This is a genomic window from Massilia sp. P2_C2 (assembly GCF_056404615.1).
On record NZ_JBFUDR010000011.1, the window covers coordinates 1 to 44,550 of the forward strand.

Genomic DNA, 44,550 nt, shown 5'->3' on the forward strand with positions numbered 1-44,550 from the left:
CATCACCACCCGCCACATTGGCGGTGGTCACAAGCACCACTACCGCGTGGTCGACTTCAAGCGCAACAAGGACGGTATCCCGGCCAAGGTCGAGCGCATCGAGTACGACCCGAACCGCAGCGCGCACATCGCTCTGGTGTGCTACGCCGACGGTTTCCGCGCGTACATCATCGCCACCAAAGGCATGGCTGTGGGCGACACCGTCATGAACGGCTCGGAAGCGCCGATCAAGTCGGGTAACTGCCTGCCGATCCGTAACATCCCGGTCGGCACCACCATGCACTGCGTCGAAATGCTGCCGGGTAAGGGCGCCCAAATGGCCCGTACCGCAGGCGCCGGCGTCGTGCTGATGGCACGCGAAGGCACCTACGCTCAGGTTCGCCTGCGCTCGGGTGAAGTGCGCCGCGTGCACATCGAGTGCCGCGCAACGGTTGGCGAAGTCGGCAACGGCGAGCACAACCTGCGCAAGATCGGTAAAGCCGGTGCAATGCGCTGGCGCGGTGTCCGCCCGACCGTTCGCGGTGTGGTGATGAACCCGATCGACCACCCGCACGGTGGTGGTGAAGGTCGTACGGCTGCCGGTCGTCATCCGGTGTCGCCATGGGGCCAGCAGACGAAGGGCAAGAAGACGCGTTCGAACAAGCGCACGTCGTCGATGATCGTCTCGCGCCGCGGCAAGAAATAAGGATAAGACATGACTCGTTCATTGAAAAAAGGGCCGTTCATTGACGCCCACCTGGTGAAAAAAGTCGAAGCCGCGCAAGCGAACAAAGACAAAAAGCCGGTCAAAACCTGGTCGCGCCGCTCGACGATCACCCCGGACTTCATCGGTCTGACGATCGCCGTCCACAACGGCAAAGTGCACGTGCCGGTGTACGTGTCCGAGAACATGGTGGGTCACAAGCTGGGCGAATTCGCCCTGACCCGCACGTTCAAGGGCCACGCCGCTGACAAGAAGGCGAAGAAATAATGGAAACTAAAGCTATCCTCAAAGGCGTCCGCCTGTCGGAACAGAAAGGCCGCCTCGTCGCCGATCTGATCCGCGGCAAGAAAGTCGACGCCGCGCTGAACATCCTGCAGTTCAGCCCGAAAAAAGGCGCGACCATCATCAAGAAAGTGCTGGAGTCCGCAATCGCGAACGCCGAGCACAACGATGGTGCCGACATCGACGAACTGAAGGTCGTTCAGATCTATGTCGAAAAGGGCCCGATCCTGAAGCGCTTTACGGCACGTGCCAAAGGCCGCGGCGATCGCATTTCGAAACAATCCTGTCACATCTTCGTGACTGTCGGTAACTAAGGAGTCACACGATGGGTCAGAAAATCCACCCAACCGGCTTCCGCCTGGCGGTCACCCGTAACTGGGCATCGCGCTGGTACGCTGGCAACGGCAACTTTGCCGACATGCTGAAGGAAGACCTGGAAGCCCGCGCTTTCCTGAAGAAGAAACTGAAGAACGCCTCCGTCGGCCGCATCGTCATCGAGCGTCCGGCCAAGAACGCGCGCTTCACGATCTACTCGTCGCGTCCGGGCGTGGTCATCGGCAAGAAGGGCGAAGACATCGAAGTCCTGAAGTCGTCGCTGACCAAGATCATGGGCGTGCCGGTGCACGTCAATATCGAAGAAATCCGCAAGCCGGAAATCGACTCGCAGCTGATCGCCGATTCGATCGCCCAGCAGCTCGAAAAGCGCATCATGTTCCGCCGCGCGATGAAGCGCGCCATGCAGAACGCAATGCGTCTGGGCGCCGTCGGCATCAAGATCATGTCGTCGGGCCGCCTGAACGGCATCGAGATCGCACGTACCGAATGGTACCGCGAAGGCCGTGTGCCCCTGCACACCCTGCGCGCCGACATCGACTACGGCACGAGCGAAGCTTCGACCACGTACGGCATCATCGGCGTGAAAGTCTGGGTTTACAAGGGTGACCGTTCGCCGACCGGCGAAGCACCGGTGATCGACGTGCCGGCCGACGAGAAAAAGCCGCGCGGCCCGCGTCGCGACGACGGCAAACCGGCTGGCCGTGGCCGCCCGGGCGCCAAGCCAGGTACCGCACCAGCAGGCCGCCGCGCTGCCAAGCCGGCTGCTGAGAAAGCAGGAGAATAAGCATGCTGCAGCCATCCCGCAGAAAGTATCGTAAAGAGCAGAAAGGCCGTAACACCGGCATTTCGCACACCCGCGGCACCGCGGTCTCGTTCGGTGAGTTCGGCCTGAAGGCGGTTGCCCGCGGCCGTATCACCGCACGCCAGATCGAAGCTGCCCGTCGTGCCATGACCCGTCACATCAAACGTGGCGGCCGTATCTGGATCCGTATCTTCCCGGACAAGCCGATCTCGAACAAGCCGGCTGAAGTCCGTATGGGTAACGGTAAAGGTAATCCGGAGTACTACGTGGCCGAGATCCAGCCGGGCAAGGTCCTGTACGAAATGGACGGCGTCGCTGAAGAACTGGCGCGCGAAGCATTCCGCCTGGCTGCCGCCAAACTGCCGCTGGCAACGACGTTCGTCGTGCGTCAAGTCGGCCAATAACAGGAGTTAAGAATGAAAGCAACGGAACTCCGCGGCAAGGACCAGGCAGCTCTGCAGCAAGAGCTGAATGAGCTGCTGAAGGCACAGTTCGGCCTGCGCATGCAAATCGCTACGCAGCAACTGACGAACACCGCCCAGCTCAAGAAGGTGCGCCGCGATATCGCGCGTGTCAAGACCGTGATGAACCAGAAGGAAGCCAAATGAACGACACCACTAAAACGGCGCTGAAGCGTACGCTGGTCGGCAAAGTCGTGTCCGACAAGATGGACAAGACGGTGACCGTGCTGATCGAACGTCACGTCAAGCACCCGCTGTACGGCAAGATCATCRTGCGCTCGAACAAGTATCACGCGCACGACGAGACCAACCAGGCGAAAATCGGCGACACCGTCGAGATCGCGGAAGGTCGCCCGATCTCGAAGACGAAGGCTTGGACCCTGACCAAAGTTCTGCAGGTCGCTCCGGTTCTCTGATCCAAAACCGGGGCCTTGTAAAACCGTAGCGAGCTTTGCACAGTAGGTTTTACAACGCCCCCGGAAAATTTGTCTTGCGTGGCCCGCTGGTATGTGGAATACTAGCGGGCTTCGTTCATGTGTTGCCGCAGTTCTTCCTTCGGTAACTGCGGCCTGCAACGAACATTGGAAAGTCCAATCACCCAAACGTACGCGCTTGCAATGAGTGCGGACGGCGGGACCAAGACTGACCGCAGGCCTACGGTTTTCCGTGGGGTTTCTTCGGCTTAAGTTGGGAAAGAAAATATCATGATTCAAACCGAAAGCCGGCTCGAAGTGGCCGACAATACCGGTGCAAAAGAAGTTTTGTGCATCAAGGTATTGGGCGGCTCCAAGCGCCGTTACGCCAGTATTGGCGACGTGATCAAGGTCACCGTGAAGCAAGCTGCTCCGCGCGGCCGCGTCAAGAAAGGTGAAATCTACAACGCCGTGGTCGTGCGTACCGCTAAAGGTGTGCGCCGCCAGGACGGCTCCCTGGTGAAGTTCGACGGCAATGCCGCCGTCCTGCTGAACAACAAGCTGGAGCCKATCGGYACCCGCATCTTYGGACCRGTGACGCGCGARYTGCGYACYGARAAGTTCATGAAGATCGTGTCYCTGGCWCCTGAAGTTCTGTAAGGGAGTCGCAATGGATAAGATTCGTAAAAACGACGAAGTCATCGTTCTGGCCGGTAAAGACAAGGGCAAGCGCGGTGTCGTTCAGCAGCGCGTAGATGCTGAGCACGTCATCGTCGAAGGCGTGAACGTGGCCAAGAAGGCCGTCAAGCCGAACCCGATGACCGGCGTAACTGGTGGTATCGTCGACAAGACCATGCCGATTCACGTGTCGAACGTCGCGCTGTTCAACGCAGCGACCGGCAAGGCTGATCGCGTTGGCTTCAAAGAAGTGGATGGCAAAAAAGTCCGCGTCTTCAAGTCGAACGGCGAAGTAGTGAAAGGGTAATGAGAAATGGCCCGTCTCCAACAACTGTATAAAGACAAAGTCGTTGCCGAACTGACCGAAAAATTCGGTTACAAGTCGGTGATGGAAGTGCCGCGCCTGACCAAGATCACCCTGAACATGGGTCTGTCGGAAGCTGTCGCCGACAAGAAGATCATCGAGCACGCAACCGGCGACCTGACCAAGATCGCTGGCCAGAAGCCGGTCGTGACCAAGGCTCGCAAGGCAATCGCAGGTTTCAAGATCCGCGAAGGCTATCCGATCGGCACGATGGTGACCCTGCGTGGCGCCCGCATGTACGAATTCCTGGACCGTTTCATCACCGTGGCACTGCCGCGCGTGCGTGACTTCCGTGGTGTCAGCGGCAAATCGTTCGATGGTCGCGGCAACTACAACATCGGCGTCAAAGAGCAGATCATCTTCCCGGAAATCGATTACGACAAGATCGATGCGCTGCGTGGCATGAACATCTCGATCACCACGACCGCTAAGACCGACGAAGAAGCCAAAGCGCTGCTCGCCGCATTCAAATTCCCGTTCCGGAACTAAGAACATGGCAAAACTTGCACTGATTAACCGCGAACAGAAGCGTGCAGACCTGGTGGAGAAATTCGCCGCAAAGCGTGCCGCTCTGAAAGCAATCATCGACGACCAATCGAAGACGGAAGAAGAGCGTTACGAAGCACGCCTGAAGCTGCAGGCCCTGCCGCGTAACTCGGCACCGTCGCGCCAGCGTAACCGCTGCGCCATCACCGGCCGTCCCCGTGGCACTTTCCGTAAATTCGGTCTGGCCCGTACCAAACTCCGCGAATTCGCCATGAAAGGCGAAATCCCGGGTATGACCAAAGCTAGCTGGTAATAGGAGAATAAGCAATGAGTATGAGCGATCCTATCGCCGATATGCTGACCCGTATTCGCAACGCGCAGGGCGTGCAGAAGACCACCGTCGAAATGCCGTCGTCGAAGCTGAAAGTTGCGATTGCCAACGTCCTGAAGGACGAGGGTTACATCGAGGATTACGCCGTGTCCACCGAAGGTGGCAAGGCTGAACTGAAAATCGGTTTGAAGTACTACGTCGGCCGTCCGGTTATCGAGCGCATCGAGCGCGTCTCCCGTCCTGGCCTGCGCATCTACAAGGGTAAAGATGAGATCCCTCAGGTCATGAACGGCCTGGGCGTGGCGATCGTCTCGACCCCGAAGGGTGTGATGACCGACCGCAAAGCACGCGCTACCGGTGTCGGTGGCGAAGTGATTTGCTACGTGGCTTAAGGAGTAGACGATGTCTCGAGTAGCTAAGATGCCAATCGCCGTCCCGGCAGGTGCCGATGTCGCCATCAACGCGTCGTCGATCACCGTCAAGGGCCCGCTGGGCACCCTGACCCAGCCGCTGAACGGCCTGGTCAAAGTGGAAAACAACAATGGCACGCTGACCTTCGACGTGATCGACGATTCCCGCGAATCGAACGCCATGTCGGGCACCCTGCGTGCACTGGTGAACAACATGGTGACCGGTGTCACCAAAGGTTTCGAAAAGCGCCTGACCCTGGTCGGCGTGGGTTACAAGGCCGCCGTCCAAGGCAACGCCCTGAACCTGTCGCTGGGCTTCTCGCACCCGGTCCTGCACGCAATGCCGGAAGGCATCACCGCAGCGACCCCGACCCCGACCGAGATCCTGATCAAGGGTATCGACCGTCAAAAGGTCGGCCAGGTTGCCGCAGAAGTGCGCGCTTACCGCTCGCCTGAGCCGTACAAAGGCAAGGGTGTCCGTTATGCGGACGAAGTGGTGAAGCTTAAAGAAACCAAGAAGAAATAATCGGAGCTGACGATGGACAAGAAAGAATCGCGTCTGCGTCGCGGACGCCAAACCCGCATCAAGATCGCGCAGCTGGGCGTGAACCGCCTGTCGGTGCATCGCACCAACCTGCACATCTATGCGAACCTGATCAGCCCGGATGCGAAGGTCCTGGTTTCGGCTTCGACGCTGGAAGCAGAAGTGCGCGCCGAGCTGGGCGGCAAGTCGGGTGCGGGCGGCAACGCCGCTGCAGCCGCACTGGTTGGCAAGCGCGTCGCAGAAAAAGCACTGAAAGCAGGGATCACCGAAGTCGCGTTCGACCGTTCGGGTTTCCGTTACCACGGCCGTGTGAAGGCGCTGGCAGAAGCCGCGCGCGAAGCTGGTCTGAAGTTCTAAGGAAGAATCGTCATGGCAAAAATGCAAGCGAAAATGGCAAGCGACAAGCCGGATGATGGCATGCGCGAGAAGATGATCGCGATCAACCGCGTGACCAAAGTGGTCAAGGGTGGTCGTATCATGGGTTTTGCAGCGCTGACCGTTGTCGGTGACGGCGATGGCCGCATCGGCATGGGCAAAGGCAAGTCGAAGGAAGTTCCGGTCGGCGTGCAGAAAGCGATGGAAGAAGCCCGCCGCAACCTGATCAAGGTGCCCCTCAAGAACGGCACGCTGCAGCACAGCGTCACCGGCCGCCACGGCGCGTCGTACGTGATGATGTCGCCGGCCAAGCCGGGTACCGGCGTGATCGCAGGCGGCGCAATGCGCGCAATCTTCGAAGTGATGGGCGTCACCGACGTCGTCGCCAAGTCGACCGGTTCGTCGAACCCGTACAACCTGGTTCGTGCGACGCTCGACGGCCTGGCAAAAATGAGCACTCCGGCCGACATCGCTGCCAAGCGTGGCAAGTCGGTGGAAGAGATCCTGGGTTAAGGGGAATACCATGGCAAACACCATCAAAGTCAAGCTGGTCAAAGGCCTGATCGGTACCCGTCAGGATCACCGCGCCACCGTGCGCGGTCTGGGTCTGCGTCGTGTCAACTCGGTTTCCGAGCTGCAGGACACCCCGGCGATCCGCGGCATGATCAACAAGGTCAACTACCTCGTGAAAATTGTCGACTAAGCCGCGGCTTGGTCAACGGAGAAAATAATGCAACTCAATACCATCCAACCCGCTGAAGGCGCGAAACACGCCAAGCGCCGCGTCGGTCGCGGTATCGGCTCGGGCCTGGGCAAGACCGCCGGCCGTGGTCACAAGGGTCAGAAGTCGCGTTCGGGCGGCTTCCACAAGGTCGGTTTCGAAGGCGGCCAGATGCCGCTGCAGCGCCGTCTGCCGAAGCGTGGCTTCAAGTCGCTGAACGCCACGTTCAAGGCTGAAGTGCGTCTGTCGGACCTGAACAACCTGGCTGTCGCCGACGTCGACGTCCTGGTGCTCAAGCAAGCCGGCGTGCTGCCGGTCGTCGCTCGCGACGTGCGCGTGATCCTGTCGGGTGAAATCACCAAAGCGGTGAACCTGAAAGGCATCAAAGCGACTGCCGGCGCGAAGGCAGCGATCGAAGCAGCTGGCGGTTCGGTCGCCTAAACGCGGCCGCTGCCTGATCGGAGCAAAAATTGGCGACTAATTCACAACTTGGTAAAAGTGCTGCTTCCGGCTTCCCCTGGGGCCGGTTGTGGTTCTTGCTTGGCGCATTGGTCGTGTACCGTATCGGTGCTCACATCCCGGTCCCCGGGATTGACCCGGTCGCCATGGCCCAGCTGTTCAAGCAGAACGAGGGCGGCATCCTGGGCATGTTCAACATGTTCTCGGGCGGCGCCTTGTCCCGCTTTGCCGTGTTCGCTCTTGGCATCACGCCTTACATTTCGGCTTCGATCATCATGCAGCTGGTGTCGATCGTCTCGCCGCAGATGGAGGCACTGAAGAAAGAGGGCGAGTCCGGCCGCCGCAAGATCACCCAGTACACCCGTTACTTCACGGTCGTGCTGGCTCTGTTCCAGGCGTTCGGCATCGCCGTCGCGCTCGAGGCGCAGCAAGGCCTCGTGCTCGATCCGGGGATGGGCTTCCGCCTCGTGACCGTCGTGACCCTGCTGACCGGCACCATGTTCCTCATGTGGCTGGGCGAGCAGATCACCGAACGTGGTCTTGGCAACGGTATCTCGATCATCATTTTTGCCGGTATCGCAGCCGGTCTGCCGAGCGCACTGGGTAGCCTGTTCACCCTGGTGTCGAACGGCTCGATCAGCAGCTTCGCCGCAATCTTCATCGTGATTCTGGTAGCCCTGGTGACCTACGCGGTCGTGTTCGTGGAACGCGGCCAGCGCAAGATCCTGGTGAATTACGCGAAACGCCAGGTCGGTAACAAGATCTACGGTGGCCAAACCAGCCACCTGCCGCTGAAGCTGAACATGGCTGGGGTCATCCCGCCGATCTTCGCTTCGTCGATCATCCTGTTCCCGACCACGATCGTCGACTGGTTCACGCGCGGCAAGGACACCTCGAATCCGTTCATCGGGTTCCTGAAAGACCTGGCCGCATCGTTGACTCCGGGCGAACCGATCCATGCGTTGCTGTATGCGGTGGCGATCGTGTTCTTCTGCTTCTTCTATACGGCGCTGGTATTCAACAGCAAGGAAACGGCGGACAACTTGAAGAAGAGCGGCGCGTTTGTACCGGGCATCCGTCCGGGCGAGCAGACCGCGCGCTACATCGACAAGATCCTGATGCGCCTGACCCTGGCCGGTGCGGTCTATATCACGCTGGTGTGCCTGTTGCCGGAGTTCATGCAGAGCCAGTGGAAAGTTCCTTTCTACTTTGGCGGAACCTCCCTGCTGATCATCGTGGTCGTCACGATGGACTTCATGGCGCAGGTGCAGAACTACGTCATGTCGCAGCAATATGAATCGCTGCTGCGCAAGGCTAATTTCAAGGGCGGTATCCCGTCGCGTTGAGCGGCCGGCGCCTCCAGGAGTGAAGAGACCGAATGGCAAAAGACGACGTCATCCAAATGCAAGGGGAGATTCTGGAGAATCTCCCGAACGCGACCTTTCGCGTGAAGCTGGAAAACGGGCACGTGGTGCTTGGACATATCTCGGGTAAAATGCGGATGAATTACATCCGCATTCTTCCGGGTGACAAGGTAACGGTGGAACTGACCCCTTACGATTTGTCCCGGGCCCGCATCGTGTTCCGCACCAAGTAAAACTAATCAAGTTATCGAATCTGGAAGAGAGTGCAAAATGAAAGTTAACGCTTCAGTCAAGCGGATCTGCCGCAACTGCAAGATCATCAAGCGCAAGGGCGTGGTCCGTGTGATCTGCGTCGAGCCGCGTCACAAGCAGCGTCAAGGTTAATACGAGGAATATCGAATGGCACGTATTGCAGGGGTCAACGTCCCCAATCATCAGCACACCGTCATCGGCCTGACGGCGATCTATGGCATCGGCCGTACCCGCTCGAAGCAGATCTGCGAATCGACCGGCGTTGCGACCAACAAGAAGGTCAAGGACCTGGACGACAACGAGCTGGAAAAGCTGCGTGATGCAGTCGGCAAGTTCGTGGTTGAGGGCGACCTGCGCCGTGAGCTGTCCATGAGCATCAAGCGTCTGATGGACCTGGGTTGCTACCGCGGCATGCGTCACCGCAAGGGCCTGCCGGTCCGTGGCCAGCGCACCCGTACGAATGCACGTACCCGCAAGGGCCCGCGCAAGGCAGCTCAATCGCTCAAGAAATAATCTAGGAACTGACCATGGCTAAGCAACAAAGCTCGGCGGCTGCAGCCCGCATCCGCAAGAAAGTCAAGAAGAACGTCGCCGAAGGCATCGCACACGTCCACGCATCGTTCAACAACACCATCATCACGATCACCGATCGCCAGGGCAATGCCCTGTCGTGGGCGACGTCCGGCGGCGCAGGCTTCAAGGGTTCGCGTAAATCGACCCCGTTCGCGGCTCAGGTCGCAGCCGAAGCAGCTGGCAAGGTTGCTCAGGAATACGGCGTGAAGAACCTGGAAGTCCGCATCAAGGGCCCGGGCCCGGGCCGTGAGTCGGCTGTGCGCGCGCTGAACAACCTGGGTATCAAGATCACCGAGATCCAGGACGTGACGCCGGTTCCGCACAACGGCTGCCGTCCGCCGAAGCGTCGTCGTATCTAATCTGTGCGGGCGGCTCGTCCGCCCGACAGCTTGCGGATACGCTACACGCCGTGGTGTTATCAGTTGCCGGTGCAGTTAACCCCGAAATGGGTTATACTGCCCGGCTATTGTCGCCTTGGGCCGTCCTGGCCCTGAGGTTTTTGTAAGCCACGTCCGGTCTCATGCAGAACTGGACTAGCGCCTGTTGTGGCCGCTTTGCGACCACATCCGGGGCGTGATCATCAAAATAAAGGAAGTTTAACGTGGCACGTTATATCGGACCCAAAGCAAAACTGTCGCGCCGTGAAGGCACCGACCTGTTCCTGAAGAGCGCACGTCGCTCGCTCGATTCGAAGTGCAAACTGGACGTCAAACCGGGCCAGCACGGCGTCAAGTCGGGCCAGCGTACGTCGGACTACGGCAACCAGCTGCGTGAAAAGCAGAAGGTCAAGCGTATGTACGGCGTGCTGGAGCGTCAGTTCCGCCGCTACTTCGCAGAAGCGTCGCGCCGCAAGGGCAATACCGGCGAAACCCTGCTGAAGCTGCTGGAATCGCGTCTGGACAACGTCGTCTACCGCATGGGCTTCGGCTCGACCCGCTCGGAAGCGCGTCAGCTGGTCAGCCACAAGGCCCTGACCGTGAACGGCAACGTCGTGAACATCGCTTCGTACCAGGTCAAGACCGGCGACGTCGTCGCCGTGCGCGAAAAGGCCAAGAAGCAGACCCGTATCCTGGAAGCCCTGTCGCTGGCCGACCAGGTTGGCTTCCCGAGCTGGGTGTCGGTCGATGCCAAGAAGATGGAAGGCACCTTCCGTAGCTTCCCGGAGCGTAACGAGATCGCTGCCGACGTCAACGAAGCACTGATCGTCGAACTGTACTCGCGTTAATCGCCGGTCTCGGGACGGCTGCGCCGTCCCTTGCCGCGCACCCGGTCCTGCCGGGAGGGGCGGAGCGCAATCTCCGCCCCAACACCGAATTCGTTATACCCGCCCGCCATCGTAGCGGGCGTTTCTACTGATGCCATCAGCCTTATCGGTGTAACGAGCCGAGGGTATTGAAAAGGACATTTCATGCAAAATAGTTTGTTGAAGCCACGTATCATCGACGTCGAAGCCCTGGGTGCAGGTCACGCAAAAGTCGTGATGGAACCGTTCGAACGTGGTTATGGCCACACGCTGGGTAACGCGCTGCGCCGCGTCCTGCTGTCGTCGATGATCGGCTATGCCCCGACCGAAGTGACGATCGCCGGCGTCGTGCACGAGTACTCGTCGCTGGACGGTGTGCAGGAAGACGTCGTCGACCTGCTGCTGAACCTGAAAGGCGTCGTGTTCAAGGTGCACAACCGCGACTCCGTGACGCTGACCCTGAAGAAGGAAGGCGAAGGCCCCGTCCTGGCATCCGACATCGACCTGCCGCATGACGTCGAACTGATCAACCCGGAACACGTGATCGCCCACCTGACCGCCGGCGGCAAGCTGGACATGCAGATCAAGGTCGAAAAAGGCCGTGGCTATGTGCCGGGTAACGTGCGCCGCCTGTCGGAAGACACGAACAAGACCATCGGCCGCATCATCCTGGACGCGTCGTTCTCGCCGGTCCGCCGTGTGTCGTACGCCGTGGAATCGGCCCGTGTCGAACAGCGTACCGACCTCGACAAGCTGATCATCAACATCGAGACCAACGGCGTCATCACGCCGGAAGAAGCGATCCGCCAGTCGGCCCGCGTGCTGGTCGACCAGCTGAACGTGTTCGCTGCCCTGGAAGGCACGGAAGCCGCCGCCGAAGCACCGTCGCGTGCGCCGCTGGTCGATCCGATCCTGCTGCGTCCGGTGGACGATCTGGAGCTGACCGTCCGTTCGGCAAACTGCCTGAAGGCCGAGAACATCTACTACATCGGCGACCTGATCCAGCGTTCGGAAAACGAACTGCTGAAGACGCCGAACCTGGGTCGCAAGTCGCTGAACGAGATCAAGGAAGTCCTGGCTTCCCGTGGTCTGACCCTCGGCATGAAACTCGAGAACTGGCCGCCGGCTGGTCTGGAGAAGTAAGAATTGCTGTACCTGCCCGAGCAATGTCGCTCGGGCAGTTTTCAACCTTGAACCGGTCCGCGGTCACGCCTTGCGCGTGAACGATCGAAGAACTGGATTTAAAACACTCGAAAGGAAATACCATGCGTCACCGTCACGGCCTTCGCAAGCTGAACCGCACCTCGTCCCACCGTCTCGCCATGCTGCGCAACATGACCGTTTCGCTGCTGCGTCACGAAGCGATCAAGACCACCCTGCCGAAAGCCAAGGAACTGCGCAAAGTCGTCGAGCCGATCATCACCCTGGGCAAGAGCGACACGCTGGCCAACAAGCGTCTGGCTTTCTCGCGTCTGCGTGACCGCGAAATCGTGCAGAAGCTGTTCGCCGAAATCGGCCCGCGCTACAACGCGCGTCCGGGCGGCTACATCCGTATCCTGAAGATGGGCTTCCGCGTTGGCGACAACGCCCCGATGGCCTTCGTCGAGCTGGTCGACCGTCCGGAAGTCACCTCGGCCGACGAAGCACCGACCGCCGAGTAATCGCTACTTCGCGTTCATGAAAACCAGGCCTTGCGCCTGGTTTTTTTTATCTGGTTCGCATCAGTTGGCTCTGCGATCTGTTGTAACACCGCTCGATCGAACAAATACGTGTTGCAGTTTTTGCGCATCGTATTTATTGTTGCCTGTTGGATAGATAAATGTGTCACTGCGATCGCAATGGCATCGCTTCATTTTACAATGGACAACATTATGAGTTTGCAACGTCGACTCGAGCACCTGCTGCTCTGGCATAAATTCGCGATCCTGAGCGTGGTCGGCGTCATCGTCGCCGCCATCCCGGCCTCGTTCTACCTGCGGGAGACCGGCAAGGCACTGGATGCCCTGGAGCTCGAAGCCCGGGCACGCGCGCCGGTGGCTACCATACTCGATACCATCCAGACCACGCAGCAGCACCGCGGCCTGGCGGCGCTCGTGGTCGGAGGCGTCGCGGAAGCCGTTCCCAAGCGGGAAAAGAAGCAACGCGAAGTAGACGCCAACTACGCGGCCATGTCGGCCATCGTCGCCGGCCTGCACGCCCCCGGCATCGACCAGGCGTGGGTGGATGCGAAGCGCGACTGGGAGGCGTTGCGCGGACGCGTGGCCGCGGGGACGATCACGGTGCCACAGAGCTATGAGGCGCATACGGCCCTGGTACCCAAGCTGCTGGCCGTCGAGGACCAGGTGGCCGACCATTACGGCTTGAACCTGGATCCCAGCGTGGATTCCTATCAGCTGATTCAGGCTATTTATTACCAGTTGCCTTACCTCTCGGAAGAGCTCGGCAAAATGCGGGCCAAGGGCGCCGGCTTGTTGGCAGCCCGGGCCGCCAGCCCGGAAGATCGGCTGGCCCTGTCCGCAATCGTGGCACGGGTCGCCGACCGGTTGCACCAGATGACCAGTCAGTTCGACAAGGCCGCCCGCGCGAACCCGGCCCTGGCCGCGGCGCTGGACGGTCCGGTGCGGGACATGCGTGAGCAGGCGCAGCAGACCATGAGGTTGGCCATGGAGGAGATCGTGAAGGCGGAGGCGCTCACCTTCTCCGGACCGGAATACGTCAAGCGCACGACGACGGCCATCGATGCCCAGTACGCGTTCGCGCACAAGGCCACGGAGCAGTTCGACGGCATGCTCGACGCCAGGATTTCCGCCCTCCAGCGTAGCAGGCTGGGCATGCTCGCCGCCGTCGCCGTCCTGTTCGCATGCGGCGGCGTGATGCTCTACGTGATCGCCCGCTCGGTGACCCGGCCGCTGAATAATGCCGTCGAGATCGCGGAGCGCGTCGCCGCCGGCGACCTGACGGCGAGTATCTCGTCCGCCGGACGCAACGAAACCGCGCGGTTGCTGGCTTCGCTGGCACGCATGAACGACAACCTGCGCAGGATCGTGGGCGAAGTCCAGGTCGGCGTCGATACCATCGGTGCCACGACCAGGGACATTGCGCTCGGCAATGCGGACCTGTCGTCCCGCACCGAGTCGCAGGCGTCCAGCCTGGAACAGACGGCTGCCTCCATGGAAGAGATCACGTCCACCGTCAAGGAAAATGCCGCGAATGCCAGCCAGGCCAGCCAGGTGGCGATCCAGGCTTCCGACGTGGCCCGGCGCGGCGGCAAGGTGGTGACCGACGTGGTGGCAACCATGGAGGCGATCAACGACAGCGCCCGCAAGATCGTCGACATCATCGCCGTCATCGACGGCATCGCTTTCCAGACCAATATCCTTGCGCTCAATGCTGCCGTCGAGGCCGCAAGGGCGGGCGAACAGGGGCGCGGCTTTGCGGTCGTCGCCGGCGAAGTGCGCAGCCTGGCGCAGCGCAGCGCGGCTGCAGCCAAGGAGATCAAGCAGCTCATCGATGAAAGTGTGGAGCGCGTCGCGGCCGGCAGCCGCCTGGTGAGCCAGGCCGGCACGTCGATGGACGATATCGTGTCCAGCGTGCAGCGGGTGTCTTCCTTCGTATCGGAAATCGTCGAGGCCTCGCGGGAACAGGCATCGGGCATCCATCAGGTCCATGACGCCATCACCCACCTGGACGATACGACCCAGCAGAACGCCGCCCTGGTGGAACAAGCTTCTGCGGCGGCGTCGAGCCTGGATGAACAGGCCCGCAACCTGGCGCGTATCGTGAGCGTCTTCCGCACCGGCAACGATCAATCCACGCAGCGCGCGGTATCGACGTCGCAGCCCCGGCCGGCGCCCGTCGTCAGGCTCGCAGCCTGAGCAAGTCAAGGGCTGGCGGATCGGTCTTGCCGTTTCGCCAGCCGCCGTGCAATGGTCCGGCGCCCGGTGTACCATGCTGCTGCGTTGAACCAATCTGACTATCCATGTTCCGATCTTCCTCTTCGTCCGCTGCGCGTCTGCTGGCCACGCTGTGCGCGCTACTGCTGGCCTGCTTCGCCTACATTCCGGCCGCCCAGGCGGACGACGACTTCCTGCCGCCCGAACAGGCATTCAAGTTCTCCGCGCACATGGCCGATGCACACACGATCGTCGTCAACTACGCGATCGCCGACGGCTACTACATGTACCGCGAACGCTTCCGTTTCACTGCGACCGGCGCGAAGCTGGGTGAGCCCGCCATCCCGCCCGGCAAGGTCAAGTACGACGACACGTTCCAGAAGAACGTCGAGACGTATCACAATGGCGTCGAGATCCGTATTCCCGTCGAGGCCGCCGGTCCGCTCACGCTGAGCGCCACGGGGCAGGGCTGCGCGGACAAGGGCCTGTGCTATCCGCCACAGGAGGCCTCGGTCCAGCTCACGCCGGGCACCGATGGCAGCGCACCGCAGATGAGTGCGGCGCCCGGGGCCACGCTGCCGTCGTCCGGCCAGTCCGGCGGCTTCGCGTTTCCGGGACAGGCCGCCCAGCCGGCGCCGCAGGTCGACGCACCGACCGCCGCCGCCGCGCCGGCGTCAGCCGCATCCGCGGCCGCCGCACCTTCGTCTGCGGCACCGTCCGAGTTGTCCGGTATCGCGTCGCTGCTGCAGGGCGGCCGCCTGCTCGCGATCATCCCGGCGTTCATCCTGCTGGGCCTTGGTCTCGCGTTCACGCCTTGCGTGCTGCCGATGGTGCCGATCCTGTCGTCGATCATCGTGGGCGAGGGCAGGCACGTGCACCGCACGCGCGGCTTCGTGCTGTCGCTCGCGTATTCGCTCGGGATGGCGATCGTCTATACGGCGCTGGGCGTCGCAGCCGGCCTCGTCGGCGAAGGCCTGGCCGCCGCGTTGCAGAATCCCTGGGTGCTCTCGGGCTTTGCGCTGCTGATCGCCCTGATGTCGCTGTCGATGTTCGGCGTGTTCCAGCTGCAGGTGCCGGCCGCGCTGCAGACGCGTCTCGCCAGCGCATCGGGCCGCCAGTCGTCCGGCAAGCTCGCGGGCGTGTTCGTGATGGGCGCGATCTCCGCGCTGATCGTCGGCCCGTGCGTGGCGGCACCGCTCGCGGGCGCGCTCGTGTACATCAGCCAGACGCGCGACGTCGTCATCGGCGGCGCCGCGCTGTTCGCGATGGCGCTCGGCATGAGCATTCCGCTGCTGCTCGTGGGCGTGTCCGCCGGCTCGCTGCTGCCGCGCGCCGGCATGTGGATGGAGTCCGTGAAGCGCTTCTTCGGCGTGCTGATGCTGGCGATGGCCCTGTGGATGGCCGCGCCTGTGCTGCCGGGGCTGGCGCAAATGCTGTTGTGGGCCGCGCTGCTGCTAGGCTATGGGTACTGGCTGCTGCGCGGAGTCGCGACGAATGTCCGCGTGGGCGCGGGGCGCCCACCCTACGCCGGACTGGCGGTCGGTGCCGCGTTCACCGTGCTGGGCGCCCTCCAGCTGGTGGGCGTGGCGAGCGGGGCGCGCGATCCGCTCGCCCCGCTCGCCCGCCTTACGGGCGGTGCACCGGCGCAGCCGCTCGCGTTCACGCGCATCAAGACCGTCGCGCAACTCGACGCCGCACTGGCCGCGACGGGCGGCCGCACGGCGATGCTCGATTTTTATGCAGACTGGTGCGTGTCGTGCAAGGAGATGGAAAAACTGACGTTCGTCGATCCGGCCGTCAAGGCGCGGCTGGCGAATACGGTGTTGCTGCAGGTGGACGTGACCGCCAATGATGCGGATGATCGCGCCATGCTCAAGCGCTTCAGGCTGTTCGGGCCGCCGGGGATCATCATGTTCGACCGGCAGGGCACGGAGATTCCGGATAGCCGGGTGATCGGGTATCAGGATACGAACAAGTTCCTTGGGTCGTTGAGCAGGTTGCAATGACCAACAAATAACGGACGCCGCGGCGTCCGTTTGTTGCGTAGGGTGGGCACCCCGTGCCCACCCTACGGTCAGCCGCGGTGGCCGTGGTCGCGGCCGAAGTGCGCCGCCTTCTCGTCGAACGTCTTCTTCTGGTCCGCGTTCAGCACCGAATAAAAGGTGTTGAGGGCGCCCTGGCGCTGCTCGAGGGCCGCGGTGCGCTGCTTCTGCCGCTCGATCATCTTCGCCATGCGTTCCGGAGCCGTCAGGTTGGCCCAGGCGGCGCGATCGTGCTGCTGGCGGGCCGGCGGCTGCATCGAGGCGACGAAAGCGTTCCAGGCGTTTTCCTGCGCCGGCGTGATCTTCAGTTCGTCGTGCAGCTTCGCGATGCGCTGCGCGCGCTGTTCCGGCGTCAGTTTCTGGTGCTGTGCGTGGGCGCCGTGGCGGGCCTGCGGCGTAGCGGCCTGGTCCGCGGTCTGTGCGTGGGCGCCCAGTGCGGCGGCACCGAGAGTCAGTGCGGACAGGGCAGCGATAAAGTGTTTGCGATAGGTTTTCATCTCTAGGTCCTGGTCAGGGTTAAAAGTTGGCAAACGGCCAAAATTAGTCTTCGTGCTCCGATCTGCGTGCATCGCGTCGTCTTCGCACGGTGTCCATCATGGGCTGAAGATGTAAGCGGAGCTTTTCCGCTGTCTCGTTCTTTGTATCAATTTGTTTCCTTGGAAGATCCATATACAAGCCGATACAAAGTGGCTGTTCATTGCACCGCCAACTCGCGATAATGGTGATATGGACAATCCATCTACCATCCTGATCGTCGACGACGACCGCGATATCCGTTCCCTGCTGGCCGACTACCTGGAAGCGAACGGCTACCGCGCGCTCGCCGCAGCCGACGGCAACGCCATGTGGAAAATCCTGGACGAAACGCGTCCGGACCTGATCGTGCTCGACCTCAACCTGCCGGGCGACGACGGCCTCACGCTGTGCCGCAAGCTGCGCGCGCATTCGACCATGCCCGTCATCATGCTCACCGCCCGCAGCGAGCCGCTGGACCGCATCCTCGGCCTGGAAATGGGGGCGGACGACTACCTGCCGAAACCGTTCGAGCCGCGCGAACTGCTGGCACGCATCCGCAGCGTGCTGCGCCGCAGCCATGCGATGCCGCCGACCTCGCAGGCCGAGAACGTGCAGCAGATGAAATTCTCGGGCTGGACGCTCGACCTCACGGCGCGCCACCTCGTCAATCCGCAGGGCGTCGTCATCATGCTGTCGGGCGCCGAGTTCCGCCTGCTGCGCGTCTTCCTCGAACACCCGAACCGCGTGCTGAACCGCGACCAGCTGCTGAATCTCACGCAGGGCCGCGACGCCGATCCGTTCGACCGCTCGATCGACATCCAGATCAGCCGCCTGCGCCAGAAGCTCGGCGAGGATGCGCGCATGCCGCAGATCATCAAGACCGTCCGCAACGGCGGCTACGTACTGGCTGGCCAGGTCACGGTGGAGCCCAGCGCGTGAGAGCTTTCCTCGGCTCGATGACGGGCCGCGTGTTTGCCACCCTGTTGCTCGGTATCCTGCTGACGGCCGCGCTGACCCAGTTGCTGGCCGACGCCGAGCGCGCGCGCGTCATCGACGAGTTCCGCGACCTGCACAACCTCGACCGCGCCGAGCAGCTGATCATGGCCACCGAGATCGTCCCCGAGTCGGCGCGCAAGGCCTACCTGGACGTCGCGAACCGTCCCGGCATGCAGCTCGTCGACGTCGACACCCGCCCGGCCGCGCTCGCCCCGACCACGTCCGAATTCACCCAGGCCCTGGCCGCACGCATGGGCAAAGGCTATGTGATGCGCTCGCTGGCCACGCGTCCCGCCGCGTGCGCGACCGCGCGCGAACAGCCCGTCGTGTTTGGCCTGTTGCGCATGAAGTGGCGCGGCACGTGCGAGAGCCTCAGCGTACGCCTGCGCGATGGCGACGAGCTCATGCTGTCCGTGCTGCCGCCGCGCTCGGCCACGTCGCCGCAGCGCACCGACTACACGTGGACCATCTCGATCTTCCTCGTCAGCGTCGCCTTCCTCGCCTACCTCGTGGCGCGCATGACGACGCGCCCGCTGAAGCAGCTGGCGCAGGCCGCGAAAGACCTCGGCAACGACATCAACCACCCGCCGCTCGACCTCACGGGCGCCGACGAGATCCGCCAGGCCAGCGCCGCGTTCAATGCGATGCAGGCGCGCATCCGCCAGTACATCTTTCAGCGCACGCAGATGCTGGCCGCCATCACGCACGACCTGCAGACCCCGCTGACGCGCATGCGCCTGCGCCTGGAAAAGGTCGGCGATGCGGAGCTGCAGGAGCGCCTGATCGGCGACCTGTCGGCGATGCAGGCGATGGTGCGCGAAGGCCTCGACCTCGCGCGCAGCATGGACACGAGCGAGACCATGCAGATGCTCGACCTCGACTCGCTGCTGGATTCCGTCTGCGCCGACGCGGCCGAGAGCTGCCAGCGCGTCACCTTGTCCGGCCATGCCGGCATGGCGCTGCTGGGCCGGCCGATGGACTTGCGGCGCTGCCTCGTCAACCTGATCGACAACGCCGTCAAGTACGGCCAGGCGGCCAGGGTGAACGTCGACCGCATCAACGGCGCCGCGCGCATCCGCATTCGCGACGCCGGCCCCGGCATCCCGGGCGGCGAACTGGGGCGCGTGTTCGACCCGTTCTACCGCGTCGAGACGTCGCGCTCGCGCGAGTCGGGCGGGACCGGGCTCGGTCTCACGATCGCCCGCAACATCGCCGAGCAGCACGGCGGCAGCATCACGCTCGCCAACCATCCGGAGGGTGGCCTGGAAGCGACTCTCATGTTGCCGGAATACTACCCAGGCAAGTAATCACAACGCTGCGGCAAATTCTCGCCGGCAGAAACATTGCTGTTACACCCGTGTGGGAGAATCACCGCAAAGACTGGTAGGGTGGGCACCCCTGTGCCCACGCGTAACGTATGCGGGCCGCCGGCGTAACGCGTGGGCACGTTTCATTTGGGGCTACCGGCCCCAAATGCCCACCCTACGATGCAAAAAAATAAATAGATCGACCGCCAGAGGCGGCACAGGGAATGGAATGAAAAGCAAAAATATCGCGATCATCGCCGGCATCGTCGTCGCTGCCGGCGCCGGTACGTGGATTCTCAACCATGGATCCGATACGCATGCCGATGGGGCCGCCGCCCCGGGCGGCAAGGGCAAGGGCGGGCAGCCGCCGGCCGTCGTCAACGTGGTGGCACCGCAGCGCCACGACGTGGCCGTCGTCCAGCAGGCCAACGGCACCGTGACGCCGATCCGCACGGTCGACCTGCACCCGCAGACGACGGCGACCATCCGCCAGGTCCACATCAAGGAAGGGCAATTCGTCAAACAGGGCGCGCTGATGTTCTCGCTCGACGACCGCGAAGACCGCGCCAACCTCGACAAGGCCCAGGCCCAGGTCGCGCGCGACCGCGCTTCGCTCGCCGACCTCGAGCGCCAGTTCAAGCGCAGCCAGGACCTGTTCGCCCAGCATTTCATCGCCCAGAGCGCCGTCGACACGCTGCGTGCCCAGGTCGACCAGGCCCGCGCCACCCTCCAGGCCGACAGCGCGGCCGCGCGTGCGAGCAGCGTCACCACGAGCTATACGGCGATCCGCGCGCCGATGTCCGGCCGCGTGGGCGGCATCAACGTCTATCCGGGCAGCCTCGTGCAGCCGGCCACGTCGCTCACGACGATCACCCAGCTCGACCCGATCACCGTCGCGTTCACCCTCCCGGAAGCCAGCCTGCCGGCGCTGCTGGCGGCGCAGAAGCGGGGCAAGGTCGAGGTCGAGGCGCTGCCCGGTGCCGACCTGGCGCCGGTGAAGGGCCAGCTCAGCTTCGTCGACAACACGGTCGACCCGCAAGCCGGCACGATCAAGGTGAAGGCCGAGTTCGACAACCGAGAGACCACGCTGTGGCCCGGCCAGTACGTCAACACCAGGGTCATCGTGCAGACGCTGAAGGATGCCGTCGTGATCCCGCAGAACGCCATCATCACGAATGCCCAGGGCACGTTCGTGTACGTGCTGGACAAGGACCATTCCGCGCGCCTCGTGCCCGTGCAGCGCGTGTACGGCGCCGGCGTCGACGCTGCCGTCAGCGGTCTCGCCGGCAGCGAGCAGATCATTACGGAAGGCAAGCAGAACGTGCGGCCGGGGGCCAAGGTGCGCCTGGCGTCCGAGTTGAACAAAGGTAGTGACAGCGGCGCTGACAGCAAGGCCGTCCACGTCGCCGCCAAGGGCTGAACACGATGAACCTGTCCGAACTGTGCATCCGCCGGCCCGTGATGGTCGTGCTGCTGTCGATCAGCCTGATCCTGGTCGGCATCCTGGCGTACTCGCACATCCCCGTGGCGGCGCTGCCCAGCTATAACACGCCCGTCATCAACGTCAACGCCAACCTGGACGGCGCGAGCCCGGAGACGATGGCGTCGTCCGTCGCGCTGCCGCTCGAAAAACAGTTCTCGACCATCGCCGGCATCAACCTGATCACGTCGACGAGCACGCAGGGCAATACGTCGCTCACGCTGGAATTCGACCCGTCGATCGACGTCAACGCGGCCGCCGTCGATGTGCAGGCCGCGCTGCTCGCCGCGCAGCGCCAGCTGCCGCAGGAAATGACGACGATGCCGTCGTACCGCAAGGTCAACCCGGCCGACGCGCCCGTGCTGTTCATGACGATGACGTCGCCCTCGATGAATCTGTCGGAGCTGAACGACTACGCCGAGAACCTCGTGTCGCCGGCGATCTCCACGTTGCCGGGCGTCGCGCAGGTGTCCGTCAACGGCGGCAAGCGCTTCGCCGTGCGCGTGCGCGCGAAGACCGACCTCATGAACGCCCGCAACATCACGATGGACGAGCTGGCGACGGCGCTGCGCTCCGCCAACTCGAATTCCGCGCTGGGCATCCTCGACGGCCCGCAGCAGACGCTGACGATCCAGGGCCCGGCGCAGATGATGAAGGCGGCCGATTTCGAGAACCTGATCGTCGCCACGCGCGACAACCTGCCGGTGCGTTTGAAGGACGTGGCGGTCGTCGAGGACAGCTACCAGTCGACCCGGGCCTTTGGCGCCTACAACGGCGAGCGCGCCATCGTGCTGCTCGTGCAGCGCCAGCCGAACGCCAATACGGTCGAGGTGGTCGACGGCGTGCGCCGCCTGCTGCCGCGCTTCCAGTCGCAGTTGCCGGCGTCCATCAAGATCAACCTCGTCAACGACCGCTCGAAGTCGATCCGCGAGGCGATCCACGACGTGAACTTCACGCTGGCGCTCACGGTCGGCCTCGTCGTGCTCGTGATCTTCCTGTTCCTGCACCGCGCGTCGGCCACGTTCATCCCTGCGATCACGATGCCGATCTCGCTGCTGGGCGCGCTGGCGCTGCTGTACTGGCTCGGCTACAGCCTCGACAACGTGTCGCTGCTGGGCATCACGCTCGCCGTCGGCCTCGTCGTCGACGATGCCATCGTCGTGCTGGAGAACATCGTGCGCCACATCGAGATGGGCAAGAAGCCGATGCGCGCGGCGCTCGACGGCTCGCGCGAGATGGGTTTCACGATCTTGTCGATTTCCGTGTCGCTCGTCGCCGTGTTCATCCCGATCTTCTTCATGCCCGGTGTGATCGGCCTGCTGTTCCACGAATTCGCCGTGATCGTCGGCCTCGCGATCCTCGTATCGGCTGCCGTGTCTTTGACGCTGGTGCCGATGCTGGCATCGCGCCTGCTGCCTTCCCATGGCCATGACCACACGGAAGAGAAGAGTTTCATCGGCCGTCACTTCGAGCGCGGTTTCACGCTGCTCCGCAACGGCTACGAAAAAACGCTCGACGTGGCACTGAAGCATCGATTCGTCGTGCTGCTGGCCGCGTTCGGCACGTTCGCGCTGACCGTCGTGCTGTACACGACGATCCCGAAAGGCTTCTTCCCCGAGGAAGACATTGGCCAGCTGCGCGTGACGACGGAAGCCGCCGAGGACATCTCGTCGTCCGCGATGGTCGAGTTGCAGACGAAGGTGGCGCAGGCCATCCAGGCCGACCTGGCCGTGCAGGACGTGACGTCGTTCTCGGGCGGCGGCAATAACGGCCGCATGTTCATCGTGCTGAAGCCCCGCACGCAGCGGGACAGGATGCCGCAGGTCGTCGACCGCCTGCGCAAGGCCACGCACAAGATTGCCGGCATCAATGTCTACATGGCGCCGGTGCAAAACCTGCAACTGGGCGGCCGCCAGAGCAAGAGCCGCTACCAGTACACCCTGCAGAGCGTCTCGGGCGCGGACATCAGCCAGTGGGCCAACGAGTATATGGAGCGCATGCGCAACAACCCGATGTTCCGCGACGTCACCAGCGACACGCAGGACAAGGGCCTGCAGGCGAAGCTCGACATCGACCGCGACAAGGCCAACCTGCTCGGCGTGCAGATGGGCGACATCCGCACGGCGCTGTACGCGGCGTTCGGCGAGCGCCAGGTGTCGACCATTTATTCGAGCGCGGCCAGCTATTACGTGATCCTGGAAACGGCGAACGAGGACCGCCAGTTCGAGGACGCGCTGTCGCGCCTGTCGGTGCGCAGCAAGACGGGCCAACTGGTGCAGTTGTCCAGCGTGGCGACCGTCAAGCGCACCGTGGGGCCCATCGCCGTCAACCACCAGGGCCAGTTGCAGGCGATCACCTTGTCGTTCAACCTGGCGCCGGATGCGCCACTCGGCAACGCCACCGCCGCCATCGAGCAGATGGGCCGCGACATGAAGCTGCCGGCGTCCATCATCACCAAGTATGGCGGCGACGCGGCCGTGTTCCAGGATTCGCAGTCGAGCCAGCTGATCCTGATTATCGCCGCCGTTGGCGTGATCTACGTGCTGCTGGGCGTGTTGTACGAAAGCTTCATCCACCCGATCACGATCCTGGCCGGCCTGCCGTCGGCCGCCGTGGGTGCGCTCTTGACCCTGCGCCTGTTCGGCCTCGACCTGACGATGATCGCCATCATCGGCATCCTGATGCTGATCGGTATCGTGAAAAAGAACGCGATCATGATGATCGACTTCGCCCTCGATGCCCAGCGCAACCAGGGCATGGCGCCGCAGCAGGCGATCCGCGAGGCGTGCATCCTGCGCTTCCGCCCGATCATGATGACCACCCTGGCCGCGTTGATGGGCGCGCTGCCGATCGCCCTCGGCCTCGGCGCCGGCGCCGAGCTGCGCCAGCCGCTGGGCCTGGCCGTGTGCGGCGGCCTGATCTTTTCCCAGGTCATCACGCTGTACATCACGCCCGTGATCTACCTGTACCTCGACAAATACAGCGGCAGCGGYCCGATGACGGATGCGCAGCTCGTCGAGGCGGAGCAGGAGTCGAAAGTCGTCCTGACCAAGGTCGCCTGATGAAATTCCGTGTGGCAAGGTTGAAACACACTGTAACAACCATTAAGCTACCCTGCTTGTAAGCTCATTACAGAACCTTAACACCGCATGCGCGGGTCAACCAAACCGGTTAGACTGCGCCTCGTCCATATCTTTTATTTGTCCTCCGACCGGGGCGTTCATTATCTTGCGTGACCATTCCCACATTGCGATGGAAGATAGCGATGTCTGCATACATTGCGGCCAGCCGTTGCCCGGACGGAAAGTGGTCATCTACGGGCAAAAAGGCCCGAACCGGACCGGCATCGCCATCACGATCGCACTGCACCTGCTGCTGGTGGCCGTCTGGCTGTTCCAGCCCAAGGCGGAAAAGCATGCGCCGCCCAAGTCCGGCGAAGCCGTCGTCTGGCTGCCGCCGCTGAAACAGAACAAGCCGGCCGCCAAGCCGGCCGAGCAGGCGCCGAAGCATACGGCCAAGGCGGCCGCCGCACCGAAGTTTACGCCGCCGCGGATCACGATGCCGCGCCTGCCGAACACGATCACCGTGCCGGACGTCAAGCCGGTCGAGGAAAAACCGCAACCGAAGCCGAAGGAAGAGACCAAGGCGCCGCCGCAGGAAGTCGACATGCAGGCCTACATCGAGGCCCAGCGCAAGCGCCGCGGCGCCCCGGCGCAGACCGACCAGGCCGAGGAAAGCGAAGCGGCGCGCGGCACGCGCAACGCGATCGCCAACATCGCCGCCATCAACGGCCGCGGCGGCCAGGATCCGAACGAGACGGGCGGCGTGTTCAGCATCACCAACAAGACGTTCAGCACGGCCGACCTGAAATTCCGCGGCTGGAACCCGAACTTCAAGCGCCGCTGGCTGACGGCCGTGACGGTCGAGCGCGGCAGCGAGCCGGACATCGAGACGGCGATCGTCAAGAAGATGATCGAGCTGATCCGCAAGGAAAAGACCGGCGACTTCGAGTGGGACTCGCATCGCCTGAATCGTGTGGTCACGCTGTCGGCACGGCCGCAGGATACGCAGGAGCTGATGAACTTCCTGTACAAGGAAATGTTCCCGGAGTACAAGCCGCCGCGATAGTGCTGCACACCGCGGTCGATTCAGGAGGCTTGGTGCGTGGGCGGCGGCGTGTATTCGAACACGCAGTAGTGATGCCATTTTTCGCGCAGGCTGAAACCGTCCAATGCCGCCAGCCATTCTTCATTCGGCAGGAAGAGGTAGATCAGAATGACCTTGCGCGGCATTGCCTTCAACGAGGTGTTGATGTTGGCCAGTACCTCGCTCAACACCGGCCGGTTGAACGGATTGAAGAAGTAGAGGACGAGGTTATCCGGCGGCGGCTCGAACTGGCAGGCATCGGCATGCACCGCGCGGATCACGCCTGCGCCGCGCCGGGGATAGCGTTCGATATTCCGCTCGGCGAGCAGATGCAGTTCCTTGCTGAATTCCACCCCGATTACATTCTTGAACGGCAGTTCGCCGGCGATCAGCAACGTCCTGCCCTTGCCTGAACCAAAGTCGATGAACGAAAAGGCCGGATAGTCGATGCCGAGGCGGCGCAGCAGGCGCCGCAAGGAATAGACAGGAGATGGCTGGTAGCGCTCGCCATGGCGGTTATGCTCGCTGGCAATGTCGAGCGCCCTCAGATCGGCAAATGTGCTCGTCTCCGTGCCGTAGCGCCGGTCAAACGTACGAGCGGTATATTTTTCGAGGATCTGGATGGGAGAAAAACGCGACCAATTCACACCCGTCGATTTCGGCATGGACGTCTTTCACGTTTGCGGAACGCTGAGCGTTCGGACAAGCGCGCAAGATTGGATCAGCCATGCGCGCGGTGGATGGTATTTCTCTCTTGCCCCAGCAGCATAGCACCAGCCTTTATATCGAGGCCGCCTGCGGCTTGTGGAACCGGCCCAGGACGTGCAGGAGCAACAGGGTCGCGACCACCCACCCGATCAATGCACCCCACACGGCATTGTAGTTGCCCGTCAGATCATGGATCATGCCGAGCGCGGGCGGGGTCAGGACGATGGCGATCTGGTTCACGGTCATGGCAGTGCCGAGGGCCAGGCCGACGCTGTTCGCCGGCGCGGAATCCGCAATATAGGTGACCCACGGTCCATACCAGCCCAGCGCAAAAAAGCCGAGCACGGCAATCAGGCAGAGCAGCCAGGCACGCGGTACATCGACGGGCAGGTTGAGGAGGGCCAACAGGCCCAGGCAGGTGACCACCATGCTCGAGCCCACCGGCAAGAACCGGTCCCCCGTCTTGCCGCAGCGGTCGCTCCAGACCGACAGCACGATACGCCCGACGCCGCCGCACAGCTGAATCAACAGCAACAGCCACCCGCCCTCGTGTAACGGCATGCCGAACCGGTCGCGCAGGAACAGCATCAGAAAGACGACGATGCCGTATTGTGTGCCGACCAGGGCCAGGCCCGACCAGACGACGCGCTGCATCCAGCGTTGACGCACCATCCGGACCAGGAAGAACACGGTCAGCACGGCACGCTTGCCGGGACGATCGGGAAGATTTGGCGGGCGATAGATCGTCCAGAACAACAGGCCGACCGCCAGCACGACGGCGACGCTCCAGAGGAAGGCGGCGCGCCAGCCCTGGAGGCCGACGATGAACGGCAGCGCCGCCGCCGCCGCCGCGCCGCCGAGCGGCAGGCCCGCCTGCCGGACGCCCATCGCGATTCCCAGCTGGTGGCTGTGGAACCATTGTGATACCGACCGGCTGCCGCCCGGCTGCACCGTGCTGTAACCCATGCCGACCACGAACAGGGCGACGCACAAGGCCAGGAAGCCGGGCGCGACGCCGGCGCCCACGAGGCCGATGGCCATGATCAGCATGCCCGCGACGATGATGCTCCGTTCCGATTTGCGGTCCAGCAGGTCGCCGACGAAGAGCAGGGTGAAGATCGGCGCCACGCTCGACGCCGTGATCAGGAGGCCGACCTGCGTGGTGGACAGGTGCAGGTCTTTTTGCAGATAGCCGGCCAACGCGGCGATGCCTTGCGTGACGAACGCCGCGCCGGCCTGCAGGACGGTGGCGGCGATCAGGATCAGCCATCGGTAGGGAGATGTCCGGGAATCAGTGAAATGGGCGGGCATAAAAGGAATGAAAAAAGCGGAAAAGATCGGAAAACGGATGAAACCGGACACCATAACGGCAACCGGTCGGCAACGGCACGCCGACCGGCTTTTTACTGCATAGAACTTTACGCGACCAGTTTATCTTGCCGCAATACCGTAGCGCAGTCCGCCATCACCGTCTTCTTGCGCAGGAGGTAGGTTCGGAAAACCTCTTTGGCGGTGGCGAGGTCGGCCGGAGTATTCATGGCCAGGCAATAATCCTCGACGGCCTTGACGGCATGGGAGAAGTGCGCGCTTTCGGTACCGCCGGTATGCACGGTAACCCAGGCCACGGAATAGCGGACTTGTTCGGCCGGCGTTCCCACATGGGCGCGGAACCAGTCCTGGAACAACGGATGGATGAATTCCACTTCACCGTGCGTATAGACTTCATGGATCAGCGTCGTCAACAATCCTTTCAGCGGATCGCGCTCGACGAGGCGCTGGCGATCGGTCCAGTCCTTGAAGTTCTGCGCGGATTGCAGGCAATAGGACTTCAGCAGCCAGGCATCGTCCGAACAGGCAGTGGTTGCCATCGTATAAAACAGGTCGGAATGCAGTTTCCCGCCAAGTGCCCCCAGGTCTTCGTCGGTGATCCGTTGCAGGCTGGCGCAGACATCGAACAACCGTTGACCGACGACGGGGTCCTGCTGGCGCCTGGCCAGCAGCGTCATCCGGTTCGCCAGGCCCGAAACACTGGCGGCGGAATTGTTCGTCTTGGACCAGCTGGCGAAAAAATACCGCAGCGGTTCTTTTGCGTGGGCGCGCGAGCTTAGGTCGACGAAGCACTGTTCGATGGTTTCCAGGCATTCGCGCTGTTCCGCGAACGTTTCCAGTAATGCGGTTCGCAATACTCCGGGTTTCATTTCCGCAAGGACCGGAGTGATGATCTCATGGAGGCTGCTTTCAGCGGTTTGTAAGCTGTTCATATCCTGTTCAATGAAAGAAGGTTGATCAACRTCCTGCTGCAGGTTGCGATGACCTGGGCTTACGCATCAGGGTAGGTCATCTTCGAGGGATCGACCCACACATCGAAATCCTGTGGTGTGGTCAACCCCGATTCGATCGCGACCTCGCGCAAGGTCTTGCCCTGTTTATGAGCAGTCTTGGCGATTTTGGCCGCATTGTCGTAACCGATATGYCGATTCAGTGCCGTTACCAGCATGAGGTTGTTGGAAAGATTCCGTTCGATGGCCGGCAAGTTGGGTTCGATTCCACGTGCGCAGTGGATATCGAAGGACGTACAGGCGTCGCCGAGAAGATCGATGCTTTCCAATACGTTGTGTACCATGACTGGTTTGTAGACATTCAACTGGAAATTGCCCTGGCTCCCGGCAAAAGCGGTCGCTGCGTCATTGCCGAACACTTGTACGCAGACCATGGATAAAGCTTCGCATTGGGTCGGATTCACCTTGCCGGGCATGATGGACGAGCCCGGTTCGTTTTCCGGAATCAGGATCTCGCCGATACCACAGCGCGGGCCGCTGGCGAGCCAGCGTATGTCGTTTGCAATCTTCAACAGCGCGCCCGCAAGCGTGCGCAGTCCGGCGGAAATCGCGACCAGGGCGTCGTGCGCCGACAAGGCAAAGAACTTGTTGCCGGCAGCACGGAAAGGGTGCCCGGTCTGCGCCGCGATGTGTTGGGCGCACAGGTCGCCGAAGCGCGGATGCGAATTCAGACCCGTTCCGACGGCGGTGCCGCCGATGGCCAGCTCGTACAGGTCCGGCAGGGTGCGGCGCAACACGAGAAGCGCGTTGTCGATCTGCGCGACCCAGGAGCCAATTTCCTGGCCCAGAGTGATGGGGGTGGCGTCCTGCAAATGGGTGCGTCCAGTCTTGACGACCGATGCGTAAGCCGCGGCCTTGTGTTCGAGCGTGTCTCGCAATTGCCCGACTTTGCTGAAGAGCAGGCCTTCCAGTTGCATCACGACGGCGATGTGCATCGCCGTGGGAAACGTATCGTTCGACGATTGTCCGCAGTTCACATGGTCGTTCGGGTGGACCGGGCGCTTGGTCCCCAAGGAGCCTCCGAGCAATTCGCTCGCACGGTTGGCGATCACTTCATTGGCATTCATGTTCGACTGGGTTCCGGAACCCGTCTGGAACACGACCAGCGGAAAATGGTCGTTCCATTTTCCGGCGATCACCTCGTCAGCTGCTTGTGCGATCGCCTGTCCCGCTTCCGACGGCAGTTGGCCCAGCTCCGTATTTGCCAGCGCGGCCGCTTTCTTCAGGATGGCGAGTGCCTGGATTACCGGGAACTTCCAGCGGAACCGATCCGCACCGATATCGAAGTTCTGCAAGGAGCGCTGCGTCTGTGCGCCCCAATAGCGGTCGGACGGCACCTCGACAGGGCCGAACGAGTCGGTTTCAATCCGTACTTGGGTCATTGTCATTCCATATTCATCAGTGTGGGAATCATTTGCCGGCCGCCGTTCAATCGATCGCGTTCAACACGTCGCGGATTCTGGCCAATCCGGTTTCCAGGGCCGCCTCTTCGAGGGCATACGAGATCCGGAACCCGAAGGGATCGCCAAACGCGCTTCCGGGCACGACGGCGCTGTGTGCTTCGCTCAACAGGATGGTTGCCAACTGGTCGATGTTGTCGACGCCGCTCCCCAGGTAGCTGCGGCCGAGCTTGTTGCTTACGTTGAAGTAGAGGTAAAACGCGCCCTCCGGCGGCGCCAGGCTGACATCGCGGATGTCGGCGGTGATCGCCAGTGCGGTACGCAATTGACGCTCCAGGAACGCATTTGCCTGTTCCACGAAGGAGGTATCCCGGTCGTGCATGACGCCATGTGCCGCCCACTGCGCCAATGTCGAAGGATTGGATGTCGTGTGTCCTTGCAGGTTGTGCATCGCTCCGATCACGTGCGCCGGCGCGCCGGCATAACCCACGCGCCAGCCGGTGACCGCGTGGCTCTTCGAGAAGGAATTGACGACGATCGTCTGTTCCTTCAGTTCCGGGCACAAACCGATCAGGCTGTGGTGCACATGGGGAGCGCGCACCAGATCCCCGTAGCATTCGTCGAAGACCACCCAAAGACCGTGCAGCAAAGCGAATGCGCCGATCTGCCGCAGCAATGTCTCGTCGTAGACGACGCCGGTCGGGTTGTTGGGTGTGTTCAGGACGATCATTTTCGTGCGCCCTGTCAGCGCCGCACGCAGATCGTCGATGCGCGGACGATAGCCGTGCGCGCTGGTGTCGACAATGACCGGGACGCCGCCTGCCAACTGGATCTGCGTCGGAAACGTCTCCCAGTACGGTGCGGGTATGAGTACTTCGTCCCCGGGGTTCAGCAAGACCAGGGCGGTATTGAAGAGGGCCTGCTTGGCCCCGCAGGTCACCGCCACTTCGGCTGGAGAGTATGCGACTCCGGTACGCCGGCTCAGGTGCTCGGCCAGGATTTCCCGCAGCTCAGGCATGCCCAGCGGCGGCGTGTACCGGTTACGCCGGTTCCGGACCGCGTCGATGGCGTGACGTTTCATCCCTTCGCTGGCGTCGAGAAACAATTCGCCCGCCGCGAAATTGTGGATGTCGACGCCTTGTGCCCGGAGCGCATTCGCCTTGGCGCGCATGCTGGAGGTACCTGGGGCGGACACCAGTTCCATCCGCTGGGACAGTGAACGCGGAAATGTCGTCATGGTCGTCAATGCCATTTCTCCGTGTTCAGTGTTTCAGGACGGATGCCATCTTGTTCACGTGTTCGCATGCCCTGGACACGTATTCATTGGATAGTCCGGCGATGCGCGCATAATCGATTTCTTGCCCGGTGGCGCTTGCATACAGCTCCAGCACGCTGGCGGCATGGGTGAAATGGCGGGCCTCGACGCTGCCGCAATGAACGCTCAGGAACGAGGCAACATGGTTGACTTCGCTGGCCGAATAGCCATAGTGGTGCCGGATCCAGGCTTTCCACATCGGCGTCATCATGTTGTATTCGCCGGTGTTGAAAAGCTCGGTCATGATCATCATTTCGATCGCCTCCATCAGCTGCGGGGCCAGCGGACGTTTTTGTCCGACCCAAGTGGAGAACTCCCTGGTGACAGGGTCCAGGTATTTGTCCTGGAGGCGCCACTCGTCGGAGCCGCAAATGGCCGAGGCCATCCGGTGATACAGCTTCGAATGGTGCGGATGGCCGTGCAGTTCACCCAGGCCGATGTCTTCGACGATGATTTCGCCGCAGTGGCGGGCTGCATCCAGCAGCTTCAGTTTGTCGTCGTCGCGCTCCAGTTCCGCGGCTTCCTGCAGAAGGCGCACTGCGATACTCGATACCGCATGGGCGGCGCCGTCCGGGCTGCGCCACCCGCAGAAAAACGTGCACAGCGATGGGGTCGACCACTTTTCGGAAGTAATGAACGCATAGGTGAGACCGTAGTCCTCCAGCCGAGCGGTATTGTTTTGGAAGCCGGAAAGCAGGGCATCAACCAAGCGCTGTTCCCTGACGTCCGCCAATGCTTTGTTCACATAATCCAGAAAAGTTGCTACTGCATGACTCATGGTTCGTCCTATGAAAGGCTCAGTTGAAAACGTGTGGAAATGAAGCGCAATGCAGGCGGCATCAGCCGTACTTGATCAGGTCCTGTTCCAGTTCGCCGTAATCCAGCATCGAGAATAAGCCGTCCATCGAGCAGACCATGTTCCGCACCGCACTCAAGCGACGTTCGCGCAGGATCTGCTGGCACACCTGCTCCATGGCGCGGACCGAGGCGCGCAGGCTATGATTGGCGCACAGCACGAGGTTGACGCCCGCGTGCGCAAACTCGTCGAAATGCACGTCGTCATAGGTCGTCGGTGCGATCACCACAGGTGCGCGTCGCCGCCACTGGGCGAGGAAGTCGAAGATCTGCCCGGGATCGCGATGTTTCGAATGGATGAACACTGCGTGTGCGCCGGCATCGACATAGGCCGCGCAACGGTCCAGTGCCTCGGACACCGAGCCGCCGGCAATCAGTGTTTCATTGCGAGCGACAACCAGGAAATCCTCGCTGGCGCGGGCGTCGAGGCCCGCCCGCAGCTTGCCGACCTGTTCGCGGATGCTGACCAGCGACTGGTCGCCTTCGACAAACGAATTATTTTTCGGGAAAACCTTGTCTTCGAGGACCACACCGGCGACGCCGATCTGCTCGATGCGCTTCACCACGTGCCGGAAATTGTTAAAGTCGCCGTGCCCCGAATCGCAATCGAACAAAATGGGCTGCTGTGCGACCTGGACCACTTCGATCAGATTGTGCAGGGACTGCGTCCAGGACACTTCGTTTCGATCGCGGCACCCCATGGCACTGGCGAACGTGAGGCCAGATCCCCACAGCGCGCCGAAGCCGCTGGTCTGCGCCACGATAGCTGACAAAGGGTTGTGGATTTCCATTGCGACGTCGAAGCTCGTAGTCGACAGTGCTAAGCGTTTTCTCATGGGGCATCTCCTTCGTGTTTGATGGGCCGGGTCGCGGACGTGGACCAACTGTCGAATATCTGGGGCAGGAACCGGGTCGAGATCACCGGACCTTCGTCGGTACGGTCGTGACGGATGTGCTCCGCAGCGACGCTGACGAAATCCCAGCGCTCGAGCTCATTACCCAGGTCGCCGAACAGGGGGCGAATGTCGTCGAGCGGTAATTTGCGGCTGGTATCGATGTGCAGAGCGCGGCGTTCGGCAACCTCGGCGTAGCGCACACTGTGGTGCGCGACCGTCTGTTCATGGGCGAGCACCAGGTCGACGATGCGGCGCGTATCGTCCCGGCCTTCGCGTAACCGGTCGATCACGCGCGTCGTGTCCGGAAACAGCGACACGCATTCGCGCATCACGTCAGCCGGTTCGTCCGGACAATGGATGAACGTCAGTGCCCGGTTCGGAATGTCGAGGATGGTGCGCAGGTCATGTGCCTGGCGCCGCTCGACATAGGCCGAGGATCCCTTGAGCGATGCGAGGTGGACACTGGCGGGAACCTGGCCATGCTCCGAGGCGGGACGGCGCAACAGGAGGATTGCAGTCACTTCCCCCCGGTTCTTGATGTTAATCAGGCGCAAGCGATCGTTCGTGGCGGTGTTCCATTGAAAACGCCAAATATAGTTCTCGTCGGCTGGCGGAATGTGACGGATCTCGGCATCGACCAGGGTGAACCCGGCCTGGACGAGATAGTCGAGCACGCGACCGGAGACACGTCGGCGAAAACATTCGGGCTTCAACCCGAGGAAGGTGTAATCCTGGAGAACCTGTTCGGCCCGGTTTGCGAACGCATATTGCAGGTCTTCCCAGACGAGCCTGTATTCGAACTCGGCCGGATAATGGCGGTGCTTTTGAGGATCGTGGGTCAGTTGATTCCAATCGGGCATCCGGGACCAGTGTGTATTCATGGCATAGTCACTTCAGGTTGTTCGTTTCGATGTGTCGGCGGATTGCCGATGTGCTGGGCGGGCATTCCTGCTGCCGCGCCGCAGTGTTCTCACCTGGTCGGCGCGAAGGCGGCGCGCAGGAAGCCCGGCACGGCGTCGGCCTCGGCCGTAGCGCCATGTGCGGTCGCGTCGAGCCATGCGAAGATCGAGGCGATATGCCCCGGTTCCTGGTAAGCGAGCTTCCATAAGGAATACTCCAGGATCGCACCGGCAACATGCTGGTCGCCATCAGCCGTCCATTCGATGGCGGGATGCTTGCGCAATTCCACAAAGTCGCGCACGAGTCCGCGCGCCACGCTCTCGGATGCATTGGCGCACGCGATCGGCAGCACCGTTTTCTTGATCGATGGGGCGTAGCTGCGCCAGGCATCCCGGTAATGTTCCGCCGTCAGTGGGCGGGTCGATGCAGTGCCCGGGAATACCCAGGGGTAGACCGTCTTGCGCATTTCGCCGTACAGCGAAAGCAGCCGCCGGCACCTGGCGATGTCCTGGTCCCCGACACTTTCCAGCGCTACCGCCATCTTCAAGGCCTCGTCGAAATGACCGTGTTCGATGTTAATCAATTCGTGGGTGATCTGCGGGCGGATCGCGTCTTCGGGCAATCCGGATTTCTCCAGCATGGCGATATAGCGCCGGCATTGGGCCTCGGTCCCTTCGAGCTGCCCAACCAGCGTGATGAACAGGGGAAGATCAAACAGCGAGGAACGCAGCAACATCCCCATGACCGCCACGGTTGAAATATGCGGGCTCAGTTGTTCAAGATCAGTCCGGGTAAAGCCGAAACCGATCAGCGAGCGCTCCAGAAGTTTGTCGTGGCCGACTTCCTCGATAAAGAATTCTTCGATCAGGGCTTGCAGTCCAGGTTTGCCGTGATGGTTGAGCGCAGCGACCGTGCATTGTTCCGCAAACCGGGTAGTAAAGTAGTATTCGATCGACCAGGCCTTGAGTTCCTCCTGGGTCAGCGCACCCTGGCTGAATTTCACGGCGCCCGGCTCGTCGGCAAAGGACGGCGCGATGTGGGACCGGAAATGTGCGCGCAATTCATGGAACAGGCTCGCGCCGTCGCGTGCGGCGCCAAACGGCTTGGACTCCGTGAGAATATTTTCGCCAAGCAGAATGTCGATCAATGTCCGCGTATCGTAGGGAGCGAGTGCGGCATCGTGGCGGCGCGCGAGTTCCGCCATTTCCATGGTTCCGGGCACGAGGTCGTTCAACACCTGCTCGACGCTCTCGGCAAGCTGATCGGAGTCGAGGTCAAGCGCAAAACGGGATTGTCCGCTGACAAAATTCAGGCTGGCGCTGGAGCGCTGGTACTGCACGCCCTGGATGATTTTCGGCTGCTTGAGGTGCATAAAAGTGAACTGGCTGGTCAACATGGAAGAGAACCCCGGACGAGGATGTCCAGGGTTCCCTGATAGTCAATTACAGGCGGAAGTCGCCCGAATCAACGATGCTGTTCTGGTGACGAACTTGCATGATGTTCTCCTTTTTTCGAGTGAAATGGTCCCAATCAGGATTGGGGATGGCTTGGTGCTTTCACACCAATTCTTTGATGGACGACCGTGCGGTCGTCGGGTGGACCGGCCAACAAGTCGCAGGCGTCGAGCAGGGCGGTCCCGCATTCGTGCGCGTTCAGGCGGAATGCCACCGGGACACCGCGGGCAAAACGTGCGCCGATTTCAAAAGGCGTCAACAGCGCAGCATGGCCGTCGCGCGGATTGATTTGGCGGTACGAGTCGAACAGGAACTGGTAGTCCTGCCGTGACCGTCCTTTGGACTGAAGATAGGGAAGCGCCTGGTGTTCGTAGAAGTCGTAATCGGGCGGCGGGACGGGGCACCGTGGATCCGCAAACAGCAGCTGCAGGCTGGCGGGGCAGGCGGCCCAGCCAATGGTGTCCAGATGTGCGCGCAGCAGTCCCAGGGCGATCCACAGCACGCACGCGTCCAGCGCGACGGCGAGCGCGGAGGCTTGCTCAACCGTTAATTGCGAGAATACCAGCAGGCTGTCGAGGACGTCACGATACAGGAAGCGTTTGGTGCGACCGTCCCGGTAAATAAATTCGGCCAGCAGGACGAGCGCGTCGCGGGTGCTCGCATCCAGGGCAGCGACGGCAGGCGCTTCCATGTCGAGGTGCGAGAACGGTGTGATTGGAAACGCACGGAAATGCAGTTCGGCCACCAGGCTGTCGGGCCCCCGGTTCATCATGTGATCAGGTTCGTAGAAGATCGATGACGCGTACAAGCGGCCGTCGGGGGCTTGGGTGATGTGTCCGGCCTTTTGCACCATGCCGAGGCGCCTCAGGTGGAACAGACTGCCTACGTAAGCCAGTTCCTCGGTAAAGAGTATGTCGAGATCGGCCTGATAACGCTCAACGGCTGCCGGGTACAGGCGGCCATGACGCGGCCCTTTGAGTATCGTCGCGGCACCGGAAGAATGCTGGACAATGTCTGCGCCCAAGGCGAGGAGCCGCTGCAGTTTCTTACGCTCCTGTGCGATCCGGGGCGCGACGGCCGGGGCGACCGCCATGCGGCCGTCCGGCAGACTGGCCAGGGTCAGCAGCAACTTCTCCTGCTGGGCTCGCATGCCGAGTGCTTCGCTCAGGTACCCGTGCCCGGCTTCCGGGAAAGCCTTGTCGAGAACCGTGTCCAGTATGTGTGTCATATATATACCTTGTGATTTGCAGGGATGGACTGGGACTTCGCCCAGAACGCCACCGCGATCGCCAACAGCGATTCCGCCAGAGCCGCAAACAGATACAGGTCGCGCGGGGAAAAGTGGATGAGCAATGCACCAGCGACCAGGATGGCGGGTGGAATGCAGAGCTTTACCGTGAAACCCACTGCGGCACTGATCGTTCCATAAAACGTCTTGCCGATACTTTCCTGGCGCAGTGTCCGGTATGACACAGCGGAGAACACAAACGAAAAGGCTTCCACCAACTTGCCGGCCCAAAGCATATATTTGTCATTCAATATGTAGACCAAGGCATAAATTGCGGCATTCAGTAGCATCGATGCAATTAATATCCCAAGCAGGAGATTTTTCGTTCCGCGTAATTTTCGCGCGAAAGTCGCGGCTATCAATCCGCCAAGTCCGGACATTGTCGACAGCAGTCCGATTTCCGCGAGATTCATGTGCAGGACATCATGCCCATACAAGAAGGCGAAAGAAATCGGAATGGCTTCGATGCCATTGATTAGCATCGTGATAAAACTGAGATGCAGCAGGAATCTGTTTTCGGCGAGCCCGGAGAAACCGGCTTTTAGCTGCGTTCGCAATGAAACGTTTTGCAGTCCGACGGTGTGGTCGACCGCGCGCGGACTGAACATGAACAGCCCCACTGATCCAAGTGCCGCAATGGTGGTAGTCAATGCCAAAGCCGCTTCGAGACTCCACACTGCCAGACTGCCGATCAATACCGGCAGGCCCAGCGAGCAAAAACGCTCGATCAGGATGGCATTGCCGTTGTACGCCGCCAGCCCGGTCCTGGACACGATATCCAGCACGATCCGGTCTCCACAAGCCATGAGCAATTGGCTGGTGCTGGATACTGCAAGTGAAGCCAAAAGGAGACACGCAGCGGGAATGTACTTGAGATATACGGCCACCAGTAGAAGAGGCGGGACGATATATGCCAGGAGTGCGAACCGGTTAATTCGGCTGGCACCGACCCGGTCTACCAGAATTCCTCCGGCCAATCCGAAAGCGAGCATCGGAAGAGATTCCAGGAAACGGCTGGTAACAAATCCGGTTTCGCCCCGGCTCGATTGAACCAGGAAAAACGGTATCAGTAACAAGAAGCACGTTTGCACGATCTTGATGAATGCGAGGCGAATCAGGACGACAGGCATGGATCACCAAAAAATCCGGAAAAAAGCGGCATGGTTTCCGCGCGAACGCCTGCATCCCGGCGCGGCGAAACTGTGGAAATCCTGGTGGCACTCGTCCGTTCATACGGAAAGCAAGGACATAAACTGCGTCCTCGATTGGCGCGTCGTTCAATCATCGAGAAATGAGCTTTCGTTTCACATTGCCCACGATATTAATGATTAAGCGCAAGAAAATGCTATCAAAATGTCACACATTTCAAATATTTAATGTTTCACGGGGAGACATTTCACAAGCAAAGTGTTAACTTGATTTGGCGCAAATACCTCTTGGCTAAAATGAGTTAGCACGGGGGTATCGGTTGACAAAAGCGCTTTTCGCCTATCCGAACTGGGCCTACGTACGTTGGCGATGTCGAGGGTGGAGGGATGCGCGGTTTTTCRGCCAGAATTGGTGTGTGCGCTTTGACACCACGCCTGCGCGCGGGACCATCGGCCGAAGCCGGTCGGACTGAAGGGATCTTGCGGGCGCCCAAAGGGGCGGCATGGGAATAGGGTGAGGCCGGAGGAAGGAAACTGGTCGGTACGTTGACGCAGTGCCGCGCGTCGCACGCTGACAGTGCCAAAAAAAACTAGGAAAGCAAATCTGGCACAGCGGTACAACTTTCTCCGTTGGATGCGATCCAATGCAAGATTGGATCAACGGAGAATGCGATGTCACGAGATTCCGTCCGAGGCGAGCCTACCGTGGAGTATGAGCTCACGCCCTGTCTGTTGAACTGCCCGGCTTGCGGGCATCCGATGCCGATGGCGTACACCAAGAAACGCAAGGTCATGACGCGTCGCGGCCTGGTGGGTCTGTATCTGCACATTCGCCGTTGCGGTCATGCGGGCTGCAAGCGTTTTCGTCAGACTTATCATCCCGGGGCGGAAGGCCAGCTGGTCCTGCCGAAGCAGGAATTCGGACTGGATGTGGTGGCACGTGTCGGCGAACTGCGCTACCGCGAACACCGGTCGTGTCCGGAAATTCACGAGTTGCTCCAGCGGGAAGGCGTGTCGCTGTCGTTACGCTCGGTGCAGAATGTGCTGGCCCAGTACGATCTGTTGCTGAGTCTGGCGCTGGAAACGCTGCCGGAGCGTGCCGCCGAGTTGAATTCGCAAGGACGCGTCATCCTGGCCATCGATGGCTTGCAGCCCGATGTCGGTCATGAAGTGTTGTGGGTGGTGCGGGACGTGCTGTCGGGCGCGATCCTGTGCGCGCGCAGCCTGTTGTCTTCATCGCGCGCCGAACTGCAGGCGCTCATCGAGGCAGTCGTCGCCGCGCTGCCGGTGCCGGTGGCGGCGGTCGTCTCCGATGGCCAGACTAGTCTGCGTGGCGCGGTGGCGGCGGCGTTGCCGGACGTGCCGCACCAACTGTGCCAGTTCCACTATCTGCGCGAGGCGGCCCGCCCCTTGTGGGAAGCGGACCGCCACGCGAAGAAGGAGTTGAAAAAGCACGTGCGCGATGTCCGGGGCGTCGAGCGTTCGGCCGAGCGGCAAACCGGCGCCGCCAGCGAGGTCGTGCTGAGTTATTGCTCGGCCGTGCGCAGTGCCTTGACCGACGATGCCCGGCCACCGCTGGCGTTTGCCGGATTGCGGCTGCATGAACGACTGGGCCAGACCCACGCCAGCCTGCGCAAGGCAGGCGAAAAAGGGGGGCGCCGCGTGCGCTGACGCGCCTGCGGGACATGCTGGGACGCGCGCTGGAGCGGACCGCGCCGCTATGGCCCGAGGTCGAAACAGGTGCCCGGTGGGTGGGCCAGGCAGCCGCCATCCTGGAGAATCCGGATGGATCGACGGCCCAGACGATCTGGCGCCGTTACGAACAATGGCTGCGACAACTGGAACGCACCTCGGTGTCGTGCGAGTCGGCCCGGCACTTCCTCAAAGTGACGCGCAGTTACGGCGACGACCTGTTTCACTGCTATCGGACCGCCGGGCTGCCGCGCACGAATAACGCCCTGGAGCAGACTTTTGGACGCGTGCGCTATCACGAGCGGCGCGCCAGCGGACGCAAAGTCGCTTCACCCTCGCTGGTGACCGACGGCAGTGTGCGGGTGCCGGCGTCCCTCTACACGCGCGTGGCCCCGGTGACGGTGCAGATGCTGGCGAGTGTGGAACACGACCGCTGGCGCGCGCGACGCGCCGAACTGGAGCGCAAACACCTGGCGCGCCGCCAGCGCTGCCGATTCCGCAAACATCCGGAACACTATCTGGCAGAGCTGGAGGAAGCCACGGATAAGCTAAATTTACTTTCCTAGAAAAAAATGCCGTTCAGCTCAACTGAACGGCATGGGAACACAGCACGGCTTTTCTGTTACGCAGCCGCCTTCAGGCGCCGCGCCACATCCATCGCGAAATAGGTGAGCACCCCATCCGCGCCGGCGCGCTTGAACGACATCATGGTCTCCATGATGACCTTGTCCGGATCGAGCCAGCCGTTCTGGAACGCGGCCTGCAGCATCGCGTACTCGCCGCTGACCTGGTAGGCGAAGGTCGGCACCTTGAATTCGTCCTTCACACGGCGCACGACGTCCAGGTAGGGCATGCCCGGCTTGACCATGACCATGTCCGCGCCTTCCGCGATGTCCAGCGCCACTTCGCGCAGCGCTTCGTCGCTGTTGGCCGGGTCCATCTGGTACGTGTTCTTGTCGGCCTTGCCCAGGTTGGCGGCCGAGCCGACCGCTTCGCGGAACGGGCCGTAGTAGCCCGACGCGTACTTGGCCGAGTAGGCCATGATGCGCGTGTGGATCAGTTCCTTGTCTTCCAGCGCCATGCGGATCGCGCCGATGCGGCCGTCCATCATGTCCGACGGGGCCACGATGTCGACGCCGGCCTCGGCCTGCGCCAGCGCCTGGCGCGTCAGCATGGCGATCGTCTTTTCGTTGACGATGTAGCCGTTCTCGTCGGGCAGGCCGTCCTGGCCGTGCGTCGTGTACGGGTCGAGGGCGACGTCCGTCATGATGCCCAGTTGCGGGAAGTGGCGCTTCAGCTCGCGCACGGCGCGGGGCACCAGACCCTCCGGGTTCGTCGCCTCGACGCCGTCATAGGTCTTCAGCGCAGCGTCGACGACGGGGAACAGCGCGAGCACGGGGRTGCCCAGCGCGACCGCTTCCTCGGCGACCTTCAGCAGCAGGTCGACCGACAGGCGCTCGACGCCCGGCATCGACGCGACCTGCTGGCGCTGGTTCTGGCCGTCGAGGATGAACACGGGGTAGATCWGGTCGGAGGCGGTGACGACGTTTTCGCGCATCAGGGCGCGCGAGAACGGGTCGCGGCGCATGCGGCGCATGCGCACGGCGGGGTATTGCGAAGGCGTGATGATCGGCATGGCGGTTCCTGAAAATTATTGATCAGAATCGGCCGGGAGCGGGTCTTCATCCAGGCCGAGCAGTTCGATGATCTTGTCGTTGGCTTCCTCGACGCCGATGCGCTTCAGGGCCGAGAACAGCTGCACGGTGAACGGAAAGCCGTTGCCTTCCTCGTCGACATAGCTGTCCAGTACCTGCTGCGCCTGGCGCAGGGCGTTGACGGATTCGTTGCGGTTGAGCTTGTCGGCCTTCGTGAGGATGCAGTGGATCGGCTTGCCCGTCGGGGCGAACCATTCCAGCATCTGGATGTCGAGCTCGGTGAACGGGCGGCGCGAATCCATGATCAGGATGAGCGCGGCCAGTTGTTCCCGCCGCTGCACATAATCGCCCAGCAGCCTTTGCCAGTGCAGCTTGGCATCGCCCGACACTTCCGCATAGCCATAGCCCGGCAGGTCGACGAGCAGGCCTTCGATCTCGTCGACCTTGGTCGGATCCTTGCGGTGCATCGCGACGTGGGCCCCGCCGATCGAAAAGAAATTGATGTGCTGGGTGCGGCCGGGCGTCTTCGACGCGAATGCCAGGCCCTTCTGGTTCGTCAGGATGTTAATCGCCGTCGATTTGCCCGCATTGGACCGGCCGGCGAAAGCGATTTCCGGCACCTGCGTCTTGGGAAGATCCCGCAACTGGTTGACGGTCGTGAAGAAACGGGCTTGCCAGAGTTTGGACATGGGGAATGAAGCGAAAAAGACAACGGAGTGGAGGGCAGGAAACAAAGGCTATTGTACAATAGGGAGTTACCTGCCGCCGGCGAGCCTGCATTGCCTGGAGCGTCGGCGCGGGGGCACGAGCATGACCGCTGCACTGTAACTGCAAGATTACTTTTGACTTTTTCAGGGTGCTTGAATGAATCGTGTGTTCCAACCGGCCGCGTGCGCGGCGATCGTGAAGTCCTTGCTGGCCAGTTTCATCCTCGCAGGCAGCGCTCTTGCAGCGGACGCCGCCCACGCGCCCCCGGCCGCCGCCAAGGCCGATCCGGCCAAGGGTGGTTCCCTCTACGACACCGGCGACAACGCCCGCGGCCTGCCGGCCTGCGCATCGTGCCACGGCGCCGGCGGCAACTCGACCATCAATACCAATCCCAAGCTGGCCGGCCAGGTCGGCACTTACCTCCACAAGCAACTGGTCGATTTCACGACGCCGAACCGTAACCAGCCGGTGATGACGACGTATGCCAGGATGCTGAGCGAGGACGAGAAGAAAAACATCGCCGCCTACCTCGCCACGCAGCAACCGAAGCAGGGCGCCGCGCGCAACAAGGACACGCTGGAACTGGGCCGCAAGATCTATCGCGGCGGCATCGCGGACCGCGGCGTGGCCGCCTGCGCCAGCTGCCACGGCGCCACCGGCAGCGGCATCCCGGCCCAGTATCCGCGCCTGGCCGGCCAGCACCAGGATTACACGGTCGCCCAGCTGCAGGCGTTCAAGACGGGCGGCCGCACCAACAGCCCGCAGATGAGCACGCTGGCCAAGCGCCTGTCGGACGATGAAATGAAAGCGGTGGCGGACTATATTGCCGGCTTGAAGTAATAAGAACCTATCCCGGTAGGCGCGAACCTGTAGGGTGGGCACCCCGTGCCCACCAATCGTTCGCGGACCGGCATGCGTTTGGTGGGCACAGGGGTGCCCACCCTACGATGGGTTCCAGTTAATGGCCGGTATGCCCGGTCGCAGATGAGAGTCGGATTACCGACCTAAAATAAATTGGCAGGATCAACAGGGAAGGGCGACCGCGCAAGCGGGGGCGCCCTTTTGTTGTATCCTCCTTCAACGTTGTGTCGAGAATGAAAGTTGTTAGTCGATGAGCACCACCGGAATTGAACTGAAGACGCGCCGGCGCGGCGTGGCCGAAGCGGTCGAACTGCTGTCCTCGATGCGATTCGCGATCAGCCTCCTGGTCATGATCGCGATCGCCGCCATCATCGGCACCATCATGCAGCAGGACCGGGCGATGCCGGACTACGTCAACCAGTTCGGTCCGTTCTGGTTCGAGGTGTTCCGCAAGGTGGGCCTGTACACGGTCTATTCGACGTGGTGGTTCCTGCTGATCCTCGCTGTCCTGATCGTCTCGACGAGCCTGTGCATCGCCCGCAATTCGCCCAAGATGATGCGCGACATGCGCAGCTGGCGCGACAGTGTGCGCGAAGAATCGCTGCGCAATTTTCATCATCACAGCGAATGGACGGCGCCGCTGGACATGGTCCCGCTCGCGCAGCAGACCGCGAGCCGCCTCGTCGATGCGGGCTACCGCACGAAGATGGTCGACAAGCCCGGCGGCGTGCTCGTCGCGGCGAAAAAGGGCGCGGCCAACAAGTTCGGCTATATCTTCGCGCACACGGCCATCATCGTGATCCTGCTGGGCGGCCTGCTCGATTCGAACCTGCCGATCCGCTTCCAGGAATGGTTCTTGGGCAAGATACCGTATGCAGGCACGGGTCTCATCTCCGCCATCCCGCCGCAACACCGCCTTGGCCTGGACAACCCCAGCTTTCGCGGCAATACCCTGATTCCCGAAGGACAGGCCAGCGACACGGCCATGATCCAGCGGCCCGACGGCGTCCTCGTGCAAGACCTGCCGTTCACCATCGAGCTGCGCAAGTTCCACATCGATTTCTACTCGACGGGCATGCCCAGGCTGTTCGCCAGCGACGTCGTGATCCGCGACCACGAGACGGGCAAGCGCTTCCCCGGCACCATCAAGGTCAACCAGCCGCTGATCTACCGCGGCATCGCGCTGTACCAGTCCAGCTTCGAGGATGGCGGCAGCAAGCTCAAGCTGACGGGCTGGCCGATGGCCGGTCCCGGCGACAAATCGTTCGCCATCCAGGGCGAGGTCGGCAATGCGACCGAGTTAAAGCAGGGCGCCGACACCTATGCCGTCGAGTGGTCGGGGTTCCGTCCGTTCAACGTGGAAAACACGAGCCAGAACAATGATGCGCGGGCCGTGACAAAGGGTAAAAGTCTCGAGGAACAGTTCGCCCAGACCTTGTCCCAGCACTCGGGCTCGGCCGCGAAGAACGTCGGCAACAAGGACCTCAAGAATGTCGGCCCCAGCGTGCAATACAAGCTGCGCGACAAGACCGGCCAGGCGCGCGAATTCCTGAACTACATGCAGCCCGTGACCCTCGAAGGCAGCGAGGTGTACCTGGCCGGCGTGCGCAGCAATCCTTCCGACCCGTTCAGCTTCCTGCGCATCCCGGCCGACGACGAGCACGGCCTGCGCGAATGGATGCGCCTGCGCGCCGCGCTCGCCGAGCCGTCGCTGCGTGAGGAAGCGGCCCGCCGCTATGCCGCGCGCGCGCTCCCGCCGGGCGACGCGGGCGGGGCGCTGTCCGTGCAGCTGCAGGAATCGGCCGCCAAGACGCTGGCCATCTTCGCCGGTGACGGCAGGCAGGGCGGTTATCTCGCCGTTTCCAAATTCCTCGAAGGCATCCCCGCGAAAGAGCAGGAAAAGGCGGCCACCGTGTTCATGAAGATGCTCAACGGCGCCATGTGGGAGCTGTGGCAGGCCGCACGTGCGCGCGACGGCATCGCGCCCGCGACGCCCACCGAGACCCATGGCCGCTTCCTGCAACAGGCGACCAACGCATTGTCGGACAGTTTCTTCTACGGCGCGCCCGTGTTCCTCGCGCTGGACGATTTCAGTGAGGTGAAAGCGTCGGTGCTGCAGGTGACGCGCTCGCCCGGCAAGAAAGTGGTCTACGT

At 62.0% G+C, this 44,550-nt stretch carries 50 protein-coding genes; 36 read left to right on the forward strand and 14 right to left on the reverse strand.

Annotation, left to right across the window (positions count from 1 at the left end):
• From rplB to dsbD, 27 genes are all read left to right on the forward strand, one after another.
• Positions 1 to 685: 50S ribosomal protein L2 (gene rplB, locus AC1DYX_RS02500; protein WP_477255959.1), on the forward strand; the 685-nt coding region annotated here is incomplete at its 5' end.
• 9 nt (positions 686 to 694) lie between these two features.
• Positions 695 to 970, forward strand: coding sequence for a 30S ribosomal protein S19 (rpsS, locus tag AC1DYX_RS02505; RefSeq protein ID WP_036240336.1), 276 nt, complete (start codon positions 695 to 697; stop codon positions 968 to 970).
• Entirely contained in the window at positions 967 to 1,299 is a 333-nt protein-coding gene (rplV, locus tag AC1DYX_RS02510; RefSeq protein WP_179966292.1) for a 50S ribosomal protein L22, read from the forward strand. The genes rpsS and rplV overlap by 4 nt, the downstream gene beginning before the upstream one ends.
• Before the next feature lie 11 nt (positions 1,300 to 1,310).
• On the forward strand, positions 1,311 to 2,105 hold the full coding sequence (rpsC, locus tag AC1DYX_RS02515; protein ID WP_036240339.1) for a 30S ribosomal protein S3: 795 nt from the start codon (positions 1,311 to 1,313) through the stop codon (positions 2,103 to 2,105).
• 2 nt (positions 2,106 to 2,107) lie between these two features.
• Positions 2,108 to 2,527, forward strand: coding sequence for a 50S ribosomal protein L16 (gene rplP / locus AC1DYX_RS02520; RefSeq protein WP_005663456.1), 420 nt, complete (start codon positions 2,108 to 2,110; stop codon positions 2,525 to 2,527).
• A 12-nt stretch (positions 2,528 to 2,539) separates the two neighbouring features.
• Positions 2,540 to 2,731 carry a 50S ribosomal protein L29 gene (rpmC, locus tag AC1DYX_RS02525; protein ID WP_036240341.1) on the forward strand — a complete coding sequence of 64 codons (192 nt, stop codon included), beginning with the start codon at positions 2,540 to 2,542 and terminating at the stop codon, positions 2,729 to 2,731.
• Entirely contained in the window at positions 2,728 to 3,000 is a 273-nt protein-coding gene (rpsQ, locus tag AC1DYX_RS02530; protein WP_477255962.1) for a 30S ribosomal protein S17, read from the forward strand. The genes rpmC and rpsQ overlap by 4 nt, the downstream gene beginning before the upstream one ends.
• Before the next feature lie 288 nt (positions 3,001 to 3,288).
• Entirely contained in the window at positions 3,289 to 3,657 is a 369-nt protein-coding gene (gene rplN / locus AC1DYX_RS02535; protein WP_036240346.1) for a 50S ribosomal protein L14, read from the forward strand.
• Between the two features lie 10 nt (positions 3,658 to 3,667).
• A complete protein-coding gene (rplX, locus tag AC1DYX_RS02540; protein ID WP_036240348.1) occupies positions 3,668 to 3,982 on the forward strand; it encodes a 50S ribosomal protein L24 in 315 nt (104 codons plus the stop codon).
• A 6-nt stretch (positions 3,983 to 3,988) separates the two neighbouring features.
• Positions 3,989 to 4,528: a 50S ribosomal protein L5 gene (rplE, locus tag AC1DYX_RS02545; RefSeq protein ID WP_075794238.1), complete on the forward strand. Its 540-nt coding sequence runs from the start codon at positions 3,989 to 3,991 to the stop codon at positions 4,526 to 4,528.
• 4 nt (positions 4,529 to 4,532) lie between these two features.
• The gene (rpsN, locus tag AC1DYX_RS02550) at positions 4,533 to 4,838 is read left to right on the forward strand and encodes a 30S ribosomal protein S14 (RefSeq protein ID WP_075794239.1); all 306 of its coding nucleotides are present in this window, start codon (positions 4,533 to 4,535) and stop codon (positions 4,836 to 4,838) included.
• A 14-nt stretch (positions 4,839 to 4,852) separates the two neighbouring features.
• Complete coding sequence (gene rpsH / locus AC1DYX_RS02555; protein WP_036240352.1) at positions 4,853 to 5,248, forward strand: 30S ribosomal protein S8; 396 nt, start codon at positions 4,853 to 4,855, stop codon at positions 5,246 to 5,248.
• A 10-nt stretch (positions 5,249 to 5,258) separates the two neighbouring features.
• Positions 5,259 to 5,792, forward strand: a complete 534-nt coding sequence (gene rplF, locus AC1DYX_RS02560; RefSeq protein ID WP_477255966.1) for a 50S ribosomal protein L6 — start codon at positions 5,259 to 5,261, stop codon at positions 5,790 to 5,792.
• A gap of 12 nt (positions 5,793 to 5,804) precedes the next feature.
• Complete coding sequence (gene rplR / locus AC1DYX_RS02565; protein WP_036240357.1) at positions 5,805 to 6,167, forward strand: 50S ribosomal protein L18; 363 nt, start codon at positions 5,805 to 5,807, stop codon at positions 6,165 to 6,167.
• Between the two features lie 12 nt (positions 6,168 to 6,179).
• Entirely contained in the window at positions 6,180 to 6,698 is a 519-nt protein-coding gene (gene rpsE, locus AC1DYX_RS02570) for a 30S ribosomal protein S5 (protein ID WP_036240359.1), read from the forward strand.
• 10 nt (positions 6,699 to 6,708) lie between these two features.
• Positions 6,709 to 6,888, forward strand: coding sequence for a 50S ribosomal protein L30 (gene rpmD, locus AC1DYX_RS02575; RefSeq protein ID WP_036240361.1), 180 nt, complete (start codon positions 6,709 to 6,711; stop codon positions 6,886 to 6,888).
• Between the two features lie 27 nt (positions 6,889 to 6,915).
• Entirely contained in the window at positions 6,916 to 7,347 is a 432-nt protein-coding gene (gene rplO / locus AC1DYX_RS02580) for a 50S ribosomal protein L15 (protein ID WP_036240364.1), read from the forward strand.
• 29 nt (positions 7,348 to 7,376) lie between these two features.
• A complete protein-coding gene (gene secY / locus AC1DYX_RS02585; protein WP_477255969.1) occupies positions 7,377 to 8,711 on the forward strand; it encodes a preprotein translocase subunit SecY in 1,335 nt (444 codons plus the stop codon).
• A 32-nt stretch (positions 8,712 to 8,743) separates the two neighbouring features.
• Complete coding sequence (gene infA, locus AC1DYX_RS02590; RefSeq protein ID WP_005663428.1) at positions 8,744 to 8,962, forward strand: translation initiation factor IF-1; 219 nt, start codon at positions 8,744 to 8,746, stop codon at positions 8,960 to 8,962.
• A 37-nt stretch (positions 8,963 to 8,999) separates the two neighbouring features.
• Positions 9,000 to 9,113, forward strand: coding sequence for a 50S ribosomal protein L36 (rpmJ, locus tag AC1DYX_RS02595; RefSeq protein WP_005663407.1), 114 nt, complete (start codon positions 9,000 to 9,002; stop codon positions 9,111 to 9,113).
• Positions 9,114 to 9,128: 15 nt separating this feature from the next.
• Positions 9,129 to 9,494 carry a 30S ribosomal protein S13 gene (rpsM, locus tag AC1DYX_RS02600; RefSeq protein ID WP_036240369.1) on the forward strand — a complete coding sequence of 122 codons (366 nt, stop codon included), beginning with the start codon at positions 9,129 to 9,131 and terminating at the stop codon, positions 9,492 to 9,494.
• 14 nt (positions 9,495 to 9,508) lie between these two features.
• Positions 9,509 to 9,913: a 30S ribosomal protein S11 gene (gene rpsK / locus AC1DYX_RS02605; protein WP_036172227.1), complete on the forward strand. Its 405-nt coding sequence runs from the start codon at positions 9,509 to 9,511 to the stop codon at positions 9,911 to 9,913.
• A gap of 242 nt (positions 9,914 to 10,155) precedes the next feature.
• Positions 10,156 to 10,779: a 30S ribosomal protein S4 gene (gene rpsD / locus AC1DYX_RS02610; RefSeq protein WP_477255971.1), complete on the forward strand. Its 624-nt coding sequence runs from the start codon at positions 10,156 to 10,158 to the stop codon at positions 10,777 to 10,779.
• A gap of 183 nt (positions 10,780 to 10,962) precedes the next feature.
• On the forward strand, positions 10,963 to 11,940 hold the full coding sequence (locus AC1DYX_RS02615) for a DNA-directed RNA polymerase subunit alpha (protein ID WP_296953178.1): 978 nt from the start codon (positions 10,963 to 10,965) through the stop codon (positions 11,938 to 11,940).
• A gap of 122 nt (positions 11,941 to 12,062) precedes the next feature.
• Positions 12,063 to 12,458, forward strand: a complete 396-nt coding sequence (gene rplQ / locus AC1DYX_RS02620) for a 50S ribosomal protein L17 (RefSeq protein WP_477255973.1) — start codon at positions 12,063 to 12,065, stop codon at positions 12,456 to 12,458.
• A gap of 210 nt (positions 12,459 to 12,668) precedes the next feature.
• Positions 12,669 to 14,672: a methyl-accepting chemotaxis protein gene (locus AC1DYX_RS02625; RefSeq protein WP_477255975.1), complete on the forward strand. Its 2,004-nt coding sequence runs from the start codon at positions 12,669 to 12,671 to the stop codon at positions 14,670 to 14,672.
• 104 nt (positions 14,673 to 14,776) lie between these two features.
• On the forward strand, positions 14,777 to 16,696 hold the full coding sequence (gene dsbD, locus AC1DYX_RS02630; protein WP_477255977.1) for a protein-disulfide reductase DsbD: 1,920 nt from the start codon (positions 14,777 to 14,779) through the stop codon (positions 16,694 to 16,696).
• Between the two features lie 68 nt (positions 16,697 to 16,764).
• Here the strand turns inward: dsbD and AC1DYX_RS02635 are convergent, their stop codons facing one another.
• Complete coding sequence (locus tag AC1DYX_RS02635; RefSeq protein WP_477255979.1) at positions 16,765 to 17,229, reverse strand: Spy/CpxP family protein refolding chaperone; 465 nt, start codon at positions 17,227 to 17,229, stop codon at positions 16,765 to 16,767.
• Between the two features lie 229 nt (positions 17,230 to 17,458).
• Between AC1DYX_RS02635 and AC1DYX_RS02640 the strand changes: the two genes are divergently transcribed.
• The 5 genes from AC1DYX_RS02640 (at position 17,459) to AC1DYX_RS02660 (ending at position 25,159) form a co-directional block, all read left to right on the forward strand.
• A complete protein-coding gene (locus AC1DYX_RS02640) occupies positions 17,459 to 18,187 on the forward strand; it encodes a response regulator (protein ID WP_477255981.1) in 729 nt (242 codons plus the stop codon).
• Positions 18,184 to 19,551, forward strand: a complete 1,368-nt coding sequence (locus AC1DYX_RS02645; RefSeq protein ID WP_477255983.1) for an ATP-binding protein — start codon at positions 18,184 to 18,186, stop codon at positions 19,549 to 19,551. Before AC1DYX_RS02640 ends, AC1DYX_RS02645 begins: the two co-directional genes overlap by 4 nt.
• Positions 19,552 to 19,780: 229 nt before the next feature.
• Positions 19,781 to 20,971 (forward strand): efflux RND transporter periplasmic adaptor subunit, encoded by a 1,191-nt coding sequence (locus AC1DYX_RS02650; protein ID WP_477255985.1) that lies wholly within the window; start codon positions 19,781 to 19,783, stop codon positions 20,969 to 20,971.
• 5 nt (positions 20,972 to 20,976) lie between these two features.
• Positions 20,977 to 24,093 carry an efflux RND transporter permease subunit gene (locus AC1DYX_RS02655; RefSeq protein WP_477255987.1) on the forward strand — a complete coding sequence of 1,039 codons (3,117 nt, stop codon included), beginning with the start codon at positions 20,977 to 20,979 and terminating at the stop codon, positions 24,091 to 24,093.
• 244 nt (positions 24,094 to 24,337) lie between these two features.
• Entirely contained in the window at positions 24,338 to 25,159 is an 822-nt protein-coding gene (locus AC1DYX_RS02660; RefSeq protein ID WP_477255989.1) for a hypothetical protein, read from the forward strand.
• Between the two features lie 20 nt (positions 25,160 to 25,179).
• Here AC1DYX_RS02660 and AC1DYX_RS02665 read toward each other — a convergent pair whose 3' ends face one another.
• From AC1DYX_RS02665 to AC1DYX_RS02715, 11 genes are all read right to left on the reverse strand, one after another.
• Positions 25,180 to 25,842, reverse strand: coding sequence for a hypothetical protein (locus tag AC1DYX_RS02665; protein WP_477255991.1), 663 nt, complete (start codon positions 25,840 to 25,842; stop codon positions 25,180 to 25,182).
• A 115-nt stretch (positions 25,843 to 25,957) separates the two neighbouring features.
• The gene (locus AC1DYX_RS02670; protein WP_477255993.1) at positions 25,958 to 27,247 is read right to left on the reverse strand and encodes an MFS transporter; all 1,290 of its coding nucleotides are present in this window, start codon (positions 27,245 to 27,247) and stop codon (positions 25,958 to 25,960) included.
• A gap of 56 nt (positions 27,248 to 27,303) precedes the next feature.
• Positions 27,304 to 28,146 carry a hypothetical protein gene (locus tag AC1DYX_RS02675; protein ID WP_477255995.1) on the reverse strand — a complete coding sequence of 281 codons (843 nt, stop codon included), beginning with the start codon at positions 28,144 to 28,146 and terminating at the stop codon, positions 27,304 to 27,306.
• Between the two features lie 59 nt (positions 28,147 to 28,205).
• The gene (fumC, locus tag AC1DYX_RS02680) at positions 28,206 to 29,606 is read right to left on the reverse strand and encodes a class II fumarate hydratase (protein WP_477255997.1); all 1,401 of its coding nucleotides are present in this window, start codon (positions 29,604 to 29,606) and stop codon (positions 28,206 to 28,208) included.
• 46 nt (positions 29,607 to 29,652) lie between these two features.
• Entirely contained in the window at positions 29,653 to 30,876 is a 1,224-nt protein-coding gene (locus AC1DYX_RS02685; protein ID WP_477255999.1) for a pyridoxal phosphate-dependent aminotransferase, read from the reverse strand.
• Between the two features lie 10 nt (positions 30,877 to 30,886).
• Entirely contained in the window at positions 30,887 to 31,717 is an 831-nt protein-coding gene (locus tag AC1DYX_RS02690; RefSeq protein WP_477256001.1) for a hypothetical protein, read from the reverse strand.
• 61 nt (positions 31,718 to 31,778) lie between these two features.
• A complete protein-coding gene (locus tag AC1DYX_RS02695; protein WP_477256003.1) occupies positions 31,779 to 32,630 on the reverse strand; it encodes an isocitrate lyase/phosphoenolpyruvate mutase family protein in 852 nt (283 codons plus the stop codon).
• The gene (locus AC1DYX_RS02700; RefSeq protein WP_477256005.1) at positions 32,627 to 33,571 is read right to left on the reverse strand and encodes a hypothetical protein; all 945 of its coding nucleotides are present in this window, start codon (positions 33,569 to 33,571) and stop codon (positions 32,627 to 32,629) included. Before AC1DYX_RS02700 ends, AC1DYX_RS02695 begins: the two co-directional genes overlap by 4 nt.
• Before the next feature lie 89 nt (positions 33,572 to 33,660).
• Positions 33,661 to 34,986 (reverse strand): hypothetical protein, encoded by a 1,326-nt coding sequence (locus AC1DYX_RS02705; RefSeq protein ID WP_477256007.1) that lies wholly within the window; start codon positions 34,984 to 34,986, stop codon positions 33,661 to 33,663.
• Between the two features lie 134 nt (positions 34,987 to 35,120).
• Positions 35,121 to 36,272 (reverse strand): hypothetical protein, encoded by a 1,152-nt coding sequence (locus AC1DYX_RS02710; RefSeq protein WP_477256009.1) that lies wholly within the window; start codon positions 36,270 to 36,272, stop codon positions 35,121 to 35,123.
• A complete protein-coding gene (locus tag AC1DYX_RS02715; protein ID WP_477256011.1) occupies positions 36,269 to 37,462 on the reverse strand; it encodes an MFS transporter in 1,194 nt (397 codons plus the stop codon). Before AC1DYX_RS02715 ends, AC1DYX_RS02710 begins: the two co-directional genes overlap by 4 nt.
• On the opposite strand from AC1DYX_RS02715, the gene AC1DYX_RS02720 reads away from it, so the two are divergent.
• Positions 37,461 to 37,664, forward strand: a complete 204-nt coding sequence (locus tag AC1DYX_RS02720) for a hypothetical protein (RefSeq protein WP_477256013.1) — start codon at positions 37,461 to 37,463, stop codon at positions 37,662 to 37,664. The two genes, AC1DYX_RS02715 and AC1DYX_RS02720, sit on opposite strands and share 2 nt — an antisense overlap.
• Before the next feature lie 575 nt (positions 37,665 to 38,239).
• Positions 38,240 to 39,738, forward strand: a protein-coding gene (locus AC1DYX_RS02725; RefSeq protein WP_477256023.1) for a transposase whose coding sequence is annotated in 2 segments (ribosomal slippage) — positions 38,240 to 39,137 and positions 39,137 to 39,738 — 1,500 coding nt in all. Because the reading frame shifts where the segments join, the coding sequence is not laid out codon by codon here.
• Positions 39,739 to 39,794: 56 nt separating this feature from the next.
• On the opposite strand, the gene hemB is transcribed toward AC1DYX_RS02725, so the two are convergent.
• Both hemB and yihA read right to left on the reverse strand, forming a co-directional pair.
• Positions 39,795 to 40,808, reverse strand: a complete 1,014-nt coding sequence (gene hemB / locus AC1DYX_RS02730; protein ID WP_477256015.1) for a porphobilinogen synthase — start codon at positions 40,806 to 40,808, stop codon at positions 39,795 to 39,797.
• A gap of 15 nt (positions 40,809 to 40,823) precedes the next feature.
• Positions 40,824 to 41,516, reverse strand: a complete 693-nt coding sequence (gene yihA / locus AC1DYX_RS02735) for a ribosome biogenesis GTP-binding protein YihA/YsxC (RefSeq protein ID WP_477256017.1) — start codon at positions 41,514 to 41,516, stop codon at positions 40,824 to 40,826.
• A gap of 175 nt (positions 41,517 to 41,691) precedes the next feature.
• Between yihA and AC1DYX_RS02740 the strand changes: the two genes are divergently transcribed.
• Entirely contained in the window at positions 41,692 to 42,375 is a 684-nt protein-coding gene (locus AC1DYX_RS02740; RefSeq protein WP_477256019.1) for a c-type cytochrome, read from the forward strand.
• Between the two features lie 271 nt (positions 42,376 to 42,646).
• Positions 42,647 to 44,550: cytochrome c biogenesis protein ResB (locus AC1DYX_RS02745; protein WP_477256021.1), on the forward strand; the 1,904-nt coding region annotated here is incomplete at its 3' end.

Excerpts from the sequence above, each read along its gene's own strand:
- rplO (WP_036240364.1), top strand. The coding sequence starts at position 6,916 with ATGCAACTCAATACCATCCAACCCGCTGAAGGCGCGAAACACGCCAAG.
- AC1DYX_RS02665 (WP_477255991.1), bottom strand. The coding sequence starts at position 25,842 with ATGCCGAAATCGACGGGTGTGAATTGGTCGCGTTTTTCTCCCATCCAG.
- yihA (WP_477256017.1), bottom strand. The coding sequence starts at position 41,516 with ATGTCCAAACTCTGGCAAGCCCGTTTCTTCACGACCGTCAACCAGTTG.
- AC1DYX_RS02720 (WP_477256013.1), top strand. The coding sequence starts at position 37,461 with ATGGATCACCAAAAAATCCGGAAAAAAGCGGCATGGTTTCCGCGCGAA.
- AC1DYX_RS02695 (WP_477256003.1), bottom strand. The coding sequence starts at position 32,630 with ATGAGAAAACGCTTAGCACTGTCGACTACGAGCTTCGACGTCGCAATG.
- AC1DYX_RS02615 (WP_296953178.1), top strand. The coding sequence starts at position 10,963 with ATGCAAAATAGTTTGTTGAAGCCACGTATCATCGACGTCGAAGCCCTG.
- AC1DYX_RS02705 (WP_477256007.1), bottom strand. The coding sequence starts at position 34,986 with ATGTTGACCAGCCAGTTCACTTTTATGCACCTCAAGCAGCCGAAAATC.
- dsbD (WP_477255977.1), top strand. The coding sequence starts at position 14,777 with ATGTTCCGATCTTCCTCTTCGTCCGCTGCGCGTCTGCTGGCCACGCTG.
- rplF (WP_477255966.1), top strand. The coding sequence starts at position 5,259 with ATGTCTCGAGTAGCTAAGATGCCAATCGCCGTCCCGGCAGGTGCCGAT.
- AC1DYX_RS02690 (WP_477256001.1), bottom strand. The coding sequence starts at position 31,717 with ATGAGTCATGCAGTAGCAACTTTTCTGGATTATGTGAACAAAGCATTG.
- rplP (WP_005663456.1), top strand. The coding sequence starts at position 2,108 with ATGCTGCAGCCATCCCGCAGAAAGTATCGTAAAGAGCAGAAAGGCCGT.
- AC1DYX_RS02675 (WP_477255995.1), bottom strand. The coding sequence starts at position 28,146 with ATGAACAGCTTACAAACCGCTGAAAGCAGCCTCCATGAGATCATCACT.
- rplE (WP_075794238.1), top strand. The coding sequence starts at position 3,989 with ATGGCCCGTCTCCAACAACTGTATAAAGACAAAGTCGTTGCCGAACTG.
- infA (WP_005663428.1), top strand. The coding sequence starts at position 8,744 with ATGGCAAAAGACGACGTCATCCAAATGCAAGGGGAGATTCTGGAGAAT.
- AC1DYX_RS02650 (WP_477255985.1), top strand. The coding sequence starts at position 19,781 with ATGAAAAGCAAAAATATCGCGATCATCGCCGGCATCGTCGTCGCTGCC.
- rpsS (WP_036240336.1), top strand. The coding sequence starts at position 695 with ATGACTCGTTCATTGAAAAAAGGGCCGTTCATTGACGCCCACCTGGTG.
- AC1DYX_RS02635 (WP_477255979.1), bottom strand. The coding sequence starts at position 17,229 with ATGAAAACCTATCGCAAACACTTTATCGCTGCCCTGTCCGCACTGACT.
- rpmJ (WP_005663407.1), top strand. The coding sequence starts at position 9,000 with ATGAAAGTTAACGCTTCAGTCAAGCGGATCTGCCGCAACTGCAAGATC.
- rpsH (WP_036240352.1), top strand. The coding sequence starts at position 4,853 with ATGAGTATGAGCGATCCTATCGCCGATATGCTGACCCGTATTCGCAAC.
- AC1DYX_RS02685 (WP_477255999.1), bottom strand. The coding sequence starts at position 30,876 with ATGGCATTGACGACCATGACGACATTTCCGCGTTCACTGTCCCAGCGG.
- rpsN (WP_075794239.1), top strand. The coding sequence starts at position 4,533 with ATGGCAAAACTTGCACTGATTAACCGCGAACAGAAGCGTGCAGACCTG.
- rpsM (WP_036240369.1), top strand. The coding sequence starts at position 9,129 with ATGGCACGTATTGCAGGGGTCAACGTCCCCAATCATCAGCACACCGTC.
- rplX (WP_036240348.1), top strand. The coding sequence starts at position 3,668 with ATGGATAAGATTCGTAAAAACGACGAAGTCATCGTTCTGGCCGGTAAA.
- rplQ (WP_477255973.1), top strand. The coding sequence starts at position 12,063 with ATGCGTCACCGTCACGGCCTTCGCAAGCTGAACCGCACCTCGTCCCAC.
- AC1DYX_RS02625 (WP_477255975.1), top strand. The coding sequence starts at position 12,669 with ATGAGTTTGCAACGTCGACTCGAGCACCTGCTGCTCTGGCATAAATTC.
- AC1DYX_RS02710 (WP_477256009.1), bottom strand. The coding sequence starts at position 36,272 with ATGACACACATACTGGACACGGTTCTCGACAAGGCTTTCCCGGAAGCC.
- rplR (WP_036240357.1), top strand. The coding sequence starts at position 5,805 with ATGGACAAGAAAGAATCGCGTCTGCGTCGCGGACGCCAAACCCGCATC.
- AC1DYX_RS02715 (WP_477256011.1), bottom strand. The coding sequence starts at position 37,462 with ATGCCTGTCGTCCTGATTCGCCTCGCATTCATCAAGATCGTGCAAACG.
- rpmC (WP_036240341.1), top strand. The coding sequence starts at position 2,540 with ATGAAAGCAACGGAACTCCGCGGCAAGGACCAGGCAGCTCTGCAGCAA.
- AC1DYX_RS02700 (WP_477256005.1), bottom strand. The coding sequence starts at position 33,571 with ATGAATACACACTGGTCCCGGATGCCCGATTGGAATCAACTGACCCAC.
- rpsK (WP_036172227.1), top strand. The coding sequence starts at position 9,509 with ATGGCTAAGCAACAAAGCTCGGCGGCTGCAGCCCGCATCCGCAAGAAA.
- AC1DYX_RS02640 (WP_477255981.1), top strand. The coding sequence starts at position 17,459 with ATGGACAATCCATCTACCATCCTGATCGTCGACGACGACCGCGATATC.
- rpmD (WP_036240361.1), top strand. The coding sequence starts at position 6,709 with ATGGCAAACACCATCAAAGTCAAGCTGGTCAAAGGCCTGATCGGTACC.
- rpsC (WP_036240339.1), top strand. The coding sequence starts at position 1,311 with ATGGGTCAGAAAATCCACCCAACCGGCTTCCGCCTGGCGGTCACCCGT.
- AC1DYX_RS02740 (WP_477256019.1), top strand. The coding sequence starts at position 41,692 with ATGAATCGTGTGTTCCAACCGGCCGCGTGCGCGGCGATCGTGAAGTCC.
- rpsE (WP_036240359.1), top strand. The coding sequence starts at position 6,180 with ATGGCAAAAATGCAAGCGAAAATGGCAAGCGACAAGCCGGATGATGGC.